This window comes from Streptomyces sp. NPDC050560 (assembly GCF_044457285.1).
In the GTDB taxonomy this organism is placed as follows: domain Bacteria; phylum Actinomycetota; class Actinomycetes; order Streptomycetales; family Streptomycetaceae; genus Streptomyces.
Window position 1 is genome coordinate 57540 of sequence record NZ_JBITGT010000010.1, and the last position, 57671, is coordinate 115210.

Sequence of the window (57671 nt, forward strand, 5' to 3'; positions counted from 1 at the left end):
CCGATGGGCCGGGCCGCCCCCGGGTGAGCGTCAGCGTTCGCCGCGCGCCGCCGCCCGCCTGCGCTGTGCGCGCGCCCTGCCCCGGCCGCCCGCGGGGGCCGTCTGGCCCGCGTCGAGCGCGTCGGCGAGCGCGCGCACCGTCGGGCGGCGGAACAGCTCCACCATCGACAGCTCACGGCCGAGCCGCTCCTGGAGCAGCCCGTGCACCCGGGTCGCCTGGAGGGAACCCCCGCCCAGATCGAAGAAGTTGGACCGCGCCGTGACCCGGCCGGTGCCCAGCACCTCCGACCAGACCGCCGCGATCACCGCCTCGACGCCAGGACGCGGCTCCTCGTCCCGCTCCGGCGCCGCCCCCGCGTCCGACAGCCGCTCCCGGTCCACGAGACCGGTCGCGGGATCGACCGGCAGCGCGTCCACCACCACCCGGCGCGCCGCGAGCCGGGCCCCGAACCGGTCGTACACGGGTCCTTCCGTGTCGCCGTCGGACTCGGCGAAGACGCTCAGCACCCGCCCCGGCGCACCGGGCCCCGCCAGCCGCGACGCCACCCAGGGCCGCTCCGGGTCGAGGCCGACCAACTGGTGCGGTGCGGCCGTCCGCAGCGCCACCGACAGCGACGCCAGCGCCTCGTCGGGGGCCAGCACCCGGTAGCCGCGCGCCCTGGTCAGCCGCTTCAGCGGATGCCCCGCGCTCATCCCCGTCTCGTCCCACATGCTCCACGCCAGGCTGTACGCGTCGAGCCCCAGGTCCTCGCGCTGGTGCTCAGCGAGCGCGTCGAGGAAGGCCCCCGCCGCCGCGTAGCCGCCGACGGACGCGCCGCCGAAGAAGCCGTTGACCGAGGAGAACGACACGAACAGCGTCCCCGGCCGGTCGGCCACCAGGGCGTGCAGCGCCCGCGCGCCCCCCGCCTTGACGGCCATCGCCTCGTCAAGCGCGGCGGCCGTGCAGGTGTCGAGGGGCACCTCCCGGTACTCCCCGGCCAGATGGACCACCCCGTCGAGCCGCGCCCCCCAGCGCCGCTCGGCCGCCCGCACCGCCCGGTCGAGCGCGCCGGGCTGCCGCAGGTCCACCGCGGCGTGTTCCACCCCGGGCGGCTGCGGGGACGCGGGCACCGACCGGCCCACCGCGAGGACCCGCGCGCCGTACGCGCCGGTCAGCTCGGCCACGAGCAGCCGCCCGATGCCACCGGACGCACCGGTCACCAGATAGCGCCCGCCGGCGCGGAACGGCACCCGGTCCGCCGTGTCGCCGCCCGGCTCCACGGGCACCAGCCGCCGCACGAGGCGCCGCCCGTCCCGGTACGCCACGGCGGGATCGCGGGGCGCCGCGGACAGCTCCGCGAGGAGCAGCCCCGCCACCGCCTCGGGATCGCCGGGCGGTACGTCGACGTGGACCACCCTGGCCCCGGGGCGCTCGTGCCCGAGCGCGGCGGCGAGACCCGCGAGCGGGGCCCGCTCCTGGCACGGCGGGTCCCCGGCCGCCGCCCGCTGCGCACGGCTCGTGACCACGCACACCGTGCCCGCCCCCGCCGTGCCCTGCGCCAGGTGCAGCAGCGCGTGCAGCTCCGCGCGCGCCCCGCCGTCACCCGTTCCCGACGGCTCCCCGTACGCGCGCAGGTCCACCACCGTGCCGGGCGCCGCGCCGTCCGCCTCCAGCAGCGCGCCGAGACCGCGATGCCCCTCGGCGTCCGACGGCGCCAGCGCGTACCGGCCGCGGCCCAGGCGCACCGGGCCCGCGGCGTACGCGCCCTCCGGCTCGACCAGGGCACAGGGCCGCCCCGCGGCCTCGACGAGCGCCGTGAGCCGCCCCGCCAACGCACCGCCCGGATCGCCGAACACCACGACGCACCCCGCATCGTGCCGCGGCCCTTCGCCGCCGGGCAGCCGCCTTGGCACCCACCGCGGGCGGTGGAAGTGCGCGGGCACGGTGCCCACCGCGCCCGCGCCGTCCCCGGGCAGCCTGGCCGCGAACTCCCCGGCCTCGAACGCGGTCCGCAGCGCCGCACGCTGGATCTTGCCGATGGCGGTCTTGGGGATCTCCGCGGGCGCCACCGGCACCAGATGCCGTGGGTTCACCCCGATCCGCTCGAACACCGCGCGCCGCACAAGGCCCGCCGCCTCCTCGGGGTCCGCGCCGCCGCGCGGGCAGAAGAACACCGCCAGCTCGTCGGTGACCGCGGCCGCCGGTCTGACCGCGACCGCCGCTGTGAACGACGGCTCCACACAGTCGAGTTCCTCGACTGCCGACTCGATCTCATGGCTGTGGTGGTTGACCCCGTTCAGGATCACGACGTCCTTGGCCCTGCCCGTGATCGTGAGCCTGCCGTCCCTGATCGTCGCCAGGTCCCCGGTGTCGAACCAGCCGTCGGCGGTGAACGCCGCCTCGTTCTGCTCGGGCGCCTCGTGGTAGCCGCTGGTCACGGTCGCCCCGCGCACCTGGAGCAGGCCCGCGGTGCCCTCCGGCACCACCCGCGTGGCGCCCGCGCCGTCCGCCGCCACGATCCGCAGCGCACACCCCGGCAGCGGCGCCCCCACCTCGGTGAACGCGTCGTCGTCCGAGGTCGTCTCCCGCCCGAACCGGTCCGAGTACGCCACCGCCGACGAGGTCTCCGACATCCCCCACGCGGGCCGCATCGCCCCGCCCGGCAGGCCGTACGGGGCCAGCAGCGAGAGCCAGCGCCGCGCCACCCGCGGCACGATCGCCTCACCCGCGTTCATCACGAACCGCAGCCGCGACAGGTCCCAGCCGGCGCCGCGCGCCGCCAGTTCCCCGGCACGGTCGTTGACGAGGGCGAACGCGAAGTTGGGCGCCCACGTCACGCTCGCCCCGAACCGGTCGGCCGCGTCGAGCCAGCGCAGCGGGTCGCGCAGCACCCAGCGGGTCGGCGCGTGCACCTGGCGGCAGCCGAGGTAGACGTCCCGCAGATGGAACATCACCACCCCGCCGACATGGTCGAGCGGCATCCAGTTGAACGACACCTCGTCCGCGCCGAGCCCGTTCGCCGCCGCGGTGCCCGCGCAGCGCGCCAGTACGTTGCGGTGCCGCAGCACCACCGCCTTGGGGCGGCCCGTGCTGCCGGACGTGAGCATCAGCAGCACCGGGTCGTCGGGCGCCGCGGGCCGCGCCACCGCCGCCGTACCTCCGGCGAGTTCACCGGCGCCCGCCGCGCTCAGCCCCGTCCAGCCGCGCTCGGCGGCTGCCGCCTCCAGCTCCCCGAGGCGGTCGCCGCCGGTCACCACCAGCGGGCGCCCCAGCATCTCCCAGGCGGCGCCGAGCCGTTCCACCGCCGCGTCACCCGCACGGTAGTCGGGGGGCACCGCGAGCGGGACCGCCACCTGACCGCCGAGCAGGCACGCCCACAGCACCGTCAGGAAGTCGGCGTGGTCGTCGAGTTGCAGCAGCACCCGGTCGCCGGGCCCGGCCCCGAGCGCGTGCAGCCCGCCGAGCGCCCGCAGCGCCCGCTCCCGCAACTCCCCGTAGGACAGGGCGCTCTCACGGCCCTCCTCGTCGAGCAGCACCACCCCGCCCGACGCCGACCCGACGGCCCGCGCCAGGCTGTCGCCGAGCGTCCGGTCGAGCGGCGGCACCGGGGGGCCGCCGTCCGCCAGCGCCTCCCTGATGGCGCCGGGCGCCGCCGCCAGCGGGGCCCGCTCGCGCGGCGCCCGCGGCGGCTTCGGCACCCGTATCCGCGCGGGCCGCGCGGGCGGCGCCGCCACGGGCAGCACCGCGCACCGCCCGCCGAGCGCACGCTCCCACCGCCGCGCCTCCACGGCGTCGGCGACCGGCAGCCGCAGCAGCGCCGGTACGTCCACCGAACCGCCCGGGGTCAGCGGCAGCCGGGACACCGGCACCGCCGAGCCGCCCGCGGGCAGCGCCCCCGCCACCGCGTCGAGGTCCACGGGGCCCGCGGGCACCACGTACGCCAGCAGCTCCGCCGGGCCGTCGAGCGGCACCCGGGGCACCACCACCGCGTCGGCGAGCGCGGGAAAGCGCCGCAGCAGCTCCTCCGCCACGGCGCACGGACGCACCGTCACCCCGCCGACACACACCAGCCCCGGCACCACACCGTCGGCGCCGACCCCGGACAGCACCTCCACCGCGCCCGAGGGCCGCACCACCGCGCGCTCCCCGGTGCGCTCCGGCTCCCCGCCGCCCGCCGGGACCCGCCACACCTCGCCCGGCACGCCCTCGGGCGGCACCATGCCCCCGGCGTCGAGCACCAGCGGGCCGCCGCCCGCCGCCATCCGCTCCCGCAGGGCGCGCTCCTGCGCCGCCGGACGCAGCGGCAGCGCGGCCACGGCGGCGGCCGGGTCGGCGACCACCGCGTCCAGCAGGGCCACATAGTGCGCCGCGAGCCGCTGCGCGGTGTCCCGGTCGAAGAGGTCGGTGTCGAACACCAGGGAGCCGCGGAGCCGGTCCGGGTGCTCCCACAGGTGCAGCTCCAGATCGAAGCGGGTCGACTCCTCCTCGTCGTCCACCCGCTCCACGTCGAGGCCGCCGAGTTCGAGCCGCTGGTCCGCGAAGTTCTGCAGCGCGAACAGCACTTGGAACAGCGGATCGCGGCGCCCGGCCCCGGTGTCGCCGAACTCCCTCGCCACCTGGTCCACCGGGGTGTCCTGCCTGGCCAGCACGTCGAGCGCCGCCCGCCGGGTCCGCGCGAGCAACTGCGTGAACGGCAGCCCGCCCGCCACGTCCACCCGTACCGGAAGCGTGTTGACGAACAGCCCGATGAGCGGGGTGAGCTGCTCGTTGTCCCGGTTCGCCAGCAGGGTGCCGACCACGATCCGCTCGCCCGCGCCGCACCGGTGCAGCAGCGCCGTCCAGGCTGCGAGCAGCGTCATGTTCAGCGACGCCCCGTGCCGCCGCGCCAGCTCCCGCAGCTCCCGGCCCACGGCAGGGGAGAGGGCGAAGTCGACGCGCGCCCCACGACCCGAGGGGCGCTCGGGGCGCGGCCGGTCGGTGGGCAGCGTCAGCTCGGGCACCCGGCCGCCGAGCAGGGCGCCCCACTCGTCGATCCTGGCGGCCAGCGCCCCGGGCCCGAGCGTGGCGCGCTGCCACTCGGCGTAGTCCCCGTACTGCACGGGGAGTTCCGCCAGCCGCGGCGCGCGCCCCCCGGCGTCCGCCCGGTACAGCTCGTCGAGATCCCGCACCAGGACCCCGAGCGACCAGCCGTCGACGGCGATGTGGTGCAGGCAGAACAGCAGCAGGTGGTCGTCCTCGGCGAGCCGCAGCAGCAGCGCGCGTACCGGAGGGCGGGCCGTCAGGTCGAACGGGGCGCGCACGAACGCCCGCACCCGCTCCCGCACCGCAGGGTCCTCGGCCGGCGGCTCGCCCGGCGGCGCGTCGAGCGCGTCGAGCGGCAGCGGCGGGGCCGTGGCGGCGCCCGCCTCGTGGACGCGCTGGACCAGCGAGCCGTCGGCGCCCGCCGCGTAGGTGGTGCGCAGGATCTCGTGCCGCGCGGCGACCCCCGCGAGGGCCCGTTCGAGCCGCCCGTGGTCGAGCGGGCCGCGCAGCCGCAGCAGGAACGGCACGTTGTACGACGGGTCGTGGGGATCGAGGCGGTGCAGGAACCACATGCGTTCCTGGTCGAAGGAGGCGGGGAACTCGATGGCTGCGGGCACGGCTCAGCCCTCCTCGGCGACGGCGGCGGGCGCGGCGCGGCGTGCGCTGCGCGCGATGACGGGGGCGGGCGCGGGTCCCGCGGCGCGGCCGCGCTCGACAAGACCGGCGAGCACCGCCACGGTCGGCGCGCCCGAGTCGAAGAAGTCCCGCACCGACAGCGCCACGCCCAGCTCCTCACGGAGCCGGGTGACGAGCTGCATCGCCAGCAGCGACTCCCCGCCGAGATCGAAGAAGTCGTCCTCGGCACCGACCCGGTCAAGACCGAGCACGGTCTGCCATGCCTCGGCGACGGTTCTCTCAAGATCGGTACGTGGCTCGATATACGGGGTGTCGAGCGCCGGGCGCGCGTTGAACGCGGAGCCGCCCCCGTACAGACCGCCCCCTGCCTCGGGCTCCGCCCGAGGCCCCCCGGCGTCCAGTGCGGGGGCCGCGACGGCGGCGGTGTCGAGGAGCTTCAGCACCGGCGAATCCCCGCCGGGCAGCGCCCGGCACAGCGCGGGCAGGGCCGCCGCGGCGGCCCCGGTCAGCACGTCCACCCGGGCCCCGGCCTCCTCAAGGCTCCGCAGCCGCGCCGCCCGCTCCCCGGCCTCCGCAGCGTCGGTCGGTTCCGCCCCCGTCAGCGGGGTGCGCGCGGTCACCAGCGTGTGGTCCGCCTCCGCGAGCCGCCGCGGCCCGCGCGGATGCACGCTCAACGGCTCGAAGCCCTCCCGGGCCAGCAGGTCGCGCCAGCCCTCGGGCGGCAGCAGCGGTGAGTGCTCGCGCAGCCCGTCCGAGAAGTACCACCAGCCCGCGAAGAGACCCGCCGTCATCATCGAGGGCCGCCGCTGCCGGGTCGCCTCCACCAGGAAGAGCTGCCCGCCTCCGCCGAGCAGCCCCCGCACATGGCCGAGCGTGGTCGGCAGGTCGGCGGTGGCGTGCAGCACGTTGAACGCCAGGACGACGTCGAAGCCGCCCGCGGGGAAGCCCTGGGGTCCTGGGTCGGCCGAGACGTCGAGCACCCCGAACCGCATGAAGTCGATGCCGCGCTCGGCCGCGGTGCGCTGCGCGGCCAGCACGAACGACCTGCCGATGTCGGTGAAGTGGTACTCCACACCGGGAACGCCCTTCAGCGCGTCGGCCACGTCCCACGTCAGATAGCCCCGCCCGGCCCCGACTTCGAGCACCCGCAGCCCCCGGTCCCCCGCGGCGCGCGCGAGCCGGGCGACGGCCGCGGCCACCAGGCGGGTGTGCACGGCCACGTCACTGGTGCCGACACGCTGGTCGATGACGTCCTGCGCGATATCGCCGCTGCCGTCGGGCAGGAGCACCTGGTGGCCCTCGATACGGCCCGTGAACACCTCCTCGTAGCGGGCGGTGCAGCGTTCCAGCAGGTCGAGTTCGGCCGCGTAGCCGGGGTGGGCCGCGAGGAACTCGCCGCGCAGCGCGTCGATCCCGGGCTCGGCGCCCAGGTCGGCGGGGCCGCCCGGCGGGGAGCGGAACACCACGGCGCCCGAGGGGTCGCGCTCCAGCAGCCCGTCCTCCGCCAGCATCGCCAGCATCGCGTCGAGGAACGGCCGGTACCCCGGTACGACGCCCACGGTGACCGCGATCCGGTCGGGCGTGGCGGCGCTGCCGTCCTTCGTCGTCACCCCCGCCGAGTGCAGGAACCGCAGCGCGTACCGGGCGCACAGGGTGTCCAGGGCCCGGGTGAGCGACGCCGGGACATGCGTCACGGGGATGCGGCGGCGCAGCAGCCGGTCGTCCTCGTCGAGGCGGGCCACCGCCTGCTCGGGGTCGTCCCCGGCGATCGCGGACGGCGCGCTCCCGCCGATCCCCTCCTCGGGCGCGGTGAGCAGCAGCCGTACCCCGGGCGCCGCGAGCGCGAGCGCCCGCTCGAAGCCGGGCTCGCCGAGACCGTCCGGCACCAGATAGGTGCCGCCGCCGCCCTCCGCGCCGCGGCGGGGCGCCGCCACCCAGTAGCGGCGCCGCTGGAAGGGGTAGCCGGGCAGCGGCACCGTGCGCCGGGGGCCCTCGGGGCGCGGCGCGTGCCGGTCGAGGGTGCCGCCCGCGGTCCACACCGCGCCGAGCGCCGTCAGCAGCGCCTCACCGTCGCCGCCCGCGTCCCGCGGGTGCCGCATCGCGGAGACCGCGGTGGCCTCCCGGCCGAGCTGGAGCCCGGCGAGCCTGGTCAGGCCGCGGCTCGGGCCCGTCTCGACCAGCACGGGACGCCAGGTCTCCCACAGCGCCGCGAGCCCGTCGGCGAAGCGGACGGTGTGGCGGGTGTGCCGCAGCCAGTAGTCCGGGTCGGTGGCCTCGGCGGCGGTGAGCGGCGCGCCGGTCAGGTTGGAGACCACCGGGGTCACCGGCTCCGACAGCGTCACCCGCTCCAGGGCGCGGGCGAGGTCGGGCAGGATGCCGTCGAGCAGCGAGGAGTGCACCGCGGTGGCGAGCCGCAGCCGGGAGTGGTCCACGCCCTCCTCCGCGAGCCGCCCCTCCAGCTCCTCGATCTCGGACAGCGGTCCCGCCACGGTGCAGTGCAGCGGCCCGTTGACCGCCGCGAGGCAGAGGCCGCCGGTGAGGAGGCCCGCGACCCGCTCCTCGCCCAGCAGCACGCTCAGCGAGGCGCCGCCCGCCCGCAGCAGCAGCCGCTCGCGCTCGGCGGCGAGCCACAGCGCGTCCTCCGGTGTGAACACCCCCGCGAGGCAGGCCGCGGTGTACTCGCCGAGGCTGTGCCCGAGCAGCGCCACCGGGGCCACCCCGTACGCCTCCAGTTGCCGGGCGATCGCGTAGCCGGTGGCGACCACGCCGGGGAAACCGCCGCCGTCGCGCGCCACCTCGGCCCGCAGGTCGCGTCCTTGTTCCGCCATGATGTCGGCGCAGCGCCCGAACTCGGCGCCGAACACCGGCTCCGTGTCGAGGAGTCCGGCGGCCATCCCGGCGAACTCGGTGCCCCCGCCCGGCAGCAGGAACGCCACAGGCCGCCGCTCCTCGGCACGCCCCGAGCGCCCCGTGCGTGCCCGCAGCGCGCGGGCCGCGCCCGGCAGGTCGGCCGCGGCCACCGCGAACCGGTGCTCGAACTCCTCGCGGCCGGAGCGCAGCGTGGACGCGACGTCGGCGAGCGACAGGCCGGGGTGGGACTCCAGGTGCCCGGCGAGGGCGTCCGCCTGCTCGGCGAGCGCGTCAGGCGTCCGCGCGGACAGCGTCAGCAGCCGGTGCCTGCCGCCGTCGTCCGCGTCCCGCGGCGCCGCGGCGGGAGCCTCCTGGAGCACCACGTGCGCATTGGTGCCGCCGATACCGAAGGCGCTGACGCCCGCGCGGCGCGGGGCGCCCGGGGTGCGGGGCCAGGGGGTGAGCGCGGCGGCGACCCGGAACGGGCTGCCGTCCAGCGGGATGAGGGGCCCGGGCCGCTCGAAGTGCAGGCTCGGCGGTATCGCCTCCCGTTCGAGCGCGAGCACCGTCTTGATCACACCGGCCACGCCCGCGGCGGCGTCCAGATGGCCGATGGCGGACTTCACGGAGCCGAGCGCGCAGTGCCCGGGGCGCCCCGCGGCGGCCGGGTCCGCGGTGAACGCGTCGATCAGGGCCCGCATCTCGATGGGGTCGCCGATCGGGGTCGCGGTGCCGTGCGCCTCCACGTACGAGACCGAGTCCGCGGTGATCCCGGCGGCGGCGTGCGCGGCGAGGATCACGTCGCGCTGCCCCTCGGCGCTCGGCGCCGTGAAACCGGCCTTGCGGTCCCCGTCGTTGTTGACCGCGGAGCCCTTGACCACCGCCCGTATCGTGTCGCCGTCCGCGAGCGCGTCGGACAGCCGCTTCAGTACGAGGACGCCCACCCCGTCGCCGGGGAACATGCCGTCGGCCGCGGCGTCGAAGGAGCGGCAGCGGCCGTCGGGGGACAGCGGCCCGTCCGGCTGGTGGTGGTAGCCGAGCCGCCGCGCCGGGTTCAGCGAGGCGCCCCCCGCGAGCGCCACGTCGCAACTGCGGTCGAGCAGGTCGCGGCAGGCCAGATGGAGCGCCACCAGGGAGGTGGAGCAGGCCGTCGACACGGTGATGCCCGGTCCTGTCAGACCCAGGTCGTAGCAGACCCTGGTGGCGAAGGTGCCCGGGGAGTTCGCCGCCACGGCGGGCAGCAGCGCCATCGAGTTGGGCGCGCCCGCGACATGCGGATGGATCTGGTTCAGGTAGTACTTGCTCTGGCTCGCGCCCGCGTACACCCCGATCGGCACCTCGGCGTCGCGCGGCGCGCAGCCCGCCTGCTGGAGCGCGTGGTAGGCGCACTCAAGGAACAACCGGACCTGCGGGTCGAGCAGTTCGGCCTCGGTGGGCCGGTAGCCGAAGAACTCCGCGTCGAACAGGTCGATACCGTCCACGGCGGCCTCGACCCTGACATGGTGCGGGTCGTCAAGCTCGGCCGGGTCGTGCCCCGCGGCGACGAACTCCTCGGCGGTGAACGCCACCGCCGCCTCCCGGCCCGCCGCCAGGTTCTCCCAGAACGCGTCGAGCCCGTCGGCCCCGGGGAAGCGGCCCGCCATGCCGACGATCGCCAGGTCGAGTTCGGGTTCGAGACCGTCGTCGTGCGGCTCGGCGCCCGGCTGCCCGGCGCTGGTTCTGCCGGTGCCCTCGTGCTCGGCGGGGTGGTTCATGGTGTCTTTCCCTCCGTGGTCCGGCCGCCCCTGGCGGTCGGCTTGCGTGCGGCCCCCGGCCACCTCCGCCAGCAGCGCGGCGAAGTCGGCGGCGAGGCGCTGGGTGGTCACGGCCGTGAACATGTCGTCCCTGGCGGTGACGGTGACGGTCATCCCGGCCGTGCCGGGCGCGTCGTCGGCGACGTCGACCACGAGGTCGAAGCGGGCCGTCCCGGGGTCGTGGAAGTGCTCGACGGCGTCCACCCCCGGCAGGTCGAGTCCCCGCAGCGGGCTTGTGCGGTGCGAGAACATGACGTCGAAGAGCCGCGGCGCCCCGCCGTCCGCCCTGGCGGGCGCGGCGTCCTCGACCACCGTCTCGAACGGCACGTGCTGGTGCGCGTACGCCTCGGCGCACAGCGCCCGCACCCGGCCGACGAGTTCGCCGAAGCCCGGCTCCGCGCCCGGGGCGCCCACGTCCACCGGGAGCACCATCACGTTGCCGAAGTTGCCGACGAGCCGTTCGAACTCGGGCCGCCGCCGGTCCACGACGGGCGTGCCGACCGGCAGCCGCCCGCTGCCGCCGAGCCGCCGCAGCCACAGCCCCAGGGCCGCGAGCAGCACCATGTAGGGCGAGGCGCGCTCGGCGCGTGCCAGGTCCCTGACGGCCTCGGCGACGGCGGGCGGCACGGCGCACCTGCGCCGCACACCCCCGGAGGGCCGCCCGGCGGGGCGCGGCTGGTCGGCGGGCAGCCGCAGCCGCCCCGGCGGGCCCGCGAGCACCCGGCGCCAGTGCGCGCGGGACTCCTCGTGGACGCCGCCGGAGCGCGACCGCGCCTCCCAGCGCGCGAAGTCCGCGTACTGCGACGCCGGTACGGGTCCTGGCTCGCGGCCCCGGTACACGGCCGACACCTCGCCCAGCAGGATCTCCCAGGACAGGTCGTCGCAGGCGATGTGGTGCACCGTCAGGAACAGCAGGTGCTCGTCAGGGCCGCGGCGCAGGAGCAGCAACCGCAGCGGGAGGTCCCGCGACAGGTCGAACGGCGCTGCGGCCCACGCCCGTACCGCCGCCTCCTCGGGCCCCGCCAGGTCCCGGGTCTCGAAGGGCGGCCGGGCCCCGGCAGGGGCGAGCACCTGGACCGGGTCGCCCGCCGCGTCCCGCCGGTAGACGGTGCGCAGCACCTCGTGCCTGCGGGTCACGGCCTCGAAAGCGGCACGCAGCCGCTCCCCGTCGAGCGGCCCCGTGAGCCGGGTGCCGACCGTCAGGTGGTAGGCCGGGTCGGCCGGGTCGAGCCGGTGCGTGAACCACATGCGGCGCTGGGCCGAGGAGAGCGGCGCGGACCCGCCGCGTGCCCCGGCGTCCGGCACCGGCTCGTGGGCCGCGCCCGCCAGGCCCCGCCCGGCCAGCAGCCGCCGCAGCAGCTCGGCGCGCCGCGCTTCCGTGTCGTCGGCGCCGGAGGTGTCGGCGGCGGTGGTGCCGACGGTGGCTCCGGCGTCGTTGCGTGGGTCGCTCATGGTGCCTCCGGAGCGGCGAGTTCCGCCGCGAGTTCCTCGGGGCCGAGCGCCGCCACGTGCAGATGGACGGCGGCGATCTGCGCCATCCGGCCCGGCACCGCCTCCTTCGCCGCCAGCGTCCCCGCCATGTCGGTGACGTCCGAGGTCGCCATCAGGGTGGCGGGCGCCAGCTCCTCGTCGGGGAACACGGCCCGCAGCCTGGCCAGGACACGCGCGCCGACCAGCGAGTCGCCGCCCAGCTCGAAGAAGTTGTCGTGCGGACCCACCCGGGCCACCCCCAGGGCCTCGGCCCAGGTCAGCGCGAGCAGCCCGACCAGCGGATCGTCCGGCGCGCCGGCCCCCGCCGACGGCTCGTGCGCGCCGTCCGCGGGCGCCGCGGGCTCCAGGGCACGGCGCGCGAGCGCGGCCCTGTCCACCTTCCCGCTCCCGGTGAGCGGCAGCGCGTCGAGCACCGTGAAGCGCCCCGGGACCAGATGCCGGGGCAGCGCCCCGGCAAGCCGGGCGCGCAGCTCCCCGCCGTCGGGCGCGGCGGCGCCGTGCGCCCCGGCCACGAACGCGGCGAGCCCCCGGTAGCCGGGCCCCTCGCCGCGCGGCACCGGCACCACCGCCGCAGCGGCCACGCCGGACAGGGCCGTCAGCGCCGCCTCGACCTCGGCCGGCTCCACCCGGCGCCCCGCGATCTGCACCTGCCCGTCGCGGCGGCCCACGAACTCGATGACACCGTCGGAGCGGAACCTGCCGAGATCGCCGGTGCGGTAGAGCCGTTCACCGGTGCGCGGGTGGGTGACGAACGCCGCCGCCGTCGCCTCCGGGTCGCCGAGATACCCCCGGGCGAGCCCGGGACCCGAGCAGTACATCTCCCCGACGACGCCCTCCGGGCGCTCCCGCAGCCCCGAGTCGAGGAGGTGGTAGCGGGTGTTGGCGAGCGGCCTGCCGTAGGGGACCGAGGCCGCCTCGCGGTCCTCCGGGCCCACCGGGTGCCAGATGTTCCACAGCGTGGTCTCGGTGGGCCCGCCCACCGACACCGCCCGGGCCCCCGGCACCCGTCGCGCCAGCTCCCGCAGCATCGCGGGCGCCACCCAGTCCCCGCCCAGGAACGCGAGACGCAGGTCCGCGGGCGCCGGGAGCGGCGCGCCCCGGGACTCCGCGTCGGCGAGCGCGCCGAGCAGCATCTCCATCATGGCCGGGACCGAGTTCCAGACGGTGACCCGGTGCCGCCGCGCCAGGTCGAGCCAGTGGTGGGGGTCGGTGCGCCGCGCCTCCTGCGGCAGCACCAGGACGCCGCCCGCGCCGAGCACCCCGAAGAGGTCGAAGAGCGCCATGTCGTGGTGGAACGGGGTGAGCCCGAGCACCCGGTCGCCGGGCCCGACACCGAAGTGCGCGACCGTCTCGCGCAGGCAGTTCACCACGCCCCGGTGCTCGATCAGCGCGGCCTTCGGGGTGCCGGTCGTCCCGGAGGTGAAGAGCGCGTACGCGAGATCACCGGGACCACGGCGCACCCCGCCGTCGCCCTGCCCCCCGCCGTCCGCCCGCACCCCGGCGCCGTCCGCTCCTTGCCCGTCGTCCGGCGCGTCCGCGCGCAGCACCCGCCAGGGCCCGGGCGGGACGTCGCCCGCGAGCGGGGCGTGGGTGACGACGGCGGACGGTGCCGCGATCTCCAGCAGGGCGCGCAGCCGCGCGGGCGGCGCCCCCGCCTCCAGCGGTACGTACGCGCCGCCCGCCAGCAGCACCGCGAGCGCCGCCACCGGCTGCTCCACGCCCTTCTCCAGCAGCAGCGCCACCGGCGCCGCGGGCCGCCGCGCCATCGCGCCCGCGAGCCTGCCCGCCAACACCCTTGCCCTGGCCAGCAGTTCGCCGCGGGTCAGCGCCGCGTCCCGGCAGACCACCGCGGGCGCCCCGGGGTCGGCTTCGGCCTGCCGCAGGAACGCGTCGTGCACCAGCTCGTCCGGGATCTCCCTGCGCGGGCCGCGGGCCGCGGCCCGCCGCTCGCGCTGCTGCTCGGGCAGCGGTACGGCGCCGTCCGCGTCCCAGGCCGCGGGGTCGGCCGCCAGGCGGTCCAACAGCCCGGTCCAGGCGGCGAACATGGTGTCGAGCAGGCCCGGCGGGAACAGCTCCTCGACCGCGTCCCAGTTGAGCGCCAGCGCGCCGCGCCGCTCCTCCACCTGCGCGTCCAGATGCACCTGCGGCGTCTGGGTGATCCCGTACACCTGGGTGAGGGCGCGCTCCAGGGTGTGCGGCGCGGCGCCGGTGAGCGCCAGGGTGCTGGTGAGGACCACCGGCATCGAGGCGCGCTCGCCGCCGCGCAGCCGGGTCAGCTCGCGCAGCAGCCGCACCCCGCTCATCCCCGGGTGCTCAAGCCCTTCGAGGAGCGCGCGCTGGAGCGCGCGGGCCCGGGCGGTGAAGCTCCCGGTGCCGGTGCGGTCGAAGGGGACCAGGGTGAACGAGGCGAACTCGCCCACTAGTTCGCCGACCGAGGGCACCAGCGGCTCCCGGTTCATGCCGGGCACGTTCAGGGTGAAGCGCTCGCCGTCGCTCCACTGGGCGACGACCTCGGCGTAGGCCGCGAGGACGGCACCGGTCGGCGTGAGCCCCGCCGCGGCGGCACGCTGCTTCAACTCCGCCCACCGCGCGGGCTCCATCAGGGCCTCCCGGCGCACGAAGCGCGGGGTGGCCACGGTGTCGGGGTCGGTCGCGAGGGGGAGCTGCGGCGGCCCCGGCAGGGCGCTCAGCCGCTCCCGCCAGAACTCCCGGTCCTCCTCCTCGAATGCGCCGCCGCCGTCGGCCCCCTCCTCGGCGACCGCGCGCACGTAGTCGTCGAAGCCAGCGGCGAGCGGCGGCAGTTCGGCGTCCGGGTCGTCGTAGTACGCGGACAGGTCCCGGTACATGACGTGCCAGCTCGCCCAGTCCACCGTCAGTCCGTCGAAGCCGACGTGGACCCGGCACACCCCCTCGCCCAGCAGGCAGACCGCGACCGAGAACAGCGGCCACCGGTCGGCGGGCCGCACCTCGTGCGACAGCCGCTCCCGCAGCGCCGCCAGCGCCGCGGCCACCTCGGCGGGCGGCAGCCCCCGCAGGTCGGCGATCTCCACCGGGGGGTCGGGCACCTCGGCGAGCACCCGCTGCTCAAGGCGGCGCGGGTCGATCACCGCGCGCAGCATCCCGTGCCTGTCCACGAGGCGCCGCCAGGCGTGGACGAAGCGGGTGACGTCGAGGGGGCCCTCGAACTCCAGGTAGGCGTGGGTGCTGACATTGCCGAGGGGGTAGCCGTCGCCGCGGCCGAGTAGGTACGCCTGCTGGGTCTCGGTCAGCGGGAAGGGCCGTCCCCGGCCGCCCGGTGCCGCGGCCCTCACGCCTGCTCCCCGTCCTGGCGCGGCCGGTCGTTCCCGGCCCCCGTGCCGCGCCGTCGGCTGCCGCGCAGGGCGCGGGCGTCCCGGGCGCGCAGGGCGCGGGAGCGCGCGTCGGCCACGGTGGCGGCGGGGGCCGCGGGCCCCGCGGGGGCGGCGGGCGACGTCTCGCCCGCTTCGACGAGCCCGGCGAGCCGGGCCACCGTGGCGTTCCCCAGCAGGTCGAGCAGCGGTATCTCGCGCCCGAACCGCTGCCGCAGCAGCGTCTGCACCCGCAGGACGAGCAGCGAGTGCCCGCCCAGGTCGAAGAAGTTGTCGTGCACCCCGAAGCGGTCGGTGCCCAGCACCTCCGTCCAGATGTCCGCCACCGCCCGCTGCACACCCCGCGCGGGCGGGGCGTGCTCGGCGTCGTCGGCGCCGGGCTCGGGCAGCGCGGCGAGCGCCTTGCGGTCGACCTTCCCCGCGCTGGTCAGCGGGAGTTCGGGCAGCACCCGGACGTCCCTGGGCACCGCGTGGCCCGGCAGCAGGCCGTTCAGCCAGCCGCGCAGCTCCTCGCCCGCCGGGGGTTTCTCGCCCTCGGTCGGCGGGTCGGCGAGTGAGCAGTAGGCGATCAGCTCATGGCCGCCGCCCGGCGCCTCACGCGCCAGTACGGCGGCGGCGCGCACCCCGGGGTGCCGGGCGAGGGCGGCGGACACCTCCCCCGGCTCCACCCGGAAGCCGCGGATCTTCACCTGGTCGTCGAGCCTGCCGAGGAACTCGATCTCGCCGTCGGCGCGGAACCTGGCCAGGTCCCCGGTGCGGTACATCCGCCCGTCGCCGTCCTCGTCGAACGGGTCCCCGACGAACCGCTCGGCGGTGCGCTCCGGGTCGTTGAGATAGCCGCGCGCCAACGGCAGCCCTCCGACGTGGAGTTCACCGCGCACCCCGACGGGCACCGGACGCAGCCGCCCGTCCAGCACGTACAGCCGGGCGTTGGGGTTGGGCCGCCCGATGGAGACGCGGTGCGCCGTCTCGCCCGGCTCGAAGACCCGGCAGCTCACCCCGATGGTGGTCTCCGCGGGCCCGTAGCCGTGGTACATGCGGGCGTCCGAGGCCCGCCTGAAGCGCGCGTACAGCTCCCCGGTCAGCGCCTCACCGCCGCACCACAGATGGCGCAGCGACCGCAGCCGGGCGGCCGCGTCGTCCCGTTCGAGGAGCACGTCGAGCATGGAGGCGACGATGTACAGGAAGGTGACGCGGTGCCGCTCGACGGTGCCGAGCAGCCGGTCGACGTCGCCGTCGTGCCCCGGCGGCGCGAGCACGAGACGGGCCCCGGCGACGAGCGGCAGGAAGATCTCGTTGAGGGAGATGTCGAAGCCGAGCGGCGCCTTGTGCAGCACCGCGTCCGAGGGGTCGAGCCCGAGCTTGCCGATCTGCCAGCGCATCCGGTTGCAGATGGCCTGCTGGCGGATCATCACCCCCTTGGGCGCGCCGGTCGACCCCGAGGTGTGGATGACGTACGCGACCCGCTCCATGACCTCCGGGTCCCGTACCGCTGCCTCCGGGGACGCGCCCCCGGATTCGTCCGACGCGGCGTCGGACGTGGCGTCCGGCAGGGCGTCATCCGCGGCGTCCGACGCGGCGTCCGGCGGTACGACGCGCACGGGGCCGTCCGCGAACACCTCCGCCGCCTCCTCCGCGCCGACCACAAGACGCAGCCCCGCGCCCGCGGCGATCTCACGGGTGCGGGCCCGCGGCCATGAGGTGTCGAGCGCCACGAAGGCGGCGCCGGTCTCCAGCACCCCGAGCAGCGCCACCGGGAGCGCGGGGCCGCGTTCGAGCAGCACCCCCACGAAGGTGTCGGGGCCGGCGCCCTCCGCCCGCAGCGCTGTCGCCAACCGCTGTGCCCCCGCGAGCAGTTGACTGTACGTCAGGCGCTCGTCGCCGCACTCGACGGCCACCGCCTCCGGGTCGCGGCGCGCGGCGTCCCGTACCAGCGCCGCCAGGTCGCGGTCCACGAGCGGGTCGTCGCCCTCGACGGGGCGGCCCCAGGCGCGCAGCAGCGCGCCCTCCTCGTCCGGCAGCACGTCGAGGTCGTCCACGGCGGTGTCCGCGCCGCCCTCGACGACCGACGAGAGGAGCCGCGCGAGCCGCGCGGCCCAGCGCCCCACGGTCTCCGCGTCGAACAGGTCGGCGTTGCCGGTGACCGCGCCATGCAGAGTGCCGTCGGCCTCCCAGCAGTTCAGCACCAGGTCGAAGCGGGCCGAGTCCACCTCGGGCTCGACGGGCTCGGCGCGCAGCGGTCCGAACTCGGCCGCCGCGGGCGGCTGCTGCATCACCGCGAGCACCTGCGGCACCGGCCCCGTGGCGGGCGAGCGGTCCCAGCGCAGTTCGGACGCGACGGCGTCGAGCGGCACGTCCTGGCGCGCGTACGCCGCCGTGCAGGTGTCGCGCACCCGGTCGAGCAGCGCGGCGAACCCCAACTCGGGCTCCACGTCGGTGTGCAGCACCACCGTGTCGGCGAAGCAGCCCACCAGCTCCTCCAGTTCGGCGCGGTCCCTGCCGTGCACCACGGAGCCGACGGCGATGCCCGACTGCCCCGTCAGCCGGTGCAGCAGCGCGGTGAACCCGGCCACCGCGGCCATGTAGGGCGTGGCCCGGTGGCGCCGCGCCAGTTCGCGCAGCTCCCGCCAGACGGCGGCGTCCAGCACGAAGCGCCGCGACACCCCGCGGGAGCCGGGCACCGGGGGCCGCGGCCGGTCGGTGGGCAGGTCGAGCCGGGGCTGCTCGGGGCCGAGCGCCGCGCACCAGTCGGCCAGGTGCGCAGCGTACTCGGGGCCCTCCTCGTGGCCGAGGCGCCAGCGCGCGTAGTCGGCGTGGGTGAGGGCGGGCGGCGGCAGCGGGCTGGCGGCGCCCGCGCTGAACGCCGCGTAGATCCGGCCGAGTTCGCCGAGCAGCCGGACCAGCGAGAGGCCGTCGGCGACGGCGTGGTGGACCACCGTCATCAGCACGTGCTCGGTGGGGGAGTGGCGCAGCAGCCCGAAGCGGACCAGGGGTCCGTGCTCCAGGTCGAAGGGGGCGGTGTCGAGCGCCGAGAGCCAGGCACGCTCCCTGTCGCGGTCGCCGCCGCCGTCCTCCGGCGCGAGCGCGATGTCGAGGCGGGGCGCGACCACCTGGTAGGGCTCGTCGTCGATCTCGGTGAACGTGGTGCGCAGCGCGTCGTGGCGCTCGACGAGCGCGGCCAGGGTGGCGCGCAGCGCCCCCTCGTCGAGCGGGCCGGTGAGACGCACCGCCTGCCCGATGTGGTAGGCGGCGCTGTCCGGGTAGAGCCGGGCGTGCAGCCACATGCGGCGCTGCGGGCCCGTGGCCGGGACCGGCCCCTCGGGTGCCTGCGCGGTGACGAGCGCGGCGGGTTGCGCCGCGCCCGCGAGCCACCGGTCGAGGAGTCTCTGTTTGGCGTCGGAGAGCGTGGCGGTACGGGGGGTGTCGGTGGGGGCTGCGGAGGAGGGCGGGGCGTCGGTCATGGGGACTCCAGACGTCGTTCGGCGCGCGGCGGGGGACGCGGCGGGGCGTGGGGTGCGGTCAGCCGAGCCCGGCGGCGAGGCGGGCCGCCTCCTCGTCGGTGAGGGTGGCGAGTTCGGCGTGCAGCCGCGCGGCCAGCCGCCGTGCGTGGCCCGCGACCGTGGCCGGCGCGGTGAGCAGGTCGTCGAGACCGGTGGGCACCGGCAGCCTGCCGCGCAGGGAGCCGACGATCCTGGAGGCGAGCAGGGAGTGCCCGCCGAGGTCGAAGAAGTCGTCGTCGCGGCCGAGCCCGGTGAAGCCGAGCGCGTCCTGCCAGACCTGGGCCACCAGCGTCTCCAGGCCCTCCTCCGGGGGCGTGTGGACGGTGCCGAGCGCGGGCCTCGGATGCCGCTCCCGCTCGGGCGCGGCGGCGTCGACGGCCGCCGCGGCGGCGGGCGCGGGCGGGTCCACCCAGTGGCGGCGGCGCCTGAACGGGTAGGTGGGCAGCGCCACGCGGCGCGCGGGGCCCGGCGGTGGCGGCCCCTGCCAGATCCTGCCGCCGCCCGCCCAGGTGGCGGCGGCCCGTACGGTGCCCCGCGACAGGCCCTCGGGCGCGGCGGGCGGCGCGCCGATGGCCCGTACCACCAACCAGCCCTCGCCGACGGCGCTCTCGGCGCCGGGGCCCGCCGCGGCGAGCGCCCGCAGCGCCGTCACGGCCTCGCGGCGGCCGCCCGCGACGACCACCGCCCGGTGCGCGAACGGGGTCCTGCCGACCGCCAGGGTGTGGGCGACGTCGGCGAGCGCGAGGTCGTGCCGGGCGCCGAGATGGTCCGCGAGCCGTGCCGCCACGGCGGTGAGCGCGTCCGGGTCGCGCGCGGAGAGCGGCAGCGCGTACCAGCCGGTGGCCTCGGGCGGGCTCGGCGGCACGGGCGGCGGCTCTTCGAGGACCACGTGGGCGTTGGTGCCGCCGACGCCGAAGGTGTGCACGGCGGCCCTGCGGGGCCGTTCGCCGCGCTTGAAGGGGGTCGGCTCCGTGGTCAGGGTGAAGGGGCCTGCCGTGAAGTCGATGTCGGGGTGCGGGCCGCTGCGGTTGATGGTGGGCGGCAACTCCTCGTGCGCGAAGGCGAGCAGCACCTTGGCGAGGCCGACCGCGCCCGCGGCCGCCCAGGTGTCGCCGACGTTGGGCTTGGCGGTGCCGATGCGGCAGCCGCCGCGCGGTGCGCCCGCGTAGCCCTCGGTGAGCGCGGTGATCTCCAGCGCGTCGCCCATGGGCGTGCCGGTGCCGTGCGCCTCCACGTAGTCGATGTCGGAGGGGGAGAGCCCGGCGACGGCCAGGGCCTCCGCCGCCACGTCGCTCTGCGGGTCGACGGCGGGGGCGGTGAACCCGGCCTTGGCGGCGCCGTCGTTGTTGACGGCGCTGCCGCGCAGCACCCCGAGGACCGGGTCGCCCGCGTCCAGCGCGTCCGCGAGGCGGCGCAGCACGAGCACCGTGACCCCGTCGCCCGGTGTGGTGCCCGCGGCGCGGGCGTCGAAGGCGCGGCATCTGCCGTCGGGCGAGTTGATCCCGCCCTCGCGGTAGAGGTACCCGGCGCGCTGCGGGAAGTAGAGGGTGCTGCCGCCCGCGAGCGCCAGGTCGGACTCGCCGGTGATGAGGCTGGCCGCGGCGAGGTGGACGGCGACGAGGGAGGTGGAGCAGCCCGCCTGCACGGTGACGCTCGCCCCGGTCAGGTCGAGCTTGTAGGACACCCGGGAGGCGAGGAAGTCGCCGCTGTTGCCGAGCAGTCCCTCGAAGGAGGGGCCCTGCCCGGCGCGTGCCCGGTGCGGGTGGAGGTGGTTGAGGAAGTAGCTGTCGGGACCGGTGCCCGCGAAGACGCTGACCGACAGGTCACCGTCGCCGCGCGGGTCGTGGCCCGCGGACTCCAGCGCCTCCCAGGCGCATTCGAGGAACAGCCGGTGCTGCGGGTCGATGGCGGCGGCCTCGGCGGGGCTGTAGCCGAAGAAGTCGGCGTCGAACAGCTCGGGCCCCTCGACGACGGGCCTGGCACGCACCCGGGCCGGGTCGTGCAGCGCTTCCGGGGGCACCCCCGCCGCGAGCAGGTCGGCATCGCTGAACTCGGTGACGGACTCGACGCCTTCGCGCAGGTTGCGCCAGAAGGCGTCGGGGGTGTCCGCGCCGGGCAGCCGCAGCGCCATGCCGATGACGGCCACCGGGTCCTCGGCTCGCAGCGGTACGGGCGTGACGGTGTCCATGGCGATCGGCTCCCTCGGTTCGCGGGGTCGGGGACGGACCCCGGGCGTGGCATGACGGGGACACCGGCGGCGCACGGCGGTGTGCGGGCGGTGGGGTGCGGGGGTGTCGGGGGCAGGGGGACGCGGGGTGCGGAGGTGCGGAGGTGTGGGGCGGCGGGTGCCGGGCGGCCGGCCGGTGGGGCGGCCGTGGGGGGCAGGGTCAGGGCGTCGCGGCCCGGGCCCGCGCGGTGTGCCGGGGCAGGCGCGCGAGGACGGCCCCGGTCAGCTCTGCGGGGCGTTCGAGGAGGTAGAAATGGCCGCCGGGATAGGTGAGGTGCTCGTGCGCGCCCTCGGTGGTGCGCCCCCACAGGGCGACCTGCTCCTCGGTGACGGTGCCGTCGCCCTCGGCGGCGATGGAGACGACGGGCGTGCGCAGCGGCGGTCCCGGTGCGGGCACGTAGGTCTCCAGCAGCCGGTAGTCGTTGCGGACGATGGGCAGGACGTAGTCGCGCATCTCGGCGTTGTCGAGGAGCGCGGCGGGGGTGCCGCCGGTGCGGCGCAGCACCTCGGTGAAGCGCTCGTCGTCCAGTTGGTGGTGGCGGTGGGCCGGGCGCCGCCCGGGGACAGGGGCGTGCCGTGCCGAGGCGAACAGCCGGTCGGGCGTGGTGCCGTCGGACTCCAGGCGCCTGGCCACCTCGTAGGCGACGAGGGCGCCCATGCTGTGCCCGAAGAGCGCGAGGGGAGCGCCGAGCAGCGGGCGCAGCGCGGCGGCCGCTCGGTCGGCGAGCGTGGTCATGTCGTCGACCAGGTCCTCCCCGACGCGGGTCTCGCGCCCGGGGTACTGGACGACCCTGATGCGCAGCGCGGGCGGGAAGCCCGCGGCCAGTTGGCGGTAGAAGTTGGCGCTGCCGCCCGCGTGCGGGAAGAGGACGAGCGCGGGGGCTTCCGGGTCCTCGTGGGGGACGCGGCCGAGGGAGCGCAACCACGGCGACTCCGTGCCGTCGGGCCCCGTCACCGGGCGGCCCGGGGGCCGTCGGCCGACTCGCCGATGAGCCGCCACCACGCCGCGAGGGTGGGCTCCTCGATCATGCGGGCGAAGCTGATCCTGACGCGGTGCCTGCGCAGCCCCGCGGAGATGGCCATGACTTTGACGGAGTCGACGCCGAGCGCCACGAGGTTGTCGTGGTCACCGAGCGAGTCGGAGGGGCGGTCGAGCATCCGGGCGACGGAGGCACGCAGTTCCTCGGGGTCGAGCGGGGGAGCGTGGGGGGCGGGCGACGGGTCGGGGGCAGGGTGGCCCGGAGCGGGTTCCACTGGATGCGACGTCACTGTTCACCTCATGAGACGAGTGCGCTTCTCCTGCGGTCCGCGACCCCCGGGGCCGGGACCGCTCATGGACACAGCCGTGCATGCTAGTTAGGCTTGCCTTAGTAAAGCAAGGCTTACCTTAGTGTTTCTTCCGGTCTGTGCCCCTTTCCTCCGCCCCCGGCGCGCACCGGCTTCCCCGGTCCTCCCCGGAACCCCCCGGACCCCGGCCCTGGCCGCCCCGGCGCCCGGCCCGATCTCCGACGACCCCAGGACGGTTGCCACGTGACCACCGCACACTCCCGCACCACCGCGCCCCCGGCAGGCGGCGCCGCCGTGCCGCGCTGCCTGCGCACCCGGGTCCCCGGCCGTCACGACCCCCTGGAGACGGCGGTACGGCTCGCGGGCTCCGGCGCCTTCGCCCGCTACGCCGTCTACGAGCGCGCGGGGCGCTGGTGGTTCGCGGGCGGCACCCTGGGGGCCGTGACCGTACGCGCCAACGACGTCGTCACCGAATGGCACGGGAAGCGGCGGGTGCTGCCGCGCACCCGACCCCACCCGGTCGCCGAACTCGGCGCCGCCCTCGCCGCCGCCGAGGTGCCCGACTGGCGCGGCTACGGCTGGGTCGCCTTCGAGGCCGCCACCACGGCGGCGGGCAGGACCGCCGCCGACCCCCGGCGCCCGCTCGCCCATGTCTTCGTGCCGCGCGCCGAGGTCGAACTGTCCCCGGACGCCCTCGACCTGTGGTGCGCCGACGCGGACGTGCTGCGCGAGGTGCTGGCCGCCGCCACCGCCCGCCCCGCTGCGCCCGCGCCCGCGCCGCGCCCGCTCGACGTCGAGGCCGACGACCCCGCCCCGTACCAGGAGGCGGTGCGCGACGCCGTGGCCCGTATCAGGGACGGCCGTCTGGAGAAGGTGATCCTCTCCCGCCGGGTCCCGGTGCCGTACGCACTCGACTTCCCCGCCACCTACGCCGCGGGGCGCCGCGCCAACACCCCCGCCCGCTCCTTCCTGCTCGCCCTGCCCGGGCTCACCGCCGCCGGGTTCAGCCCCGAGACCGTCGCCGAGGTCACCCCGGAGGGCTGGGTGACCTCCCAGCCGCTCGCCGGGACCCGGGCCAGGCACCCCGACCCGGACGACGACGCCCGCACCCGCGCCGAACTCGTCACCGACCCCAAGGAGATCTACGAGCACGCGGTCTCCGTGAAGCTCGCCGACACCGAGATGCGCGCCCTGTGCGCCCCAGGGTCGGTGAGCGTGGACGAGTTCATGTCCGTCAAGGAGCGCGGCAGCGTCCGCCACCTCGGCTCCCGCGTCCGCGGGCGGCTGCGCGCCGACCGCACCGGCTGGGACGCCCTCGCCGCGCTCTTCCCCGCGGTCACCGCCTCCGGCATCCCCAAGACGGCGGCCTACGAGGTCATCGAGGAGCACGAGGAGGCGCCCCGCGGCCTGTACGCGGGCGCGGTGCTGCGCGCCACCGCCGACGGCGACCTCGACGCCGCCCTCGCGCTGCGCACCGTCTTCACCGACGGCGGCCGCACCTGGGTGCGCGCGGGCGCGGGCGTCGTGGCCGCCTCCACCCCCGCCCGGGAGTACCGCGAGACCTGCGAGAAGCTCGCCAGCGTCGCCCCCTACCTCGTCCCCGCGCACCACTGACCCCGGCCGCGCCTGCCGCCGACCACGACAGGACCCACGAGAGGACCCGACCATGCTGCCCGGGTGCGTCCCCTGGCCCCCGCACGAGGCCGCCCGCCACCGCCGCGACGGCTACTGGCGCGGCGACACCCTCGGCGGACTCCTGCGCCGCGCCGCCCGCGAAGGCGGCCACCGCACCGCCCTCGTCCACGACGGCGGGCGCCTCACCTACGCCGAACTCGACTCCCGCGCCGACGACCTGGCGCGCGGCCTCGCCGTACTCGGCCTGCGCCGCGGCGACCGGGTGGTGGTGCACCTGCCCAACCGCCCCGAGTTCGTCCTCGCCACCTTCGCGCTGCTGCGCGTCGGCGCCCTGCCCGTGTACGCGCTGCCCGCCCACCGCGAGCGCGAGATCGGGCACCTGTGCGCCTTCGCCGAGGCGGCCGCCTACCTCGTCCCCGACCGCTACCTCGGCTACGACTACCGCGAACTCGCCAGGACCGTACGGAAGCCGGGCGGCCCGCCCGGGCGGGTGCTGGTGGCGGGCGAGGCACAGGAGTTCACCGCGCTCGACGCCGTGGAGCGGCTGGGCCGCGAGCACCCGGACACCCCGCTCGCCGAGGCCGACCCCGGCGACGTGGCGCTCTTCCTGCTCTCCGGCGGCACCACCGGGCTGCCCAAGCTGATCCCGCGCACCCACGACGACTACTCCTACAACGCCCGCGCCGCCGCCGAGGTATGCGGCTTCGGCCCCGGCACCGTGTACCTCGCCGCGCTGCCCGCCGCGCACAACTTCGCCCTCGCCTGCCCCGGTGTCCTCGGCACCCTGGCCGTCGGCGGAACCGTCGTACTGCCGCACGACCCCAGCCCCGACGAGGCGCTAAGGCTCATCGCGCAGGAGCGCGTCACCGCCACCGCGCTGGTGCCGTCGCTGCTCGCGCTCTGGCTTGAGGCCCAGACCTGGCTGCCCGAGGACGTCTCCAGCCTGCGGCTCGTCCAGGTGGGCGGCGCCAAGCCGGACGCCGCCACCGCGGCCCGGGTGCGCCCGGTCCTCGACGCCGCGCTCCAGCAGGTGTTCGGGATGGCGGAGGGCCTCGTCTGCCTCACCCGCCTCGACGACCCGGCCGACCTGGTGCTGACCAGCCAGGGCCGCCCGCTCAGCCCCGGCGACGAGGTACGCGTCGTGGACGACGACGGGCACCTCGTGCCCCCGGGCGCCGTCGGCCAGCTCCTCACCCGGGGCCCGTACACCCTGCGCGGCTACTACCGGCTGCCCGAGCACAACGCCCGCGCCTTCACCGACGGCTGGTACCGCACGGGCGATCTGGTACGTGCCCTGCCCGGCGGCCATCTGGCGGTGGAGGGGCGCGTCAAGGAGGTCATCAACCGGGCGGGCGACAAGGTGTCGGCCGAGGAGGTCGAGGAGCACCTGGCCGGGCACCCGGACGTCCGGCAGGCCGCGGTGATCGGCGAGCCCGACCCGGTGCTCGGCGAGCGGGTCGTCGCGTTCGTGGTGCCCGAGCCGGGCGGGACCGCGCCGACCGCCGCCGCTGCCGCCGCCTTCCTCACCGACAGGGGGCTCGCCCGCTACAAGGCGCCCGACCTGGTCCACACCGTCGCCGCGCTGCCGCTCACCGCCATCGGCAAGGTGGACCGCAGGGCCCTCGCGGCCCGCGCGGTCACGCCAGCTCCGCCTCCAGGGTGAGCTGCGGGTCGTCCTGGTCCCCGCCGCGCTCCAGCGCCTCCTGGTAGGCGGCCAGCACCTCGACGTCGCGCTGGTCGCTGGTGTGTCCTTCCTTCCAGTACGCGGCGGCATGCAGCCGGTCGCGGGTGAGACCGCGCTCGTCGAGCAGGTGCCGCCGCACCGCGCGCACCACGCCCGCCTCCCCGGCCAGCCACGCCTGGGCGCCGTCGAAGGGCAGGTCGAGGCCCCGTACGGCCTTCTCCAGCAGCCGGGAGCCGGCGGCGGCCGTGCCGCGCCTGTGCAGCCAGACCACCTCGGCCGCGGCGGGCCCGCCGATCTCGACGCGGTCGGACTCGTCGGCCGTCTCGACCAGCGCCACCGCCCGGGCGGTGGCGGGCAGCGACTCCAGGGCGGCGGCGACGGCGGGCAGCGCGGTCTCGTCGCCCGCGAAGAGGTACCAGTCCGCCTCGGGGGACGCGAAGAACGAGTGCCGGGGCCCGGCGAGCGCCACCGAGCTGCCCGGCCGCGCGGACCGCGCCCAGTCGCCCGCGGGGGAGGCGCCGTGCACGAACACGTCCACCGTCAGCTCGCCCGCCGCCGCGTCGAACCGGCGCACGGTCAGCGCCCGCAGCACCGGCACCGCCGCGCCCTCCGGGTAGCCGGGCACCCCGTCGGGCCCGACCACGGGCAGCTCGACGCGGTCGTGTCCTGGCGGCGGCAGCATGAACTTCCAGGCGTCCGCGGGCAGTCCGCCCGCCAGATCCGCCAGGTCGTCCCCGTCGAGCACCACCCGCCGCATGCGCGGTGTCAGATCGACGGCGCGCACCACCCGCGCGGTGCGCATCCGGACGGTGGGGCGGCTCAGCGCGGTACGGCGGCGCAGTTCCTCGCGGATCGTGGGCATGGAAGTCTCCTGGTCCGGTGTCGGGCGCCCGGCCCCCGTGGCCCACCACCCGGCGTGAAAATAAGGTATGCCTAACCAAACTCATTGACAACACGGTGTCGCTTAGGGGACGGCCACCCCCGGGCGCGGGGCCGCGGGGGGAGAGAATGGGGCGCATGGGCAGCGGAGGCGAGCGGGAGGGCGGCGGCGGGCACGTCGGTGTGCGGCGCGCCGGGCGCACCCCGAAGGTGGGCCGCCCCGCGCTGGTGGACAGGGCCGCGATCGTACGGGCCGCCGTCGCCGTGGGGTTCGGCCGGATCGGCATGACCAGCGTCGCGGACCGGCTCGGCATCAAGCACTCCACGCTCTACCGCTACTTCCCCACCAGGGACGCGCTCATCACCGCCGCCGTCGACGCCGCGGTCACCGGCGCCGAGTGGCCGCGGCCCGCGGGCGGCTGGCGGGAGTTGCTGCGCGCGCAGGCGTGGGCCGCCTTCCGCCTCCTGGAGTCCCACCCGGGGCTCGCCGCCCATATCGTCTCGCTGCGCGTGGACTCCGACGCGTACGGGGACATCGCGCACCGGGTGGTGACCGCCCTGCTCGACCGGGGCTTCACCGCCGAGGACGCGATACTCGCCCACGACCTGGTCCACGAGCAGGTCCTGATGTTCTTCCTCGCCGGCGGCCGGGACGAGGGCGCGCCCACCACCCCCGAGCGCGCCCGCCTGCTGCGCCGCGACATGCTCCCCGAGGCGCTGCCGAGGGTCGACCCCCGGCTCAGGCAGGCGCTCACGGATGTGGTCACCGGCGACCCCCGCGACTGGTTCGCCCGCAAACTGGACGTCCTCCTCGCGGGCCTGGCACCCCTCTCCGGGCCCGCGGAGTGACACCCCGCCAGGGCGAACCCGTCGCCGGGGCCTAGGCCACCCCGGCTAAGCCACCCCGGCCCCCTCCGGACGCCGGAAGCGCGCCGGGCGCATGTCGGTCCACACCCGCGCGACATGCGCGAGGCACGCCTCCCTGCTGCCGGACACCCCGGTGTCGCGCCAGCGGCCCGGCAGCCCGGCGGCGGCGGGCCACAGCGAGTACTGGAGGTCCCCGTTGACCAGGACCCGGTATCCGTCCGCGCCGGAACCCGCGGGCTCCGGGGCGTCCTCGTGCGGGGCCATCGCCTCATCTCCGTCCTGTGCGTGCCCACGCGGTACGGCGACCGCCTCGCCTGGGGCCCCGCGGGCGCCCGCGCGGGCCAGGAACGGGCAGCGCGGGGTGCTGCCACCGGGGGTGTCGGGAAGGAAGTACTGGCTCCACTCCCTGTTCGCCGGGTCCCCGAAGTTGCCGAGCTGCGGCGCGGGCTCCATCCCGTCGAAGCGCCGTATCCGCTGCCGTATCACCTCGCGGGACCTGTCACCGCGCGGGGTGCCGGGCTCAAGGCCCTCGAACACCCACCGCGGCTGGAACGTGACCATGAAGCCGGGGCTGTGGCGGCTGTGCCGGGTGACGTGCGCGGGGGTGTTGCAGACGACGAAGATCTCGGTGCCGCCGAAGCTGAACTCCCACCAGGGGTCCTCGGGATCGAGCGGGACGCGCCCGGGCCAGGGCTGGTCGTCCCGCTCGTGCAGGAACCGCAGCAGCGCCCAGAACCGGTCGAAGAAGTGGTCGAGGGCGTCGGGCCCCCGGCGCTCGCCATCCTCGGGACGGAACAGCACGACGAGGGAGGTGTCCCTGCCGAGCCGCTGGTAGACGTCCAGATAGGAGCGCAGGATGCCGACGAGCGGCTCCCAGGTCCGCTCGTCGTGCGGGCTCTCCACGAACCCGAAGCGCAGCCCGCCCTTCTTGGCGGCGGCCACCGCGAAGGTGCAGGGGAAGGGCCGCCCGCCGTCGAGCAGTGTCCCGACGAGGTCGCGGGCGGCGGCGATCCCCCAGGGCGGGATGTCGCCGACGGTGCAGGCGGTGAGGGCCAGATCCGAGGTGGGCGCGGCGCGCCGGGCCTGCGGGGCGGCCTTCCCCGAGGCCGGGCCCGGATCGGGCGGGGGGTTGCTGGACACAAGCACGGGTGTGGACTCCGTCCCTCGGGGGTGCGGGTGCGCGGACGCCACCGGCCTGCGGGGCGCGGCGGCACGCTCGGCCGTCAGAACTGCGCGTACATCTCCTCGGGGATGATCGGCTGGTGGTACGTGCACTCGCCGGAGAGCACCGTGGAGCCGTGCAGCCGGGACACCGGGATGAGGACCTTGTCGCCCTCGTGCAGCTCTATCTTGTGGGTGACGTTGTTCCAGAAGTGCATCTGCCCGCGCTCCACCATCACGAGCCGGTGCTCGTCGTGGACGTGCGTGGTGGAGGTCTCCTCGTGGCTCTCCACGAAGGTGTCGAGGTCGACCTCGATGCCGTTGTCCTCGATATGGCGGTTGATCTTCTCCGCCTTCTCCTGGTGCAGTTCGATGCTGTCGGCCCACGCGAGCTGCGTGGCCAGGTCCTCGTCCCACAGCTCCGTCAGCCAGACCGCGTCCGCGAAGCCGTTCGCGAACCGCTCCACCGCCGCGGGGCCGTACAGCGCGCCCAGCGGTTCGAGCCAGCGCGCGGACAGGTCGTCGAGCGTCCCGGGGGCGAGCCCGAAGTGGTCGAACAGGACGGGGCGCGCCCCGAGCCCGTCCTCGAAGACCTGCGCGAACCGCTGGGCCGTGACCGCCCGGTCGATGGCGTGGTGCAGCAGCGCGCCCAGGAACTCGGGGTACTTCTCGCGCTGCCGCGCCAGCCAGTGCAGATGGTTGCCGCGGGCCAGCGAGGTGCCGAGGTAGAGCTGCCAGTAGGCGCCCGTGGTGGTGCTGAGCCCGGCCCCGGCGAGCAGGTCGCGGTAGCTGTCGTGGAGGCCGGTCCAGGCGCGGTAGCTGTCGAGCAGCGCGGCGCGGGCCCCGGGGTGGGCGGCCTCGTACTCGCCGAGCGCGCCCCGCGCTGCGGCCGTCCTGGTGGCCGGGAGGTAGGCACTGAGCTGGAGCATCACAAAGGTCGCCGACGCCTTGCGGTCCCGGGTGGAGAGGGCGGCGGTCAGGAAGCGGTCGGGCTCGGCGAGCCGCCGCTCGTGGTAGTCGGCGACGGCGCGGGCGAGCCGGCCGGGACCGTCGCCCGCGAGCGGCTTGCGCTCCGACTCCAGCAGGCTGAACAGGTGCTGTTCGAGCACGGGCGCGGCGAGGGCGCCGAGGACACGGTTGTCGTCGCTGTAGAACGCGGCCCCGTCAGCCGCGGCGGCGTCCGACGGCGCGGGCGGCAGGTACAGCAGGTCGGTGTCGTAGATGTTGCGCAGCATCCGGTGCCCGAGCAGGGCGCTCAGCTTCAGGGCCTTCGCGGTGGGCATCGGGGTGGAGTAGTCGAGCCAGGCCAGGTCGTCGGGCCGCACCGGCCTGCGGTACGGGTTGCCCTCGGTGGACAGTTCCTCCCACTCGGCGGCGCGGAAGGCGGTGTTGGCGGCGAACGCCTTCACGATGTCGTTGGCGTCGTCGGACGAGATCAGGGCGAGTGTCTCCGGGCGGAGCAGGGGCATGACGGTCCTCCGGGCGAGGGGTCGGGCGCGGGCGGGCAGCCGGGAGCGGACCCGCACGGCTGAGCCAACCGGGCCGATTACTTAGGTAAGGCTTGCCTTATTCCCCATCTTCGTCAAGGGGCCGCCGTCACACCACGGCACCGCGTGAACGCCTGGGCCCTGCGCCCGCGAGGTCCAGCCCCCTCGTCCCACGGCTCATTGGCGGGGTCGGGGGGCGACTGTGCGAGCGGGCGTTCAACGCCCCGATGACGGTCCTTCGTGGTCAGGATGGAAGGCGGCGAGATCGAGCTGTCGACTTCGAGTTTTCGCAAGCCGGCGTGATACGCGGAATCGGGCAGACCGGCCAGTGGAAAATAGCGGTACAAGGGGAGGTTAGTCACCGGGCCGAAGCTGCCACGAAGCAGGAAAACGCCGCTCGGTTAGAGAATGCGTCGCAATTCGTGGGCGGACTTCATGGAATTAATTCCGCCGTCCCCGCGACGAGACGGACCTCGGGAGGGCGACCCTTTCCGGCACCGATATTGAGTATTCTGCCCGGCCTGTGGGGCAGGTGAGGGTGATGGTGCCACGGTTCACGGGCTCGGGCTCCATGCGGACGCCAAAGGGGCGCTTACGGAAAGCGATGTGTCTTCCCTCCCGGCTGCCCGGTTCCTCTTTCCTTCTCAACGGGGATCCGGTGTCCGTGCAGCCGGTAGATCATGTCGTCGGGAGCGGCCAGCATCCGTGCCTGCCGCCAGGCCGTATCGAACGAAAGGTGGTTGTTCGCCTCACGTCGCAGGCGAAGCGCACGCCAGGAAGACAAGGGGTCGAGAATGATCCGCCACAGGACCGGGCTCATTCTTTGCGCCGCACTTCCGCGACACCGGGAGAAGGAGCGGAAGGCGTGTCCGTCTCACCATCGCCTATCAGCTTTCGGAGCGCATCGCAGAGCGCGAGCATGGCCCGGTTCTGTAGTTCGATGTCGTTGAAGCCCTGGCCGACGATCTCCCACTGTTCGAGCAATGGCTGCCACCACTCGTCAGCCGCGACTACCCACCGTGCCAGGCGTTGCCATTCGGCAACCTGCTCAGGACCCGGCCAATCGCCCTGGCGCTCGATCCGGTCGAGCACGAGGAGATCGGGTTTCTCGTACAGATGCTCGCGCAGGAACCGCAGCCGCCGTACCCGGGCCGCGTCAGCCCGCTGCTGGGCGAGGTCTTCCCGTGTGTCCTCCGGGAGCGCCAACTCCGCGCGAGCGGCCAGACACCGGTACCCGGCAGCGCGGGCGTGCTCCGGGGCGCCGAGCTCGGCGTTGATGGTGTCCTGCGCGGTGCGTACCTCGACGGCTTGGAAGAGCTGAGCGACCTTGCCAGCCCGCGTCAAGACTCGGCTGAGCACTAGGTCTTCGAGATTGGGCCGGACCCGGAGAGCTGGGCGCCACTCGACGGTGAACGTGGCCTCGAAGTGGATATCGGGGGTTGCGCAGCGGAGCATCCGTGGCTGGGTGCAATGGATCGTGCGGGCCCGACGCTGCCAGAACCACCTCACGCCGGTTCCTTGTTGGGCTGGATCACCGTGCGGACCCGCGGGTCCACGAGACGACCCCAGAAGTCGCTGACCGCGTTCTCCTCCCCGTCGACCGTGACGTGCTCCAGTGCCTGCATCAGGCTCACACAAGCCTTGAAGGTCTTGTGACCGCGCAGGAGGGGGACCAACCCGTCACGGACGTGGGCGTAGGTGTCGGGATCGGTGGCCGACTGGCTGATCCACGTGGTGAGGAGGTCGATGGTGTCCGGGGCCGTGGCGGTGTCGCCCAACAGGTCCTGTAGCGCCCGCTTCACGTTCAACTCGGACGGGACCTCATCGGACAGCAGCCATGGAGTGGTGGTGCACGGTACGGACATCAGGGCCAGGAAGGCCGCACTGCCGGATCCCCGGGACCGGCCTGACTGCTGCCATGAACGTACCTCTGCGACCAGTCGCGTCACCCCGACGGGGTGCTGCGCCTGCTCCACAAAGGCTTCCCTGGCCTCGGCCCAGGCTGACTCGTGCCCACTGTTGGCGGCGCGCCGCAGCCTGACCATGGCCATCCTGGCCTGAGAAGACGTGACATCAGAATTGTTCAGGACCCGTCGACAAGTGGCCACCACGGCGGTCGCACGTTCCTTCACCGATGCCCAGCCGTACAGAATGCCCCACGCCTGGCGTCCGATGTGTTCGTCCTGGACCGCCTTGACCAGGAGCGTGCTGAGGAGTTCCTTCTTCGCCGGATGGGTGGCGGATCCGAGGAGGAGGAGATGGTCGACGGTCCCGTGTCGCAGGGTCAGGGCGGCGATGGCGTCCACGACGTGCTCGTCGGTATCGCTACCGGTGTCTCCTGACACGAGCCATTTCAACAGGGGCTCGCGCATGACCTCGTAGTTGTCCCAGACGTAGGTCAGGACAGCCCTTCCGTAGCCGGGCTGGTCGAAGACGACCTCATCGTGGGTGCCGACTTCGGCGCCGACGTCGACGACACGGCGGCGCAGTCCGCGGCCTGCGAATGCCGCACTTGTCGTCGAGGCGAAGCCGGTTGCTTCAGCGCCGATGATGTCCTGCAAGTCTCGGGCGGCCCTGGCAACCTCGGGCATCGGAGCGGATTGACGCACGGCGAGAGCCAGAAGGAGACAGCGGTCTTCCAGCGGAAGTGAGGTGTCCTTGCCTCCATGTACGGAGGCCGTTTCCCCGAACAGGATGTCGAGCTTGTCCCGCCAGTCGGACAATGCGGACTTGATCCGTTGGGTTAGTCCGGTATCGGCCGCGGACCATGAGGAGGGGATGTCCATGGGGAACGAGGACCCGGTCAGCCGTTCGTGTTCCCGCCATGCGAGCACGATCGAGTCCGCTGTGCGGACCGCTTCAACGGCATCGAGCCGGCTCAGCACGGCTTTGGTCGTCCCGATGGAATGAAGACAGCCGATCAAACCAGGAACTTGACGAGTCCTCAGGCGAGCCTCCACGACACTCTGCGCCGGCGGCGGCTCGTTGAGGTGGACGACCTGGATGCCTGACCGATCGGAGACGTAGCGATCGGTCCACAGGTCCCTGGCCACGCTCAGGACGAGGTAGGAGCCCAGCTTCTCCAGAAGCCCCGCGTGCTCTTCGAGCATCGTGAGGAAATCGGCGGAGACCCGGTCGTGGTCAGGGTCCTTGAGGTCGACCTGGTAGGCGTGTCGCTCCTCTGCCGGAAGCCGGCCCACTCTGGGCGACTTCCAGTCCGCGTCCAGTTTCACGATGTCCGTGTCTTCGTCCGTGTGCCGGGCGAGGAGGTGTAGTGCCAGGGTCGTCGATCCATACGATCGCGGGGCGACAATGATCAGTACATGCTTTCGCGGACGCACTCCCTCGGGATCCAGGGCCTGCTGCCAGGTCTCGGCCCACTGGCCTTCGCGGACGATAGGCTCCTGCTCGATCCGGTGACGAGGAAGAGTGGGACCTTCGAGGATCTCCTGCCTGCGAGTCTCGTTGATGATCTTGTTTGCATGATGGACGAACATCTCCGGACTAGTGACCGTGATCGGCGTCGGTCCGGCGTCCGGTACGGGCGGTACGACGAACGCTGCCGGACCCGCCCGACCGCCGTCGGCGGTCTCCGTACCTTCAGCAGCGCCACCGCTCGGGCCCGTCGGCCATGAAGCCATGCCGTCAGCTTTCTTTGACGGAGAATCGGGCCCCTCGGGCGGGCGCGGCGAAAAAATAGGGTGATCACTGGACATGCGTCAGATGTTTCCTTTCGATGTGGCACGGGAGTCGGAGCACGGGCGGAATCAGATCCGGCGCCGGTCGATCCGCATCGTCCCGACGTTTTCGATCACGGTGGTGTCCGTCATGTCCCCGTTGAACAGGAAGGTGGCACCGGGCGGGTTGCTCGGGCCGGCCGACGCCGTCGGGCTGGCCGTTGTGCCTCCGCCTCCGGGTGCCTCCGGCTCGATGAGCGGGGTGAGGGCTTGCGGTGTCATCTCGGGCACGAACAGCCAGCAAGGCTCTGCGAATGCCTTGCCTTCCACCCGCGCCGTGGTGCGGAGGAAGTGTTCTTCGCCGAGGTCCGGAGTGCGTCCCGCACGGACGGTGCGGCGGAACGCCGCCTCCGACACGACGGCGGCCAGAAAGCCGCTCCGGTTCTTCCGGGCCGCGGTGAGGCCGGCGCGCACAACCTGGCTGTCCAGTAGCCGGCATACCTCGTTGATCGCGTCGCCACGGTGGTCGGGGAGAGAGAGCGGCCCAACGTGCACGGCGGCACGCAACCGGATAGCCGGAGCGCTGGCGAGCCGTTCACGGTCGTACCGGACCAACGCCGTGTGCACGTGTTCCAGCAGGGGGTCGATCAGCCGTGCGATGTCCTTGGCGGGCACGACGAAGATGCCACCGTCGCCGGCGTCCTTGAAGGCGCCGGGCCGGTCGCGTGGGTCCTGTAGCCCAATGTGGGCCAGTACGTTGGTGAGAATGTCATCCAAGTCCGAACGGACCGGTGCCATTTTCGCTTCCGGAATCTGGCTGTAGCCCTGCATATCCACGGCCAGGAGCGCCTGCTCCGGAGGGACGTCGGGGGATGAGGGCGAGGCATGGGGCATGCTGACACCGGCCGTTCGGTCATGGCGGAGGAATCGAGTGCCCCATGCTCTTCGGTCCGTGCGCGTCGTGGTGCCCACTGCTGGGCACCACCCGGGTGCGGCCGATCACATCGTGCTGTAGGCGTGGGTCGTGATCGAAGTGATGTCGTGGATCAGTAGCCCGCCGCCCGGGTCCGTCTCGACCCAGCCTTCTTCCCGCCATGGCTTGATGGCCGTACCCACGGCGTTGCGGGACGCGCCGATCATCTGGGAAAGCTCCTCCTGAGTCAGTCGGACAGTGACCGTCGGCCCGTTCGGCGGAGCCGCGTCCACGAGTCGGCACAGGGCACTGGCCAGACGCACCGGGACGTTTGCGGTGGCGAGTTCGAGCCTGACCGCCTCGGATTCCTTGACCCGCGCGATCGCGTGGCGCAGCAACGGGTTGAGAAGGCCGTTGTTCTCGACGAAGGAGAGGAATTCGGAGGCGGGAATGAGGTGCACACGGCAGGATTCTGCGGCGATCACGGAAGCCGAGCGGGGCTGGGCATCCAGGACGGCCAGTTCGCCGAGCAGTTCACCGGAGCCGCGAACCGCGAGCAGGGCCCGTAAACCGTTCGGGCCTGTGAGCGTCACCAGGGTCGACCCCGTAGCCAGTAGAGCCACGTGGGTGCCGGGGTCCCCCTGCCGCAGGAGAACGCTTCGGGCCGGGCGCACTCGCACCGGGGCGAGGTCACGCAACTGCGCCCACAGAGCCTCGCCGAACAGTGCCATGTGTGACTGATACATATCACCCCAAACGTAGGGACCATCCCATAGAGGGTGAGATTTTCAGGATGTGAGGAAGGTGAGCAACAGGACCAATCCGGCCACGACGATTGAGGCCACGGTCAGGTCGACGGCTACCTTGATCGCCCGGAACTTCCGGCGCGCGAGGGTGATCAGAGCGGCCTCACGTTCCGGTGACCGCGGGCAGCTCGCCGAGCCTCGTGGAACGGATCCCGACGCGTGCCTGTCTCCGCAGGCAAACACCTCACGCCAGATCAGCCCGTCGTCTTTCGGGAAGACGGGGCGCAATGCTGTGAGCGCCGACGCCAGGGCTGTCCCGAGCAGCGTGCCTACCAGCGTTATCGCCAGACTGAGCAAGCGCGACGAGCCGACCGATGTGGACAGCCCCGTCCCCGCCGTGATCGCAAGCAGTGCACCGGTGACTCCGCACAGCGCCGTCGCCTTCGCGTCCGCGCGCTGTACCTCGACGAACATCGTGTCTTCACCGCTCAGGAGCGCACCGGTTGTCGGCGCTGCGGAAAGCGGGACGTTCTGGGGCTCGGATCCTTCCACTGCCACTCCTCTTCGTTTTCATTGCCATGCGGCTCGGAACAGCAGTCTGGGCAGGAGAACGAGGCGTAGCTGCCCACCAGGTGGTAGAGGCCACGACCGGTCAGTCACAGTCGGGCAGGGAGACCCTTTCGGGGGCTGAGTTGACGCTCCTGACGAGCTTCGGCTCTTGTGCGTGCAGGTGGACAGTGAAGAGCGCCCTTGACCTGCAAAAAACAGGCCGTGAGCCGATTCTGGGAGCACCGTGATGCTGCGCACCATGTTCAAGTCCAAGATCTAGCATGCGGGTGTCTTTGCAGGTCAGATGACATCGGTGCCAGCAACACACCTGGCTCCTGTGCTGTTGGGTGAGATGTTCGACGTCTCAACCTGCCGGTCCAGGAGCCCCTGCCTCATGCACTGGCCGAGTGCTCCCGCCGCACCAGTGCCCACTCGTCGCTCTGGCCTGCCTGTGCAAGCACGACACCCTCGTCCAGCTCGCCGCCGGGTCGGCGTATCCGTGGGCGCTGCCCACACCTGCACCATTGCCGTCGTGCGGCTGCTGGTCGACCGGGCACTGGGCCTGCTCAAGGCCCTGCGCGAGCAAGACCCCGACGACGTGTTCCTGGACGGCACCCTCGGCGAGTGCGACCGCCCGGGCGACGGACGAACCGACTACTCGCACAAGCATCGACGCCACGGCGTGAACGTGAAGGTCGTCACCGGCCCCGAAGGCGCATGCCGTGGATCTCGCCGGCCCTGCCGGGCCTCGCGTTCGCCGAACGAGGCGTCGCCCGCCTGAAATTCTGGCGGATCTTCCGCCGAAGCCGCTCGCAGTCCGAGCCGCATAGCGGTCATCACCGCCGCGGTGTCCTTCTCGTCCACTCCGACGGCGCCAGGGGCCTTGGCTTCGGCACCGTCGTCATCTCCGACACCTGAGACCAAAGCCGCAGCCGGTAGGTGATGATGCGCTGAGCGCCCACTGGGTGGGGTGTCCGAGAGAAGGGCAGGCGGCCGCCCGACCCGTACAGAGAACAGGGGAGCCCCGCATCCGCCGCACAGCCGCCTCCCAGCAGCGATACTGGATGCATGGACACGACGATCACCGCCCCCCGCGCCGAGGTGCTGCGGGACCGCTACCGCAGCCGACTGCCCGAGCGCTTGCAGGAGCTGGCCGGCCCCGTCGAGGGCAACGTGGATCTGCCGCTCCACATCGTCTGGTCCGGGCGGACGAGCTACAGCCTGGACCGTCCGAAATCCCGCATGACGCTCTACCGGACCGTCCTCGCCGAAGGGCTGAGCGAGGACCTGGTGGCCCTCCTGCACCACCGGCTGCTCACCGAGCAGTGGCCCGTGCTGCGGCGCTTGATCAGTTCCTACATCCGCGAGGTCTGGGAGGACGCCTTCCCCGGGCTGCGTCGCACCGCTCCGGCCGACACGACCGCCGCGTGAAGCTCACTCCGCTCCACGAGCGTCTGCTCGCCGACATCCTCGACCTCGGCTCCCCCTACCCTCTGGTCCTCACCGGCGGATACGCCGTGCAGGCCCACGGCCTGGTCGAACGTTGCAGCCGTGACCTCGATGTCGCCACCGAGAACCCCGCTCCGATGCAGGTGATCGTCGCCTCACTCACAGCAGGTCTCAGCGAGCGCGGATGGCGGACCACACACGTCCAATCCGATCCGCTCAGCGGCCGGTTCCTCGTCACCGATCCGGACATTGGCGAGCAGTGCGAGGTCGACGTCCTCAAGGAGGCGTTCTGGGCTCCGCCTGCCCAGACCCCCTACGGCCCCGTTCTTTCGCTTGACGACGTGATCGGCACCAAGGTCCGTGCCCTCGCCGACCGCGGCACCGCGCGCGATCTCATCGACGTTCAGGCTGCCTCCCGCCACCGTTCCACCGCCGACCTCGAATCCCTGGGCCGCCGTCGCGCCTACGACGAGTTCAGCCTCGAAGATCTACGGGACCGGCTGATCGGCGCTGACTGGTACGAGGATGAGGACTACACCGCGTACGGGCTCACCTCCCGGCAGATCGAGGAACTCAAGGCGTGGGCGCTGGAGTGGGCGGAGGATCTGGGTGCGCGGATCCATGACGAGAACGCCTGAGAGGCGGTCATCGCGTCCATCCCCTCTACTGCCGTTGCAACGAGAGGGGGCGGTGTATCCAGCACATTCCAACCCGGAGCCGTCCACGGTGGGTGCTGCTCCGCACGCAGGATGTGCATGGCAGCCGAGCGATACCCCGCGGTGGACTCACGGCGAAACCGAGCCGCGGTAACGGTCAAACACTGCATCCCGCTCCCGCTCCCATGCCCAGTTCGGGTCCCGACGGTGGAACTCGGTAACCGCCAGCTCGAAGAATTGGCCCGAAGGCTTCCGGCTGGATCCATTGACAACTAGTGCTGACAGCATGGGCTCGGGACCGGTGCTGTCCGTGCGGCAAACGTCTGCCAGCAGAAGCGACATCATCCGGCTGTGGTAATGCACCGGGTGCTCCGGCGCCACGGCCTCGCTCAGCGCCTTATAAGTGCCGGTCCGGCCCTCTCTGGCCCACCCCTTCAGAATCGCTACCATGGCGTCCCGGACAGTTATATAGTCCGCATCTCCATACTTCATGTGAGCCCCCTCCAGCCGACTGGAGCAACACGGTATTGACCCCGGGCGGTGGTGAGGCTGGATCTGAAAAGTCACCCACGCCGACTCGGAGGCGGGGGAGCGGGGACGCCCACCGCGACGTCCGGCTCGCTCTTGATTGTCAGTGCCGTCTTCTACGATCGCCGTTGATCATCCTGAGGCAACGGAGGGGGCGTGATGGACGAGATCCGTCGCGGAGAGCGAGGCAAGCAGAAGACATGGCAGTGGCTCATGGTCCTGACGGCGCATCGGGGCTTGTGTGTCTACTGCGGTTGTTCCGCGGCCACCACGATTGACCACGAGAAGCCCATCGCCGATACCGGGGCAGACATCTGGTGGAACTTCGTTCCAGCCTGCGAAGACTGCAATCGCTGGAAGAGGGGCCGTACCGCGCGGCGATGGGTGGTCGACTTGGATCTCCATCACAGGTATCCGGAGGCAGGTTTCGCAACCAGAGGTATGCCCCCCAGGGTGTACGCCGGCATCACAAGACGTGTGGAGCGTGTGCAGCGAGAGATAGCCGACATGGACCGGCGCGAGTGGTTCCAGTTGCACTACGGCAGTGAGAAGCACCGAAACAAGGCCGAGCTGTTCAAGATCCTCGATCGCTGCAAGGCGGAGCTGCGAGGCTACCCCCACCATCCTTGGCGGACGCCCAAACTGAGGACTTCACGGACCGTCTGTACGCGCCTGATCTGCTGCGGTTACCAGCATCCCAGGGCAAAGCATTTGGTGGCTTTCCTGGGACCCGAGGAGCGCGCTGCCTTCAAGCGAGCTGTGTTCAACGAGCGCGTCCATGAGGGCGACGTGGTCGGTCGGCTCATCCGTGAGTACCTGGCTGAAGCGTGCGACGACGCGGGCTACGGAGAAGTGGAGAGTGTCGGGTTTTGCGGGGACGGCCAACGGGCTCGCGGAGAAGTTCAGACGGATTCGGCTGGAGTCGCTGGGGCTTGAGCGGAAGGTGACCTTCGAGTTTCCTTCGAACGCGGCCGTCCGGACCCGGGTGCTGGACGACCGGGAGCCATCTCGCCCGCTCGTCCTCGGATATTGCGAGAGGGCTGCCCGGGCGGAGGCTGGTGGGTGACGTCACAACTGCCTGGTTCGCGCGGAAGCAGCAGGTAGGGCGCCTTCTCCTCAGAGTGAAGCGATGTTCCTCACAATCTTCGAGACAGACGCGTGCCAGTTGTAGAGTGATACCGCCCTTGACCAGGAGAAAGCTGGCAGGGAGCTGTCTTCCAGGAGTCCAAAGTGCTGCGTACCATGTTCAAGTCCAAGATCCACCGTGCCACCGTGACCCAGGCGGACCTGCACTACGTGGGTTCCGTCACCATCGACGCCGAACTGCTGGACGCCGCCGACCTGCTGCCGGGCGAGCTGGTGCACATCGTGGACATCGCCAACGGCGCCCGCCTTGAGACCTATGTCATCGAGGGGGAGCGCGGCTCGGGGGTCATCGGCATCAACGGCGCCGCCGCGCACCTCGTCCACCCGGGGGACCTGGTCATCGTCATCAGCTACGCACAGGTCGACGACGCCGAGGCCCGCCGCATGGTGCCGCGCGTGGTGCACGTCGACGCGGACAACCGCGTCGCCGCCCTCGGCGCCGACCCCGCGGAGCCCGCGCCCGGCGGCGACACCAGCCGCCCGCCACTCGCCGTCACCCGGGGCTGATTCCGCTCGACACGGCCGGGTACCCGTCTGGCGGAAACGATGCACGCCGAGACGAAAGCGGAGTGGAGGTCGTCATGACACATCCGCCGCCCGACCCGGTCCCCCCGGCACCCACGCCAGGTCCAGGGCCGCAGCCCCCGGGGCCCGCACCCGACCCGGTGCCGCCGGTCCCCGACCCCGATCCGGTGCCGCCCGGGCCGGACCCGAGGCCGTCCCCCGGGCCCTCCCCGATCCCGAAACCGCCGGACCCCGAACCGGTGCCCCAGCCGGGACCTGTGTGAGCCGGTCCCGGCGGGCGGGCGGCGCCCCCGTGGCCGCCGCCCGCCCGCCGGGCGCTCACTCCCTCACGCCTCGACCTCGGACTTGTCGCCGCCCCACAGCGTGTGGAACGTGCCCTCGCGGTCCACACGGCGGTAGGTGTGCGCGCCGAAGTAGTCGCGCTGGCCCTGGGTGAGGGCGGCGGGCAGCCGCCGGGCGCGCAGCGCGTCGTAGTACGCGAGCGCCGCGGAGAAGCCCGGCGTGGGCACGCCCTGGCGCACCGCCGCCACCAGCACCGCGCGCCAGTCGTCCTGGGCCGCTCCGATCTCGTCCGCGAACCCCTTGTCGGCGAGCAGGCTCGGCAGGTCGGGACGGGCGTCGTAGGCCGCCCTGATGCGGTCGAGGAACGCCGCCCTGATGATGCAGCCGCCGCGCCAGATCGACGCCACCGCGCCCTGGTCCACCGGCCAGCCGTACTCGTCCATCCCGGCCGCGATCTCGTGGAAGCCCTGCGTGTACGACACGATCTTCGACGCGTACAGCGCCTGCTCCACCTGGTCGGCGAAGGCCGCGGCCTCCTCCTCGCCGAGCGGGGCGGCGCCCGGGCCCGCCAGCTCCCCCGACGCCTCGCGCAGGGCCGAGTGCCCGGACAGGGAGCGCGCGAACACCGCCTCGGCGATACCGGACACCGGCACCCCGAGGTCGAGCGCGATCTGCACCGTCCAGCGGCCCGTGCCCTTCTGCTCGGCCTGGTCGAGCACCACGTCCACGAACGGCCTGCCGGTGGCCGCGTCCACATGGGACAGCACCTCGGCGGTGATCTCGATCAGGTACGAGTCGAGGCGCCCCTCGTTCCAGGTCCTGAAGATCTCCGCGATCCGCGCGGGGGAGTAGCCCGCCACCTCGCGCAGCAGTTGGTACGCCTCGCCGATCAACTGCATGTCGGCGTACTCGATGCCGTTGTGCACCATCTTGACGAAGTGCCCCGCCCCGTCGGGGCCGATGTGGGTGACACAGGGGGCGCCGTCCGACGCCTTCGCCGCGATCTTCTCCAGCATCGGGCCCAGCGACTCGTACGACTCGGGCGAACCGCCCGGCATGATGCTCGGGCCGTGCAGCGCGCCCTCCTCGCCGCCCGAGATGCCCGTGCCGACGAAGTGGATGCCCTGCTCGCGCAGCTCGCGCTCGCGGCGCCTGGTGTCGGCGAAATGGGCGTTGCCACCGTCGATGATCATGTCGCCCGGTTCGAGCAGCGGCGCGAACTCCCTGATGACCGCGTCGGTGGGGTCGCCCGCCTTCACCATGATGACCAGGCGCCGCGGCCGCTCCAGCGCGGCCACGAACTCCGCGGCGGTCTCGGTCGGTACGAAGTCGCCCTCGGAGCCGAACTCCTCCACCAGCGCACGGGTCTTGGCGGCGGTGCGGTTGTGCAGGGCCACCGAGTAGCCGTTGCGGGCGAAGTTTCGGGCGAGGTTACGGCCCATCACCGCGAGCCCCGTGACACCGATCTGGGCTGAACTGCTCATTCCTGCTGCTCCTGGAACTGGGTGGGAACTGCCGGTCGTGGCGCAAGTATCACCCGTGCGCGCCGCCGGTGCAGGCGGGGCTCCCCGAGTGCCGCCGCACGGCCGCACGCGCCCGTCGGCAGTGCGCCTTTCGGCCGTATCAGGACACGGGTCCCGGGAGTGTTCCCACCCGGCATCCCCGGCGGAAACCCGCAGGACAGCGCGGGTGCCGAAGGTGTGCGACGGCGAACGAGGGCAAATCCGGTGGGGCGGGAACGCCCCGAATTCCGCTGCGGAGCGACCGATTGCCCTCTTGTCCTGGCCGGTTCCTGGCCTTACTTTTGCGACGCCTGATGACATGAACTCGGGGGAGCTGCCCCGACACAGAGAGCAAGGGGGCTCCCATGGCCGTACGCGGTCGTCATCGCCGGTACCAGCCGAACAGAATGAACCGGGCGTCGCTCACCCTGACCGCCGGCGGCGCGGGGATGGCGATACCGCTCATCGGGGCCGGCGCGGCCCACGCGGCCGACCTGGACACCTGGAACAAGGTCGCGGCCTGCGAGTCGAGCGGCAACTGGAGCGTCAACACCGGCAACGGCTTCTACGGCGGGCTCCAGTTCACCCAGTCCACCTGGGAGGCGTACGGCGGCCGGGCCTACGCGGCCCGCGCCGACCAGGCCGGCCGCGACCAGCAGATCGCCGTCGCCGAGAAGGTGCTCGACGCCCAGGGGCCCGGCGCCTGGCCGGTGTGCTCCGGGCGCGCCGGGCTCAGCAGGGGCGGCGGGGCGGCGGGCGTCCACCCGGAGACGGTGCGCGAGCAGCAGGCCGCCGCGCCCACGACGCAGCGCCAGGCCAAGCCCAAGCGGCAGGTCTCGGACGTCAAGCCGGAGACCACCCCGCAGTCCCGCGCGGGCGACGCCGAGATGTACACGGTGGTGCGCGGCGACACCCTCTCCGGCATCGCCGAGGAGCGCCGTGTCGACGGCGGCTGGCAGCGGCTCTACTCCGCCAACCGCTCCACCATCGGCTCCGACCCCGACCTGATCCTGCCGGGCCAGCGCCTGTCCGTGAACGGCAAGGCGCCCGCCACCGGGAAGCCCGCCGCGCCGCCCGCGAAGCGCAAGGCCGAGCCCGCGCCCGAGCAGCAGGCGAGGCCCGCCCCCAAGGCCACCCAGAAGGCCACCAAGGCGCCCGAGGCCACCAAGCACAAGAGCGAGCACAAGACACCGCACAAGACCGAGCACAAGGAAGCGCCGAAGAAGACCGCCCCGCAGAAGACGGAGCACAAGGCCGCCCCGAAGAAGACCGAGAAGAAGGCGTCGTCCGGTGTCATGGCGCCGGTGTCCGCCAGTATCGGCACCGCCTACCACCAGGCGGGAAGCTCCTGGTCGAAGGGCTACCACACGGGCGTCGACTTCCTCGTCCCCACCGGTACGACGGTGAAGTCCATGGCCGCGGGCAAGGTCGTCGCCGCCGGCTGGGGCGGCTCGTACGGCTACCAGGTCGTGGTCAGGCACGCCGACGGCAAGTACAGCCAGTACGGCCACCTCTCCGCGATCAGCGTCAAGATCGGCCAGAGCGTCGTCGAGGGCCAGCGCCTGGCCCGCTCCGGCGCCACAGGCAACGTCACGGGCCCCCATCTGCACTTCGAGGTCCGTACCGGACCCGCCTTCGGCAGCGACATCGACCCGCTGGCCTATCTGCGGGCGCACGGCGTCAAGATCTGACCCGGCGACCGGGGCCCCGCCACACGGCCGGGCCCCGGACACCGTAGGCCCCGGCGGGACCCACGGAGGCGTGATTCAGGCCGCCGCGTCCTTGGGTCTCGGCTTCTGCCGCGGCAGCCGCTTGAACAGCACCGGCACCTTCGGCGCGGGCGCCGCAGCGGCCTCGGCCGCCCCCGACGTCGGCTCGCCCTCCCCGGCGCCCGGCTGCTGCGCCGCTTCACCCGCGCGCCGCGCCTGCTCCGGCACCGAGGCGCCGCCCACGGCCTCCCGCGCGCCACGCCCGGCCTTGTCGGCCGGCAGCGGCGCCTCGGCCCGCTCCCCGGGCCCCGCGCCCTCGGAACCGGCCCGCTCCACCGTCAGCATCACCAGACCACCCGCGGTGACGATCCCGCTGACCAGCGCGAGCGCGGTGCCCGTGGTGCCGTACCTGAACGACTCCCCGAACAGCGCTATGCCGACCGCGGCCGCCACCACCGGGTTCACCACCGTCAGGGTGGCCAGTGGCGCGGCGAGCCCCGCGCCCCGGTAGGCGGCCTGGGACAGCAGCAGACCGCCCACCGCCATCACCGCGAGTACCAGGAGCGTCGGCAGTTCGAGCCCCACCGAGGGCCCGTCCGACCAGTCGAGCGCCACCGTCTTCGTGAACACCGACGCGATACCGAAGGCGATCCCGCTGGCCGTCGCCAGCAGCACACTGCGCATCGCCGGAGAGCGCCGCAGCAGCCGCGCGCCCCCCATCAGCGCGAGCACCGTGCCGCCCGAGAGCAGCGCCACCCAGATCCGCTGCCCGTCGCCCAGGGAGCCGCCGTCGGCCGAGCCGGTCAGCGACAGCAGGCCCGCGAGGCCGACCGTCGCCATCACCGCGCCCCGCCACGCCGTGGCGCCCGCCCTGCGCCCCACGAAGAGCGCCGCCATCGGCAGCGCGAACACGATCGTCAGCGCGCCGAGCGGCTGCACCAGGCTCAGCGGCCCGTACGCGAGCGCCGCCACGTGCAGCAGCCCGCCGAGCCCGTTCAGCACCACGGCCGCCCACCAGCTCGGACGGCGCAGCGGCGCGTACTGTCCCCGGGTGTCCGCGGCGACCCGCTCCTGCACCACGGCGCCCGCCGCGTACGCCACGGCCGAGACCAGGGCGAGCAGCACGGACAGTGTCAGATCACTCATGAAGTGCTCCCCGCGGAACAGGACAATCTGGGAGGTATCTCCGGCGGAGAAGAGCACGCGACATCCATACTCCTACGATGCCTCGCCGAACGGCTCACGTCGTCGTACCTGAGCACGCCATCGGTCCTACTGCCGATGGAGTACTCCGGCGCCCCGGTCATCCCCGAGACTGTCGACCCGGGGACGACCATGGCGGCTCACGCCCCGGCGCACGCCCCCCGGCGCGCCCCCGGACGCCCGGCGCGGAGGGGGCGGGAGCCCCGGGGGTCTTCCGCGGGCGGCGTATCCGGGCGACCATGTGGGGACCCGGCCGCGACGGCGGGGGAACGTGTGAACGACCGGGACAGACGGGGGTACCGAGTGAAGGTGGGGCTGCTGACCCGGGAGTACCCGCCCGACGTCTACGGCGGCGCGGGTGTCCACGTCGAGTTCCTTGCCGCGCACCTGCGCTCCCTCATCGACCTCGACGTGCACTGCTGGGGCGAGGGCGGCGGCGAGGGGCTGACACGCCACCGCGGCTGGTCCGCGCTCGACGGCGCCAACGACGCCCTGCGCGCCTTCTCCGTCGACCTCTCGATGGCCGCCGCCCTCGCGGGCCGGGAGCTGATCCACTCCCACACCTGGTACGCCAACCTCGGCGGCCATCTCGCGGGCCTGCTGCACGGCGTCCCGCACGTCCTCACCGCGCACTCCCTCGAACCGCTCAGGCCCTGGAAGGCGGAGCAGCTCGGCGGCGGCTACGCGCTGTCGAGCTGGGCGGAGCGCACCGCGGTCGAGGCCGCCGACGCCGTGATCGCGGTCTCCGCGGCCATGCGCGAGGACGTGCTCGCCTGCTACCCGGCCGTCGACCCCGACCGGGTCCACGTCGTCCACAACGGCATCGACCCCGAGCTGTACCAACCCGACCACGGCACGGACGTCCTGGAGCGCTTCGGCGTCGACCCCGGCCGCCCCTACGTGCTCTTTGTCGGCCGGGTCACCCGCCAGAAGGGCGTGCCCCACCTGCTGCGCGCCGCCCGCGCCCTCGACCCCGAGGTGCAGCTCGTGCTGTGCGCGGGCGCCCCGGACACCGACGAGCTCGGCCGGGAGTTCCACGGCCTCGTCGACGAGCTGGGCGCCACGCGCGACGGCGTGCTCTGGATACCGCGGATGCTGCCGCGCTCCGAGGTCGTCCAACTGCTCACCCGCGCCGCGGTGTTCGCCTGCCCCTCGGTGTACGAGCCGCTCGGCATCGTGAACCTGGAGGCGATGGCCTGCGGCACCGCCGTCGTGGCGTCCGCGGTCGGCGGCATCCCCGAGGTCGTCGAGGACGGCGCCACGGGACTGCTCGTCCCGTACGAGGAGGCCGACCCGCGCGGCTTCGAGGCGGCGCTCGGCGAGGCGCTGAACCGGCTCGCGACCTCGCCCGGGCTCGCGGACCGGATGGGGGCCGCGGGGCGGCGGCGGGCGATCGCCGAGTTCGGCTGGGACACGGTGGCGCGAAGGACCACCGAGGTGTACGGAAAGACGCTCTGAGCCGGGGCGTACGCGCGGCGGAGGCGGGGCAGACGACAGGACATCGAGGCGGCCGGCCGCCTCCACGTCACGTTCGGCACGGCGGCGGGAGCGGCACATGACTGGTGGGACTGGCGGCACCGGCGGACCTTCGGTGCTCGGTATCGTCCTCGCGGGCGGCGAGGGCAAGCGGCTGATGCCGCTGACCACGGACCGCGCCAAACCCGCGGTCACCTTCGGCGGCACCTACCGCCTCGTGGACTTCGTCCTGTCCAACCTCGTCAACGGCGGCATCCTGCGGATCTGCGTCCTGACCCAGTACAAGTCGCACTCCCTTGACCGGCACATCTCGACGACCTGGCGGATGTCGAGCCTGCTCGGCAACTACGTCACGCCGGTGCCCGCGCAGCAGAGACTCGGTCCGCGCTGGTTCCTCGGCAGCGCGGACGCCATCTACCAGTCCCTCAACCTCGTCCACGACGAACAGCCCGACTACATCGCGGTCTTCGGCGCCGACCACGTGTACCGGATGGACCCCCGGCACATGATCGAGCGGCACATCGGCAGCGGCGCCGCCGTCACCGTCGCCGGGATCAGGGTGCCGCGCGCGGAGGCGGCCTCCTTCGGCGTGATCACCCCCGGCCCCGGCGGCGCCCGCGTCGACTCCTTCCTGGAGAAGCCCGCCGACCCGCCGGTCCTGCCCGACGCCCCCGACCAGGTGCTCGCCTCCATGGGCAACTACGTGTTCACCACCAAGGCGCTGGTGGACGCCCTCCAGCGGGACGCCGACGACGGGGACTCCGCGCACGACATGGGCGGCTCGATCCTGCCCGGCCTCACCGAGCGCGGCGACGCCCAGCTCTACGACTTCCAGGAGAACCACGTACCGGGCGAGACCCCGCGCGGCCACGGCTACTGGCGCGACGTCGGCACCCTCGACGCCTACTACGAGGCCCATCTCGACCTGATCGCGGACGATCCCGTCTTCGACCTGAACAATTCCAGATGGCCCATCTACACCCACACGGGACCCCAGCCGCCCGCCCGCTTCTGCGCCGGCGGCATCGCGGGGGAGTCCATCGTCAGCCCGAGCTGCGTCATCCGGGGGCAGGTGACCCGCTCGGTGCTGTCGCCCGGGGTGGTCGTGGAGCCGGGCGCGGTCGTGCAGGGCTCGGTCCTCCACGACAACGTGCGCGTCGGCAGGGGAGCGGTGGTACGGGGCGCGGTGCTCGACAAGAACATCGACGTGCCCGCCGGCGCCACCATCGGCGTCAACCCCCAGCGCGACCGGGAGCTGTACACCGTCTCGCCCGGCGGCGTCATCGCCCTCGGCAAGGGGCAGCGGGTGATCTGACGGGAAGCGTTCGGAAAGCCCGGCAATCTGACCGTATGTAACCTGAAGCTCCCCGACCGTGATCGATCCCTTTCGGCGGCCGGCTGATCCAGGGAGCACGTACGTGACGGCAGAACCGCTCGCCCCGCTCGACCTCGCGTTCTGGCACATCGAGACCCCCGGCCACCCCCTGCACCTCGGCGCCCTCGGGATCTTCACCGCCCCGGCGCCCGGCGGCGGCGCGGCCGCGGCCCGGCACGCCGCCGAGCTGCTGGCCGCACGCGCCGCCGCCGTACCGGGGCTCAGGATGCGGATCAGGGAGCGGATGCTGCCCCCGGGCAGCGCGGTCCGCGTGCCCGACCCGGGCTTCGACCCCCTCGGCCATGTGCGCCTCGCGCCGCCCGCCGCCGACTTCCACACCGCCGCAGGCCCCCTGATGGCGGCCCCGCTCGGCCGGGAGCGCCCGCCGTGGGAGGCGCACGTGATCCCCGGGGCGCCCGGCGGCGGCTCGTTCGCCGTGCTGTTCAAGTTCCACCACGCTCTCGCCGACGGCATGCGCGCCCTCGCGCTCGCCGCGGCCCTCCTCGACCGCGGCGCCGCCCCCGACGGCCTGCGCCGTACGCCACCCCCGCCGCCCGGGCCCCGCGACCTGCTCGGCGCCCTCGCCCCGCACCGGCTGCCGGAGGCGGTACGCGGCGGCCTGCGCGGTGTCGCGCACGCCGCCGCCGAGGCCGCCCGCGCCCTCGACATCGGCGCCGCGGTCGCCCGCGGCACCTGGGACGTGCGCTCCACGCCCGCCCTGGCCGCGGCGCCCACCGGGGCCCGTGCCACCGCGGGCGTGCGGCTCGACCTCGACGAGGTGCACCGGGTGCGCAAGGTCACCGGCGGCACCGTCAACGACGTGCTGATCGCGCTGGTCGCGGGCGCCCTGCGGCGCTGGCTCGACGAGCGCGGCGACGGCAGTACCGGCGTCGCACCCCGCGCCCTCATCCCCGTCTCACGGCGCCGCCCGCGCACCGCGCAGCCCGGCGGCAACCGGCTCTCCGGCTATCTGCTGCGGCTCCCGGTCGCCGAGCCGGACCCGGTGGCCAGGCTGGGCGCGGTGCGCGCCGCCATGGACCGCAACAAGGAGGCCGGGGCGCACCGCGGCGCGGGCGCCGTGGCACTGCTCGCCGACCGCCTCCCGCCGCTCGGCCACAGGATCGGCGGCCCGCTGATCGCCCAGGCGGCGCGGCTGCTCTTCGACATCCTGGTCACCAGCGTGCCGCTGCCCGGGCTCGGCCTGCGGCTCGGCGGCTGCCCCCTCGCCGAGGTCTACCCCCTCGCCCCGCTCGCCCGTGGCCAGTCCCTCGCGGTGGCGATCTCCACGTATCAGGGCTCCGTCCACTACGGCCTGCTCGCCGACGCCGCCGCCGTCCCCGACCTCCCCGCGCTCGCGGCGGCCGTCCCCCGGGAGCTGGCCGCGCTCCAGCGGGCCACGCACACCGGCTGAGCGGGGCGTTCGACGGCCCGGCGCCACCGGTGCGCCGCCCGGTGCCGCTCCCCGGGCGGCCTCCGCCACCGCCGGAACGTGACGTATTGTTCGGGTCCGAACGAACGCCCGCTGTGATGACGAGGACCCCGACGGCGATGACCGTGACAGACGACGCCCCCCGCGAGGCCGCGGCCGCCGGCACCGAGTACGGCCCCGGCATCGACCCGCAGCGGCTCGCCGTATGCCTCTCCGTGCTCGCCGAGCTGGAGGACATCGAGCTCGACCACCCCGACGCCATCGCGGTCAGGCGCGCCACCGCCGGGATCTACCGGGACGTGAAGAAGCGCCGCAGGCAGGAGCGCAGGGCCGCGAAGACCGCCCACGACCGCTCCGTCACCGAGGCCACCGCCACCGGCTCCGCCGAGCGCGTCGACGACGAGACCAGGGGCCTGCTGCCCTCCGGCACCGCGCGCGGCGCCGTCGCCGGGATACTCAGGCGCCCCCGCTCCTGCTACGTCTGCAAGACCCGCTACACCGAGGTCGACGCCTTCTACCACCAGCTCTGCCAGGACTGCGCCGCCACCAACAGGGCCCGCCGCGACGCCCGCGCCGACCTCACGGGCAAGCGCGCCCTGCTCACCGGCGGCCGCGCCAAGATCGGTATGTACATCGCCCTCAGACTGCTGCGGGACGGCGCCCACACCACCCTCACCACCCGCTTCCCCGCCGACGCCGTGCGCCGCTTCAAGGCCATGCCCGACAGCGACGACTGGATCGGCCGGCTGAAGATCGTCGGGATCGACCTGCGCGACCCGGCCCAGGTGGTGGCGCTCGCCGACTCGGTCGCCGCCGCGGGCCCGCTGGACATCCTCGTCAACAACGCCGCCCAGACGGTACGCCGCTCACCCGACGCCTACCGCGAACTCGTCGCCGCCGAGTCGGCCCCGCCGCCCCCGGGCGAGCTGCCCGAGGCCGAGACCATCGGCGCCTTCAACTCGGGCGCGGTGGCCGCCGCGCTGCCCGCGCCCCGCCGCGGCGGCCTCGGCGCCCGCGACGTCACGGAACTCGCCCTGCTGCCCGGCTCCGCCGCGCCCGCCAGGATCGCCGACGGCACCGCGATCGACGCGGGCGGCCTCGTCCCCGACCTCCACGACACCAACAGCTGGGTGCAGACCGTGGACGAGGTGGGGCCCATGGAGCTGCTCGAAGTACAGCTCTGCAACTCCACCGCCCCCTTCATCCTGATCAGCAGGCTCCGCCCGGCCATGGCCGCCGCCGTCGCGGCCGGGGCCAGGCGCGGCTACATCGTGAACGTCTCCGCGATGGAGGGCGTCTTCGCCCGCGGCTACAAGGGCGCCGGGCACCCGCACACCAACATGGCGAAGGCCGCGCTCAATATGCTCACCCGTACGAGCGCCCAGGAGATGTTCGAAAGCGACCGCATCCTGATGACGGCCGTCGACACCGGCTGGATCACCGACGAGCGCCCCCATCCGGACAAGGTCAGGCTCGCCGACGCGGGCTTCCACGCCCCGCTCGACCTGATCGACGGCGCCGCCCGGGTCTACGACCCCATCGTGCGCGGCGAGGCGGGCGAGGACCTGTACGGCGTCTTCCTGAAGGACTACGGCACGGCGAAGTGGTGACCCCGGGCGCCACCCGAGGCCCGGCGGGACCCCGCCCCGGTGCGCCCGTCCCGCCCGCCCCGTACCGGATCACCCGGACGGAGTAACGCCCGCCGGGCCCCAACTCCCTGTACCACGCACGGACATGGCGCCACCGGCCCGCGGCCCGGCGGGTCCCGGCGGCGTGCCAGGTGGACCATGGCCGAATGACGGCCATCGCCCACCCCTCGCAGCCCCTGACACCGCCTGACAATTCCCTGACGCACCGTCATGGAGCGGATGACCTCACCGTTTTTGCGGGCTATCGAGCGGCGGCCCGCTCACATGGTTAACCTGTAGTGAACGGAGGGCTCCCCGGCGCCACCCGCGCCCATGGGGCCGCCCTCCCGGAAGCGGTCCGGCCACCACGGCCCGCTCTCCGGCCAGTCGTCCGACGCCACCGCGTCCCCGATGTCCCCTCAGAGTCCAGCGGGCCCCAGGCGCGGGAGCGAAACCCGGAACGGGGCCCCAGGGCACCGACAATTTCCAAGGAGCGCGCGGTGACAACGGAGCAGACAGAAGACCACAGGACCGGGGAACGGCGCATCGCGGCCGGCCCCCTCGACCAGGAGAAGCTGGGCAGCCTCGACGTCTGGGCCCGTTCCGCGCCCATCAGGCTGGCCGGCTACGAGGACGACCTCGCCGAGCCCCACATCCTGCCCAGCGTCGACTGAGGCGCGCGGCCCGGCACAGGGGGAGGGGCCCCGCCGACCGCAGGGCCCACCGGCCACGGGAGGGGCGGCCCCCCGGCGCCGGGCGCGGGCGTGACAGACTCGCGGCCATGCTGATCAGAGACGCCAGGGAAGAGGACTGGCCGCAGATCTGGCCGTTCTGGCGGCGCATCGTCGCGGCGGGGGAGACCTACACCTGGGACCCCGCCACCCCCGAGCCCGAGGCCCACGCGCTGTGGATGGGCCCGTCGAAACGCACCTTCGCGGCACAGGAGGGCGAGCGCGTCATCGGCTCCGCCTACCTCGTGCCCAACTACGGCGGCCCCGCCGCGGGGGTCGCGGGCGCCGCCTTCATGGTCGACCCCGACCACGCGGGCCGCGGCACCGGGCGCGCCCTCGCCGAGCACGTCCTCGCGGAGGCCCGCTCCGTCGGCTACCACGCCATGGTGTTCAACGCCGTCGTCGAGACCAACCCGGCCGTACGGCTGTGGACCTCCCTCGGCTTCGCGATCGTCGGCACCGTCCCCGCCGTCTTCGACCACCCCCGCCACGGCCGCGTCGGCCTCCACGTCATGCACCGGGAGCTGGGTACTGCGTGACCGCGCCCCGCACCGGGCCGCGTACCGCCGTGAGGGCCGCGCCGGTACGGGCGCCGGTGCGGGGCCCCGCGCGCGCCACCACGGGCCCGGTCACCGCTCACGCGCCCACCTCACGCACGCCCACCTCGCACCACGCTCTTTCCGGCCCGCCCGCCTCCGGGTGACACTGGGTGGCCGTGCCCCCGACTCGCAAACGGAGCCTTGACCATGCATGACGACCGCACCCAGGTCGAAGCCAGGCTGGCGCGCGTCCTCGACGAGCGCATCAGACCGGCCGTCTACCCGAGGACGGTGCCGCTCGACGTGACCGTGTGGCACGCCCCGGGAGAGCCGGTGCCGGTCGAGGAGGGCCTGGCCGCCCGCGGCGGCCCCATCGCGCCGGGCGAGCGGTGGGGGCCGCCCTGGGGCACCAGTTGGTTCCTGGTGACCGGCACCGTCCCCGCCGAGTGGGCGGGGAAGACCGTGGAGGCCGTGCTCGATCTCGGCTTCCACACGGTCACCCCCGGCTTCCAGTGCGAGGGCCTGGTGTACCGGCCCGACGGCACCCCCGTGAAGGGCCTGCACCCGCAGAACCGCTGGGTCCGCGTCGGCGCCCCCGTCGCCGGGGGCGAGGAGGTCAGGCTGCACATCGAGGCCGCCTCCAACCCGGTCATCCAGGGCAGCCGCCCCTTCGAGCCGACCGCCCTCGGGGACAAGGAGACCGCGGGCAGCGAGCCGCAGTACACCCTCGGCAGGCTCGAACTCGCCGTCTTCGACGAGACCGTGTGGCAACTTGTCGCCGACCTGGAAGTGCTCGGGGAGCTGATCCACGAGCTGCCCGTCGAGGGCGCCCGCCGCTGGGAGGTCACCCGGGCCCTCGAACGCGCCCTGGACGCCGTCGACCTCCAGGACGTGGGCGGCACGGCCGCCGCCGCCCGCGCCTGCCTCACCGACGTGCTCGCCGCGCCCGCCGTGCCCTCCGCGCACCGCGTCAGCGCCGTCGGGCACGCCCACATCGACTCCGCCTGGCTCTGGCCGCTGCGCGAGACCGTGCGCAAGGTCGCCCGCACCGCGGCCAACATGACCGCCCTCATCGAGGAGGAGCCGGACTTCGTCTTCGCCATGTCCCAGGCGCAGCAGTGGGCCTGGGTCCGCGACCACCGCCCCGAGGTGTGGGCCCGGGTGAAGAAGGCGGTCGCGGACGGCAGGTTCGTGCCCGCGGGCGGCATGTGGGTGGAGTCGGACACCAACATGCCGGGCTCCGAGGCGATGGCCCGTCAGTTCGTGCACGGCAAGCGGTTCTTCATCGAAGAGTTCGGTATCGACAACGACGAGACCTGGCTGCCCGACACCTTCGGATTCGCCGCCGGGCTCCCGCAGATCATCAAGGCCGCCGGGGCCAAGTGGCTGCTCACCCAGAAGATCTCCTGGTCCCGCACGAACAAGTTCCCCCACCACACGTTCCGTTGGGAGGGCATCGACGGCACCCGCATCTTCACCCACTTCCCGCCCGTCGACACCTACAACTGCGACATGCGGGGCCGCGAGATCGCCCACGCCGCACGGAACTTCAAGGAGAAGGGCGTCGCACGCCACTCCCTCGCCCCCACCGGCTTCGGCGACGGAGGCGGCGGCACCACCCGCGAGATGGTGGCGAGGGCCGCCAGGATGCGCGACCTGGAGGGCTCGGCCGCCGTCACCTGGGAGACCCCGGCCGCGTTCTTCGAGAAGGCCGAGGCCGAGTACCCCGACGCCCCCGTGTGGGTGGGCGAGCTGTACCTGGAGCTGCACCGCGCCACCCTGACCAGCCAGGCGAAGACCAAACAGGGCAACAGGCGCAGCGAGCACCTGCTGCGGGAGGCCGAGCTGTGGGCCGCGACCGCCGCGGTGCGCAGCGAACACCCCTACCCCTACGAGCAGTTGGACCGGCTCTGGAAGACGGTGCTGCTGCACCAGTTCCACGACATCCTGCCCGGCTCCTCCATCGCCTGGGTGCACCGCGAGGCCCGTAGGACCTATGCGGCCGTGGCCGAGGAGCTGACCGGGATCATCACCGCGGCCCAGCGCTCGCTGGCCGGGCAGGGCACGGACACCGTCGTCTTCAACGCCGCCCCGCACACCCGCGACGGGGTCCCCGCGGGCGGCGCGGGCGCCCGCACCGAGCCGGGCCCCGCCACCCTCACGCCCGGCAGCGAAGGCGAACTCGTCCTCGACAACGGCCTGTTGCGGGTGACCGTCGACGCCAGGGGCCTGGTGGTGTCCGCGTACGACATCGCCGCCGACCGCGAGACCGTCGCCCCCGGCACCGCGGCCAACCTGCTCCAGCTCCACCCCGACTTCCCCAACCAGTGGGACGCCTGGGACGTCGACGCGTTCTACCGCAACGCCGTCACCGACCTCACGGGCGCCGAGGAGGTCACCCCGCTCGACGGCGCCTCGGTGCGCGTCGTGCGCGCCTTCGGCGGCTCCCGTGTCACCCAGCTCCTCACGCTGCCGCCCGGCGAGCGCCGCCTCGACATCGACACCGAGGTCGACTGGCACGAGACGGAGAAGTTCCTGAAGCTGGCGTTCCCACTCGACCTGCACGCCGAGCGGTACGCGTCCGAGACCCAGTTCGGCCACTTCTACCGCCCCACCCACACCAACACGAGCTGGGACGCGGCCAAGTTCGAGGCGTGCAACCACCGCTTCCTGCACCTCGCCGAGCCCGGCTACGGCGTCGGCCTCGTCAACGACTCCACCTACGGGCACGACGTGACCCGGGACGTCCGCGCCGACGGCGGCACCACCGTCACCGTACGGGCGTCGCTGCTGCGCGCCCCCCGCTTCCCCGACCCCGAGACCGACCAGGGTGTGCACCGCTTCCAGCACGCGCTGCTGCCGGGCGCCGGGATCGGGGACGCGGTGCGCGAGGGCTACCGGATCAACCTGCCGGTACGCGAGCTGCCCGGCTCGGGCGAGGTGGCGCCGCTGGTCACGGTGGACGACGAGGCGGTGGTCGTGACGGCCGTGAAGCTGGCCGACGACGGCAGCGGCGATGTCGTCGTGCGCTTCCACGAGGCCCACGGCGCTCGCGCCCGCGCCACCCTGGAGGCTGGGTTCCCGCTGGCCGCAGCGGTCGCCACCGACCTGCTGGAACGCCCGCTCGACGAGGGCGCGGACACCGCGCGTCCACACCGCGACGGCGACGCGGTGACCGTGCCGCTGCGCCCGTTCCAGCTCGTGACGCTGCGGCTGAAGCGGGCCTGACACGACGGGTCCGGGGGCTCAGACCCCCGGACCCTTGCCGCACACGGCCGCCTCAGCCCTGCGGAACCCACTGGGTGGCCCGCATGACATACGTGCGCAGATCGTCGTCGGGCTCCCGCTGTACGGTCCTGATCCACAGGTGCACGACGGTGCCGTCGGGGGTCAGTACACACGGGCGCCCCCGCCTCACTCGCCGCCCAAGTCCGCCTCCAAACGGCCCCTCAGCCACTGTTCCACCTCGCCGACGTGGGCCGATGCCGCGGCGCGTGCTGCCTCGGGGTCGCGGGCGGAGAGGGCGCCGTAGATGCGGTCGTGTTCTCTGCGGGTGCGTTCGAAGGCGCCCTCCTGCTGGTAGCCGCGCCACACCCGGGCCCTGAACGTGCGTGAGGACAGGCCCTCCAGGATCGCCGCCATCGTCTCGTTGCCCGCGGCGTTCGCGATCACCCGGTGGAACGCCAGGTCGTGGTGGAGGATCTCCTCCGGGTCCTCCGTCGCCTTCATCGCGGCCAACTGCGCCGCCACCTCCGCCAGTTCCTCCGGGGTGATACGGGCCGCCGCCAGCGCCGTGACGTTGGACTCCAGGATGCGGCGCACTTCGAGCAGCTCCACAAGGCGCGGCCCCCGGGACAGGTCGGCGACCACCCCGAAGGTCTCCAGCAGATCCCCCGCCTCAAGACGTGTCACGTAGATGCCGGAGCCGTGCCGCGCCTCCAGCACCCCGAGCACCGTCAGCGCCCTGATGGCCTCCCGCATGGAGCTGCGCGAGATCCCGATCCCGGCCGCCAGGTCGCGCTCCGTGGGCAGCCGCTCGCCCGGCTGGAGACGCCCCTCCGCGATCATCGCCTTGATCTGGTCGATGGCGCGCTGCGTCACCGTGCCCTTCTGCGGGGCGCTCTCCTCCACCACGGCGGCTCCTCCCGTCGCCCGAGCCCGAGACACGACGCCCGAGTGCGCCGCAGTCTAACCACCGAAGTGGTCCGACCACTACGGCCGTGGTCCGACCACTGCTGCGGGATGACCCGAAAACTTGGCGTCGAAGGGTGTTGCGTGCCCCAAGTGGTCTGATAAATATTCGTCCCGGTCGGGGAAGGGACCTCCCGCCCCCACGCCCGGGACACCGGGGACCGCCGCACCCGCCCCGGCGGGCCGACGGGCCCCGTACCGGACCAGGACCCGTCAGGAATCGCCACACCCGTTCGATGAGGAGCCGTCACATGGTCGGCAGCACAGCGCGGAACAGGCACTTCACATCGCGGGCGGTCCGTGCGACGGCGGTGGCCGCGTGCGCGGCCCTCGCGCTCGCGGCCTGCGGCAGCACCAAGGACGACGCCGCGCCGGGCAAGGGCGGCGGCGACGCGAGCGACGGCAAGGTCGGGGTGATCCTGCCGCTGCTGACATCGCCCTTCTGGCAGTCGTACAACGACTACGTGCCGAAGATGGCCAAGACCGAGGACGTCCGGACCCTCAAGACCGTCAACTCGGACAACGACCCCTCCCAGCAGATCACCGACATCAACAACGCCCTCAACCAGAACGTCAAGGGCCTGGTGGTCGCCCCCATCGACAGCGCCGCCATCTCCGCCGGGCTCGACCAGGCCGAGCGCAAGGGCGTCCCGGTGGTCGCCGTGGACGTGGCGCCCGAGAAGGGCAAGGTCGCCATGGTGGTGCGCGCCGACAACGTCGCGTACGGCCAGAAGGCGTGCGACTACCTCGGCGAGCATGTGAAGTCGGGCAAGGTCGTCCAGATCATGGGCGACCTCGCGTCCGTGAACGGCCGGGACCGCTCCGAGGCGTTCCGCTCCTGCGCCAAGAAGAAGTATCCAGGACTGAAGGTGCTGGAGATCCCCGCGGACTGGGTCGCCGACACCGCGGCCTCCAAGCTGGACACCCTGCTCAACGCCAACCCCGACATCAAGGGCATCTATATGCAGGCGGGCGGCGTCTACCTGGCGCCCACCCTCCAGACCCTCAAGTCCAAGGGCCTGCTGAAGCCCGCGGGCCAGAAGGGCCACATCACGATCATCTCCAACGACGGCATCCCGCAGGAGTTCGCCGCCATCCGTAACGGTCAGATCGACGCCACCGTCTCCCAGCCCGCCGACGCCTACGCCAAGTACGGGATGTCCTACATCAAGGCCGCGATGCAGGGGAAGACCTTCAAACCGGGCCCCACCGACCACGGCTCCACCGTCGTGAAGCTCGCGAACGGCACCCTGGAGGACCAGCTCCCCGCGCCCCTGGTGACCAAGGACAACGTCGACGACCCCAAGCTCTGGGGCAACACGGTCAAATGAGCGACGCCACCCCCACACCCGAGGACAGCACGCCCCTCGTCGAGGCCACCGGCATCGTCAAGCGCTACGGGCCCACCGTCGCCCTCGCCGACGGCCGGATCACCGTGCGCGCAGGGGAGTCCCACGCCCTCGTCGGCCGCAACGGCGCGGGCAAGTCGACCCTGGTCACCGTGCTCACCGGACTCCAGGCCCCGGACGCGGGCAGCGTGCAGTTCGGCGGCGAGGGCGCACCCCCGCTCG

General features: G+C 73.8%; 35 protein-coding genes and 1 pseudogene (1 of these 36 only partly in view). 18 read left to right on the forward strand and 18 right to left on the reverse strand.

All coding sequences use genetic code 11. The annotated features are described in order from the left end of the window. Positions 1–30 precede the first annotated feature (30 nt). The 7 genes from ACIBIW_RS23380 to ACIBIW_RS23410 all read right to left on the reverse strand — a co-directional run bounded on the left by ACIBIW_RS23380 (position 31) and on the right by ACIBIW_RS23410 (position 22115). A complete protein-coding gene (locus tag ACIBIW_RS23380; RefSeq protein WP_399338933.1) occupies positions 31–5619 on the reverse strand; it encodes an SDR family NAD(P)-dependent oxidoreductase in 5589 nt (1862 codons plus the stop codon). A gap of 3 nt (positions 5620–5622) precedes the next feature. Next, positions 5623–11733 carry a condensation domain-containing protein gene (locus ACIBIW_RS23385; RefSeq protein ID WP_399338934.1) on the reverse strand — a complete coding sequence of 2037 codons (6111 nt, stop codon included), beginning with the start codon at positions 11731–11733 and terminating at the stop codon, positions 5623–5625. Next, positions 11730–15083, reverse strand: a complete 3354-nt coding sequence (locus ACIBIW_RS23390) for an amino acid adenylation domain-containing protein (protein ID WP_399338935.1) — start codon at positions 15081–15083, stop codon at positions 11730–11732. Before ACIBIW_RS23390 ends, ACIBIW_RS23385 begins: the two co-directional genes overlap by 4 nt. Then, on the reverse strand, positions 15080–18580 hold the full coding sequence (locus ACIBIW_RS23395; protein WP_399338936.1) for an amino acid adenylation domain-containing protein: 3501 nt from the start codon (positions 18578–18580) through the stop codon (positions 15080–15082). The genes ACIBIW_RS23390 and ACIBIW_RS23395 overlap by 4 nt, the downstream gene beginning before the upstream one ends. Before the next feature lie 58 nt (positions 18581–18638). Beyond that, positions 18639–20807 carry a beta-ketoacyl synthase N-terminal-like domain-containing protein gene (locus tag ACIBIW_RS23400; protein WP_399338937.1) on the reverse strand — a complete coding sequence of 723 codons (2169 nt, stop codon included), beginning with the start codon at positions 20805–20807 and terminating at the stop codon, positions 18639–18641. Between the two features lie 199 nt (positions 20808–21006). Then, positions 21007–21768 (reverse strand): thioesterase II family protein, encoded by a 762-nt coding sequence (locus ACIBIW_RS23405; protein ID WP_399338938.1) that lies wholly within the window; start codon positions 21766–21768, stop codon positions 21007–21009. Between the two features lie 29 nt (positions 21769–21797). Then, a complete protein-coding gene (locus ACIBIW_RS23410; RefSeq protein ID WP_399338939.1) occupies positions 21798–22115 on the reverse strand; it encodes a phosphopantetheine-binding protein in 318 nt (105 codons plus the stop codon). Between the two features lie 261 nt (positions 22116–22376). On the opposite strand from ACIBIW_RS23410, the gene ACIBIW_RS23415 reads away from it, so the two are divergent. Then, positions 22377–23747, forward strand: coding sequence for a salicylate synthase (locus ACIBIW_RS23415; protein WP_399338940.1), 1371 nt, complete (start codon positions 22377–22379; stop codon positions 23745–23747). 52 nt (positions 23748–23799) lie between these two features. Further along, positions 23800–25431, forward strand: coding sequence for a (2,3-dihydroxybenzoyl)adenylate synthase (locus tag ACIBIW_RS23420; protein ID WP_399338941.1), 1632 nt, complete (start codon positions 23800–23802; stop codon positions 25429–25431). Here ACIBIW_RS23420 and ACIBIW_RS23425 read toward each other — a convergent pair. Then, entirely contained in the window at positions 25406–26314 is a 909-nt protein-coding gene (locus tag ACIBIW_RS23425) for a siderophore-interacting protein (protein ID WP_399338942.1), read from the reverse strand. The genes ACIBIW_RS23420 and ACIBIW_RS23425 overlap by 26 nt on opposite strands. Before the next feature lie 155 nt (positions 26315–26469). On the opposite strand from ACIBIW_RS23425, the gene ACIBIW_RS23430 reads away from it, so the two are divergent. After that, complete coding sequence (locus ACIBIW_RS23430; RefSeq protein WP_399338943.1) at positions 26470–27180, forward strand: TetR/AcrR family transcriptional regulator; 711 nt, start codon at positions 26470–26472, stop codon at positions 27178–27180. Positions 27181–27225: 45 nt separating this feature from the next. Here ACIBIW_RS23430 and ACIBIW_RS23435 read toward each other — a convergent pair whose 3' ends face one another. The 7 genes from ACIBIW_RS23435 to ACIBIW_RS23465 all read right to left on the reverse strand — a co-directional run bounded on the left by ACIBIW_RS23435 (position 27226) and on the right by ACIBIW_RS23465 (position 35734). Next, positions 27226–28338, reverse strand: a complete 1113-nt coding sequence (locus ACIBIW_RS23435; protein ID WP_399338944.1) for a YqcI/YcgG family protein — start codon at positions 28336–28338, stop codon at positions 27226–27228. Between the two features lie 83 nt (positions 28339–28421). Beyond that, complete coding sequence (locus ACIBIW_RS23440) at positions 28422–29828, reverse strand: hypothetical protein (RefSeq protein ID WP_399338945.1); 1407 nt, start codon at positions 29826–29828, stop codon at positions 28422–28424. An 834-nt stretch (positions 29829–30662) separates the two neighbouring features. After that, complete coding sequence (locus tag ACIBIW_RS23445) at positions 30663–31355, reverse strand: hypothetical protein (RefSeq protein ID WP_399338946.1); 693 nt, start codon at positions 31353–31355, stop codon at positions 30663–30665. Beyond that, a complete protein-coding gene (locus ACIBIW_RS23450) occupies positions 31352–33562 on the reverse strand; it encodes a hypothetical protein (protein WP_399338947.1) in 2211 nt (736 codons plus the stop codon). Before ACIBIW_RS23450 ends, ACIBIW_RS23445 begins: the two co-directional genes overlap by 4 nt. A 51-nt stretch (positions 33563–33613) precedes the next feature. Next, on the reverse strand, positions 33614–34354 hold the full coding sequence (locus tag ACIBIW_RS23455) for a hypothetical protein (RefSeq protein ID WP_399339204.1): 741 nt from the start codon (positions 34352–34354) through the stop codon (positions 33614–33616). Positions 34355–34522: 168 nt separating this feature from the next. After that, positions 34523–35167 (reverse strand): Crp/Fnr family transcriptional regulator, encoded by a 645-nt coding sequence (locus ACIBIW_RS23460; RefSeq protein WP_399338948.1) that lies wholly within the window; start codon positions 35165–35167, stop codon positions 34523–34525. Between the two features lie 57 nt (positions 35168–35224). After that, the gene (locus ACIBIW_RS23465; RefSeq protein WP_399338949.1) at positions 35225–35734 is read right to left on the reverse strand and encodes a hypothetical protein; all 510 of its coding nucleotides are present in this window, start codon (positions 35732–35734) and stop codon (positions 35225–35227) included. A gap of 407 nt (positions 35735–36141) precedes the next feature. On the opposite strand from ACIBIW_RS23465, the pseudogene ACIBIW_RS23470 reads away from it, so the two are divergent. The 5 genes and pseudogenes from ACIBIW_RS23470 to panD form a co-directional block, all read left to right on the forward strand. Continuing rightward, a pseudogene (locus ACIBIW_RS23470) lies at positions 36142–36581 on the forward strand (IS5/IS1182 family transposase); the annotation flags it as partial. 218 nt (positions 36582–36799) lie between these two features. Continuing rightward, positions 36800–37162, forward strand: coding sequence for a hypothetical protein (locus tag ACIBIW_RS23475; RefSeq protein ID WP_399338950.1), 363 nt, complete (start codon positions 36800–36802; stop codon positions 37160–37162). After that, positions 37159–37818: a nucleotidyl transferase AbiEii/AbiGii toxin family protein gene (locus ACIBIW_RS23480; protein ID WP_399338951.1), complete on the forward strand. Its 660-nt coding sequence runs from the start codon at positions 37159–37161 to the stop codon at positions 37816–37818. The genes ACIBIW_RS23475 and ACIBIW_RS23480 overlap by 4 nt, the downstream gene beginning before the upstream one ends. A 705-nt stretch (positions 37819–38523) precedes the next feature. Further along, a complete protein-coding gene (locus tag ACIBIW_RS23485) occupies positions 38524–39300 on the forward strand; it encodes an HNH endonuclease (protein WP_399339205.1) in 777 nt (258 codons plus the stop codon). 294 nt (positions 39301–39594) lie between these two features. Beyond that, complete coding sequence (gene panD / locus ACIBIW_RS23490) at positions 39595–40017, forward strand: aspartate 1-decarboxylase (protein ID WP_399338952.1); 423 nt, start codon at positions 39595–39597, stop codon at positions 40015–40017. Between the two features lie 344 nt (positions 40018–40361). Here the strand turns inward: panD and gndA are convergent, their stop codons facing one another. Then, positions 40362–41801, reverse strand: a complete 1440-nt coding sequence (gndA, locus tag ACIBIW_RS23495) for an NADP-dependent phosphogluconate dehydrogenase (protein WP_399338953.1) — start codon at positions 41799–41801, stop codon at positions 40362–40364. 383 nt (positions 41802–42184) lie between these two features. On the opposite strand from gndA, the gene ACIBIW_RS23500 reads away from it, so the two are divergent. Then, positions 42185–43510: a transglycosylase family protein gene (locus ACIBIW_RS23500; RefSeq protein ID WP_399338954.1), complete on the forward strand. Its 1326-nt coding sequence runs from the start codon at positions 42185–42187 to the stop codon at positions 43508–43510. Between the two features lie 75 nt (positions 43511–43585). Here ACIBIW_RS23500 and ACIBIW_RS23505 read toward each other — a convergent pair whose 3' ends face one another. After that, on the reverse strand, positions 43586–44674 hold the full coding sequence (locus ACIBIW_RS23505; protein WP_399338955.1) for a DMT family transporter: 1089 nt from the start codon (positions 44672–44674) through the stop codon (positions 43586–43588). Between the two features lie 366 nt (positions 44675–45040). Between ACIBIW_RS23505 and glgA the strand changes: the two genes are divergently transcribed. The 7 genes from glgA to ACIBIW_RS23540 all read left to right on the forward strand — a co-directional run bounded on the left by glgA (position 45041) and on the right by ACIBIW_RS23540 (position 55137). Then, positions 45041–46189: a glycogen synthase gene (gene glgA / locus ACIBIW_RS23510; RefSeq protein ID WP_399338956.1), complete on the forward strand. Its 1149-nt coding sequence runs from the start codon at positions 45041–45043 to the stop codon at positions 46187–46189. 97 nt (positions 46190–46286) lie between these two features. Further along, positions 46287–47522 (forward strand): glucose-1-phosphate adenylyltransferase, encoded by a 1236-nt coding sequence (locus ACIBIW_RS23515; RefSeq protein ID WP_399338957.1) that lies wholly within the window; start codon positions 46287–46289, stop codon positions 47520–47522. Positions 47523–47625: 103 nt separating this feature from the next. Further along, the gene (locus tag ACIBIW_RS23520; RefSeq protein WP_399338958.1) at positions 47626–48993 is read left to right on the forward strand and encodes a wax ester/triacylglycerol synthase family O-acyltransferase; all 1368 of its coding nucleotides are present in this window, start codon (positions 47626–47628) and stop codon (positions 48991–48993) included. A 137-nt stretch (positions 48994–49130) separates the two neighbouring features. Continuing rightward, positions 49131–50621 carry an SDR family NAD(P)-dependent oxidoreductase gene (locus ACIBIW_RS23525; protein ID WP_399338959.1) on the forward strand — a complete coding sequence of 497 codons (1491 nt, stop codon included), beginning with the start codon at positions 49131–49133 and terminating at the stop codon, positions 50619–50621. Between the two features lie 518 nt (positions 50622–51139). Next, a complete protein-coding gene (locus tag ACIBIW_RS23530; protein ID WP_399339216.1) occupies positions 51140–51313 on the forward strand; it encodes a hypothetical protein in 174 nt (57 codons plus the stop codon). A gap of 107 nt (positions 51314–51420) precedes the next feature. After that, positions 51421–51909 carry a GNAT family N-acetyltransferase gene (locus tag ACIBIW_RS23535; RefSeq protein ID WP_399338960.1) on the forward strand — a complete coding sequence of 163 codons (489 nt, stop codon included), beginning with the start codon at positions 51421–51423 and terminating at the stop codon, positions 51907–51909. Positions 51910–52116: 207 nt separating this feature from the next. Then, positions 52117–55137 (forward strand): alpha-mannosidase, encoded by a 3021-nt coding sequence (locus tag ACIBIW_RS23540; RefSeq protein WP_399338961.1) that lies wholly within the window; start codon positions 52117–52119, stop codon positions 55135–55137. A gap of 186 nt (positions 55138–55323) precedes the next feature. On the opposite strand, the gene ACIBIW_RS23545 is transcribed toward ACIBIW_RS23540, so the two are convergent. Then, entirely contained in the window at positions 55324–56040 is a 717-nt protein-coding gene (locus tag ACIBIW_RS23545) for a FadR/GntR family transcriptional regulator (protein WP_399339206.1), read from the reverse strand. Positions 56041–56351: 311 nt separating this feature from the next. Between ACIBIW_RS23545 and ACIBIW_RS23550 the strand changes: the two genes are divergently transcribed. Together ACIBIW_RS23550 and ACIBIW_RS23555 are read left to right on the forward strand one after the other, a co-directional pair. Further along, complete coding sequence (locus ACIBIW_RS23550; RefSeq protein WP_399338962.1) at positions 56352–57431, forward strand: sugar ABC transporter substrate-binding protein; 1080 nt, start codon at positions 56352–56354, stop codon at positions 57429–57431. After that, a protein-coding gene (locus ACIBIW_RS23555) for a sugar ABC transporter ATP-binding protein (RefSeq protein WP_399338963.1) crosses the window boundary here: on the forward strand, positions 57428–57671 show its start. It continues 1313 nt past the right edge of the window; 244 of the gene's 1557 nt are visible here — the first part of the coding sequence; it begins with the start codon at positions 57428–57430; the stop codon falls past the right edge of the window. Before ACIBIW_RS23550 ends, ACIBIW_RS23555 begins: the two co-directional genes overlap by 4 nt.

Excerpts from the sequence above, each read along its gene's own strand:
- ACIBIW_RS23525 (WP_399338959.1), top strand. The coding sequence starts at position 49,131 with ATGACCGTGACAGACGACGCCCCCCGCGAGGCCGCGGCCGCCGGCACC.
- ACIBIW_RS23440 (WP_399338945.1), bottom strand. The coding sequence starts at position 29,828 with ATGCCCCTGCTCCGCCCGGAGACACTCGCCCTGATCTCGTCCGACGAC.
- ACIBIW_RS23550 (WP_399338962.1), top strand. The coding sequence starts at position 56,352 with ATGGTCGGCAGCACAGCGCGGAACAGGCACTTCACATCGCGGGCGGTC.
- ACIBIW_RS23515 (WP_399338957.1), top strand. The coding sequence starts at position 46,287 with ATGACTGGTGGGACTGGCGGCACCGGCGGACCTTCGGTGCTCGGTATC.
- ACIBIW_RS23385 (WP_399338934.1), bottom strand. The coding sequence starts at position 11,733 with ATGAGCGACCCACGCAACGACGCCGGAGCCACCGTCGGCACCACCGCC.
- ACIBIW_RS23540 (WP_399338961.1), top strand. The coding sequence starts at position 52,117 with ATGCATGACGACCGCACCCAGGTCGAAGCCAGGCTGGCGCGCGTCCTC.
- ACIBIW_RS23485 (WP_399339205.1), top strand. The coding sequence starts at position 38,524 with ATGGACGAGATCCGTCGCGGAGAGCGAGGCAAGCAGAAGACATGGCAG.
- ACIBIW_RS23430 (WP_399338943.1), top strand. The coding sequence starts at position 26,470 with ATGGGCAGCGGAGGCGAGCGGGAGGGCGGCGGCGGGCACGTCGGTGTG.
- ACIBIW_RS23425 (WP_399338942.1), bottom strand. The coding sequence starts at position 26,314 with ATGCCCACGATCCGCGAGGAACTGCGCCGCCGTACCGCGCTGAGCCGC.
- ACIBIW_RS23475 (WP_399338950.1), top strand. The coding sequence starts at position 36,800 with ATGGACACGACGATCACCGCCCCCCGCGCCGAGGTGCTGCGGGACCGC.
- ACIBIW_RS23460 (WP_399338948.1), bottom strand. The coding sequence starts at position 35,167 with ATGGCACTGTTCGGCGAGGCTCTGTGGGCGCAGTTGCGTGACCTCGCC.
- ACIBIW_RS23450 (WP_399338947.1), bottom strand. The coding sequence starts at position 33,562 with ATGTCCAGTGATCACCCTATTTTTTCGCCGCGCCCGCCCGAGGGGCCC.
- ACIBIW_RS23535 (WP_399338960.1), top strand. The coding sequence starts at position 51,421 with ATGCTGATCAGAGACGCCAGGGAAGAGGACTGGCCGCAGATCTGGCCG.
- ACIBIW_RS23420 (WP_399338941.1), top strand. The coding sequence starts at position 23,800 with ATGCTGCCCGGGTGCGTCCCCTGGCCCCCGCACGAGGCCGCCCGCCAC.
- ACIBIW_RS23455 (WP_399339204.1), bottom strand. The coding sequence starts at position 34,354 with ATGCAGGGCTACAGCCAGATTCCGGAAGCGAAAATGGCACCGGTCCGT.
- gndA (WP_399338953.1), bottom strand. The coding sequence starts at position 41,801 with ATGAGCAGTTCAGCCCAGATCGGTGTCACGGGGCTCGCGGTGATGGGC.
- ACIBIW_RS23395 (WP_399338936.1), bottom strand. The coding sequence starts at position 18,580 with ATGACCGACGCCCCGCCCTCCTCCGCAGCCCCCACCGACACCCCCCGT.
- ACIBIW_RS23505 (WP_399338955.1), bottom strand. The coding sequence starts at position 44,674 with ATGAGTGATCTGACACTGTCCGTGCTGCTCGCCCTGGTCTCGGCCGTG.
- ACIBIW_RS23400 (WP_399338937.1), bottom strand. The coding sequence starts at position 20,807 with ATGGACACCGTCACGCCCGTACCGCTGCGAGCCGAGGACCCGGTGGCC.
- ACIBIW_RS23500 (WP_399338954.1), top strand. The coding sequence starts at position 42,185 with ATGGCCGTACGCGGTCGTCATCGCCGGTACCAGCCGAACAGAATGAAC.